Origin of the sequence: Nocardiopsis synnemataformans, from assembly GCF_965343085.1 — a bacterium.
GTDB lineage: Bacteria > Actinomycetota > Actinomycetes > Streptosporangiales > Streptosporangiaceae > Nocardiopsis > Nocardiopsis alborubida.
In genome coordinates this window covers 1-56,463 of sequence record NZ_CBDRFA010000055.1, presented here as the reverse complement: position 1 = coordinate 56,463, position 56,463 = coordinate 1, and the positions used below count along the sequence as shown (strand labels likewise).

Below are 56,463 nucleotides of genomic sequence, written 5' to 3'. Positions count from 1 at the left end.
GGCCGCCCCGGGAGGTCATGTTCCCGGCCTCGTCGTGGCCCACGTCCACACCGCGGGCATCGGTGACATGGTCGGCGTCGTTGTAGGCCAACTCCTCCTCATCCGCGCTGGTGAGGTTCCCGGCGTCGTCGTAGGCGCGGTCCTCGCTGGCCCCGTCGGGGTGGGTCGCTGTCTGGCGGCCGTTGCCGTCGTATTCGAGGGCCTGCAACACCTGCCCGTCGTGGGAGACGGACACGACCCTGTCCAGGCGGTCGTAGCCGTAGGTCGTGGAGCCTCGCCGTTTGGCCCTTGCCGCTTTCACGTGGCCTTCGGCGACTTCCACGAGCCGCCCAGCCGCTTGTTCATCGTGTCCAGTGTCGGCCAGGGAGGACCGTCGTGCAGCGCGCGCAGGAGTTCTTCTCCGAACAGCCTCCCATTCGGAAACTCGTCACCACGATCCCAACGCCACGCCGCGACCATCGCGAGGACGAGCTGTCGGCACTCCTCCAGCAGCCCTTGGTCGATGTTCGGGTAGTACTCGCAGACCGCCTCGGGAACATGGGCGAGGTCGAACTCGACGGGTCCACGGCAGCACGTCTCAAGGTCGATGAACAACGGGCCGTTCTTCGTGCTGAGCACATTGCCCGGATGTGGCTCGCCGTGGAGCAGCTGCTCCACGGCACCGCGCTCCTCGATCGCCCGTCGCAGGCTCGCCAGTCTGCCGCTGAGGAATACGCGGTCCGCATCGGCCAGCTCCGGCGAGCGGTCCGGGTCGGCGACGATTCCTTCCGCCTCCGTGATCCGGTCCGTGAACCGTGGACTCGGCACATCGACCTTACGCATGCCCACGTGCAGCAGTTCCAGCGCCTTGGCGCAGTCGACTGGTGAGACGTGAGGTGTCACGGGCTCGTAGTAGGTCCACAGCGTCACCGTGAAGCCATCGCGCGTGTACACACGCGGGTCCGCCCGAGGCTCCAAAGGACACACCGGGCATCCGACCTCGGCGAGCCGCTGAGCGAGCTCGACCTCGAACTGTGCGACCTCCTGTCCCACAGGGGCGACCCGGGCGAAGACGTCGCATGGCGTCAGCCGCAGTGCCAGCTTGTTCGAGTTGTGGAGCACGCTCGCGCCGCTGACTGGCAGGCAGAGCGACGCGGCGACCGAAGTCGCAGCCGCCATCGCACGAGTAACATCGGACATCTCCATTCTCAGATCTTGGCGCACCGGCCGCCGGTGGTCTCCTCGATTTCTGCGTCAGGCACGGGTCGGCTTGCGACCCCTGCGGCCCCGGGTCCGTGTGACCAGACGTGCCACCAGCGCCCCGACGCGCGCCATCCGCCCCCGCGTACCGCACGTCCTCAGGCCGCATGAGTCATGTCGACCTCGTGGTTTCCGGTCCACAGTCGGTACCACCACGCGATCTCGCCGGGGGCTCGGTGCGGCGATTGGACGGTTCGGGGCCGGGTAGTGGTGGCCCCATGCTGCTTATGAGGCCACCGGGTGTTTACCGAGCTCAGGAGGACACCTCCTTGCTCCGCGCCGTGCTGCGCGAGCGCGGCCAGGTCGCAGGCCGCTCAGTCCTCGACGTCGGCTCGGGTACCGGGGCGCTGGGCATCGAGGCCTTCCGCGCCGGCGCGGCCAGCCTCACCTCGATCGACCTGTCGCGGCGCTCGGTACTGGCGAGCTGGCTCAACAGTCGGCTGCGCGGGATCCCGGCGACGGTCCGACGGGGAGACCTGTTCGCTCCCGTGGCCCCGCAGCGCTTCGACCTCGTGCTCGCCAACCCGCCCTACATGCCCGCCGCCAGTCCGCTGCCGCCCCGCCACCGGATGGCGAGGTGCTGGGACGCGGGACCGGACGGGCGGATCCTGCTGGACCGTATCTGCGCGGGGGCCTCCTCGGTGCTCAACGAGGACGGCACGCTCCTGCTCGTGCAGTCCGAGCTCGCCGACGAGCAGGCCACGTTGGACCAGCTCAAAAAGGCCGGGATGGTGCCCGAGGTCCTCGCGAGGGCCCGCATCCCGTTCGGGCCGGTGCTGCGGGCGCGTGCTCCGGCACTGCGCGCCCGCGGGCTGCTCGGCCCCGACCAGGTGGAGGAGGAGCTCGTGGTCATCGAGGCGCGCCATGGCTGAGGCCCGTCGCCGGGTCGTCGTCACCGGCGAGGGCCCCATCCTCGTCTACGGACCGGTCGACGTGGAGACGCCCGACGGGACGCGCGTGCACAGCGACCGGGCGGTCACCGCGCTGTGCGCGTGCGGCCGCAGCGGGCGCCGCCCGTTCTGCGACACCAGCCACCGTCGACGTGTACGCGGCGACGAAGGGAAGGAGCACGACCCATGACCATGACGATGCCGGAGGCGCCGACGCTTCCCGCACCTCGCGGCCCGGTCTCCGAGGCGGTTCTGGGCACACTGCGCGGGGACCGGCCCGGGTTTCCCGCCGTGGACGGGTCCCCGCCCTACGGTGAGGACCTTCAGCTCGCCCTCTACTGCTGCTACGAACTCCATTACCGCGGGTTCCGGGGGGTCGACGCCGAGCGCGAGTGGGACCCGGCGCTGCTGACGGTCCGCGCCGAAATGGAGAGGGTCTTCCTCGGCGCGCTCAGGGACGAGGTGGCCGCCGACGCGGACGTCGAGAGCGAACTCGGCGCACTCCTCGTCGAACACGTCGACGCGTTCGGCGCCTCCCACCACCTGCGCCGCCACGGGGAACTGTGGCAGCTGCGCGAGTACGTCGCCCACCGCTCGCTCTACCACCTGAAGGAGGCCGACCCGCAGACCTTCGTCATCCCGCGCCTGAACGGCCCCGCGAAGGCCGCCCTCGTGACCGTGCAGCACGACGAGTACGGCGCGGGAGACCCCGAACGGGCGCACTCCAAGCTCTTCGCCGACATGATGACCGAGCTGGGCCTGTGCGCGGACTACGGCGCCTATCTCGACGCCGCCCCCGCCGAGATGCTGGCCGAGGTCAACTTCATGTCGCTGTGCGGTCTGCATCGCGGGCTGCGCGGGGCGCTGGTCGGACAGTTCGCCACCGTCGAACTCACCTCCTCCCCCGGCTCGGACCGGCTGGTCAAAGCCATGCGGAGGCTGGGCTGCGGTCCGGCCGCCATCCGGTTCTACGCCGAGCACGTCGAGGCCGACGCGGTGCACGAGCAGCTCCTGCGGCGCGAGGTGGTCGCGCCGCTGCTGAGCGCCGAACCCGAACTGGCCTCCGACATCGTGTTCGGCATCCGCGGCAGCACACTTTTGGCCACCCGGTTGGAGGAGTACCTCCTACAGCATTGGAGTCGCGGCGAGTCGAGCTTCCGCGACGGGGCGGACGTGAGGAGACCATGAGACCACCTGGACCAGCGGTGCGGGCTCGCGTCCTTCCGCTCGCCGACAGCGGCGACGCGGTGCCGGAGGACACGGTGGTGCGCGACTGCCTTCAGCAGACACCGCCCCGGCTGCCGCCCTGGCTCGGCTACGACGCGGTCGGGTCCGAACTGTTCGAGCGGATCACCGAACTGCCCACGTACTACCTGACCCGCGTGGAGCGCGACCTGTTGGAGCGCCACTCCGAGGAGATAGCCGAGCTGCTCGCCTGCGGGCGGATCGCGGAACTGGGCAGCGGAAGCGCGAAGAAGACACGGCTGCTGCTGGAGAGCTGCGTGCGCCTGCGTGGGACCACCTACCTTCCGATCGACGTGGACCGGAGCATGCTGGAGTCCAGCGGCGCCGCGTTGTGCGCGGAGCTGGACCAGCTGGAGGTCACGGGCCTGTGGGGGCGCTACGAAGCCGGTCTGGACTGGCTGCGCACCCACCCCGGCGAGCCGCTCGCGGTCGTCTTCCTCGGCAGCAGCTTCGCCAACGCCACCCGTGAGGAACGCGACGCGTTGCTGGGCGAGATCGCCCGGACCCTGGGCCCGGGCGAGGGCTTCCTGGTCTCCGCCGACCTGGACAAAAGCCGCGAGGCCCTGGAGACCTGCTACAACGATCCCGCCGGACACTCGGCCTTCGCCGACTTCCGGCTCAACTACCTCACCCAGCTGAACCGTCGCTACGGCGCCGACTTCATGCTCGACGACTTCGTCCCGGAGGCGTGTTACGACGCGGACACCTCCACCGTGGAGGGGCGTCTTCGCGCCAGGGCCGACCGGACGGTGCCCGTACCGGGGCTGGGGCTCACCGTGCGCGTACCGCGCGGGCGGTTCCTCAACGTCGGCTACTCGGTGAAGTTCGACGGCCAACGGCTGGCCGACGAAGTGGGAGCGCACGGTTTCAGCCTGCGGGCCCGGTGGCTGGACCCCGAGGCGCGGTACGGGCTCTTCCTCTTCCGCCGCGACGGGGCCTGAACGAACACCGCGAACGAGAACACCGCGAACGAACTCCCCGGCAGCCGACACAGCGGTCGACGCCCCGCGGGCGGGTCGCGCGCTCGCCTCGGCCGCGTCCGGAGGACACCGGCTGGCGCGGCCAGGGCGAAGGGCCGCCACCCGTGCGGGTGGCGGCCCTCCTGGTGGAGAAGTGCGGCTACCTCCGGCCGATGACCTCGAACTCGAGGACGTCGGTGAACTCGCGGCCGTAGGAGTCGGTCGCGGTCACCTCGGCGGTGTGCTCACCGGTGTGCAGGTTCCTGGGCAGGTCGAACCGCCACAGGTGCATCATCCGGTTGGCGAGGCTGCCGCCGTGGACCAGCTGCTGCGAGACCGCGTACGGGTCGGAGTACTCGACGCCGACGTTGACGGCCTCACCCTCCATCTGCTGGGTGCGCGTGGCCTCCTCGGCCGGTCCGCCGTCGATACTGACCTCGACCGTCGAACCGGTGGAGCCGAAGAAGAAGTTCGTCGTCAGCCAGCTGCCGTAGGCCAGGTCCGCGCGGTCGACCACCAGGGGCTCCTCCAGCTCGGGGGCCTCACCGACGGGGTTGCCGTTCCACTCCTGGCGCTCCTCGACCCACTCGCGGTAGGTGGGGCTGTTGATGCCCAGCTGCGTCTGCACGTCGTCGGACTCGCCGGTGACGGTGTAGCGCTCCTGGAACTCGTTGCCCTCGATGTCCAGCGTCACCACGCCGGGGCGTCCGCCGTCGCGGCCGATCGCGGTCGGGTAGCCCTCCTCGCCGATCGCGCCGGAGTACCAGTCACCCGAGATCGCGCCCGCGGTGATGTGCGGGAACGGCAGGCCCTGGACACCGAAGAGGTCGCGCCAGCCCTCGACGTCGTCGCCGGTCTTGAGGTTCTCGATGCTGTGGCTGTGGCCGGACACCGCCACGGCGCTGCGGCCCTCCAGCAGCTCGTGCACCCGCTTGACCTGGTCGACCTGGTGCTGGGGCGAACTCGCGTCGGCGTAGTTGAGCAGGCTGATGTGGCTGGCGACGACGACGAGCTTGTCGTGGTCGACGTTGGCCAGGTCGTGCTCGAGCCACGCGAGCTGGTCCTCGTCCAGGCGGCCGTTGTAGGACGGGTCGCCCTCCGGGTCGGCGCAGTGCTCCTCGATGCCCTCGGGGCTGTCGGCGGCCGCGGTGCACGGGTACTCGACGCTGTTCAGCGCGATGAAGTGCACGTCGCCGATGTCGTAGGAGTAGTACTCCGGCGCCAGCTGCGCGCGGTAGGTGTCGAAGGAGTGCTCGGAGTTCGGGGCGTCGAAGTCGAGGTCGTGGTTGCCCGGCAGGAAGCGGACCGGGCCGTTGGTCTCGCCGACCAGGTCCTTGATGTCGGGGTAGAGCGACAGGTCGTCGCCGACGACGTCACCGACGAACAGCGTGCCGCAGCTGGCGTAGTCGTGGCGCTCGGCCAGGTCCGCGATGGCGCCGGCGCGCGCGTACTCGATCTCCTGCCTGTCGTAGGTCTGGAGGTCTCCGGCGATGATGCAGCTCTGGGCGGCGTTGGCGGTCTGCTCGCTCTCCACCAGCGGGAAGTTGACCGCGGACGGCAGGGGGCCGGTCGGCTCGATGCCGCCGTAGCGCAGTTCCGGGGACCCCTCGGGCAGGTGGTTGTAGTGGAACTGCGGGATGTTGTGCTCGTCCATCGGCACCTGGTAGCCCGACGGCTGTGTGATGGACACCGTCATGTTGTCGAACGCGGGCAGTTCGTAACGGCCCTCGCTGTCGGTCAGCACCACGTCGCGGCCGTTGGTGACCATGACACCGGACAGGCCGGTCTCGTCGCCGTCGCTGACGCTGTCCCGGTTCGCATCGACGAACACCTGGCCGGTCAGCACCGCGTCGTCGGCGGCGCCGGTCGGGGTGCGGACGACCTCGATCTCGCCGCGGTAGGCGGTGTCATCGAAGCTCTCCGACGGCGACGCCGCGGCCGGGGCGGGCACCACGGTCACGGAACCGGCGATGACGGCGGCCATCGAGGCCGCCATCGCGGCACGAAAGTAACGGCGTGCCCGCAGAGCACTCGGCGTTTGCGCACGTCGTGGATGGGTCGTTGGCATGCAGTTGCCTCCGGTATGCGGGGGAGGGGGAGCAAAACCGGCCAGGGGGACCGGCGGGAAGCAACCTTTCTAGATATGGCTGAACAAAGGCCCAGTTGCCGACCAACAGTCGGCCACCGGCCGGTGACCACTGACGCGACACACTGATTATTCTCAGCCAGTTCTATCCCCATACGTTGTGAATGGCCAGGGCCGTTCGGACGTTCTCTCCGATCCGGCCCGGACTGAATCGGGTTCTGCTTTCGGGACGGTCGCGGGGTTCATCCGCCCTCCCGGCGCACTTGTCGCCGAGAAAGCCCCGTGGCCGGGACCAGGACGTCGCTGACAAATGCCCGCGCACGTCAGCTAATGTCTACGCACGTCAGCCCGGGAAGCAAGGCGCAACTCCGCCCACGCCGAAAAACCTTGTCGATGCGCCGTCGGACAGCGCCCCGCGGCCGCCTCTGGCGCCGCACGACCCTCGGCGACGCCACCGGCACCGTGCGGCGTACTCCCAGCTTGACCGGCACGTGTCCCGGCGTGGAATCCGGCACCGTCAACGGCTCCTCTGCCCTTGCCCGCGGTCCCCCGGCGAACCCGTCCCCCACGACGACACCACGAGCGGTGCCACCCTCGCGCGCCGCGACCCTTTCCTGTACCCTCATCGTGGTCGCTTTTCGGATAAGCGGGAAGGCACAGGCGAAGAGGCACTGGCTCTCAGCACTCTGGCTTCGTCTTTCCGGGGCCATTACATCTGGCGGAGCCTGCCCACGAACTCGCACTCCGACTCGGCCCCGCGACACTCCTCCAGTTCTTTCTCGTCATCGCCGCGGGCTTGTTCACCTGCAAAGTCGCCACGGGTGCCGCTGATCTGTTCGTGAGAATCCTCAGGCACAAGGCCGCGCAACGGTGGCCCGGCCTGGTACCGGAAAAGCCCCGCCGCGGTTCGGTCGAAACCGAGCGGCCCGCTTCCGGTGCCGACGGACACCCGCAACGAGGTCCACGGCGACGCACGGGGCGTCGTCGTCCAGGCCGGGCACACGGTCCGGCTCCACATCCACCACCGCGGGTCCGCGGCCCCGCGGGACCGTCCGGGGGCGACGGCCGCCGAGCCTTCGGGGAACGGTCACACCTGAGGGGTCCGCCCGGACGCGGGAACCCGTGCCGGGATCGGGTCACATCACCCCTCTTCACCCCATCTATACACATTGTGTATAGTCGCCGCCATGTCTATCGGCAACACGCTGCTCGGTCTGCTCGAATCGGGCCCCCGCCACGGGTACGACCTCAAACGCCTCTTCGACGAACGGTTCGGGCACGACCGGCCGCTGCACTACGGGCAGGTCTACTCGACGATGTCGCGCCTGCTGAGGAACGGCCTGGTCGAGGTGGACGGGGTGGAGGCGGGCAGCGGCCCCGAGCGCAAGCGCTACGCCATCACCGACGCCGGTGTCACCGACGTCGGCCGCTGGCTCGCCACGCCGGAGAGGCCCGAGCCCTACCTCCAGAGCACCCTGTACGCCAAGGTCGTGCTGGCACTGCTGACCGGCCGTGACGCCGCCGGGCTGCTGGACGTCCAGCGGGCCGAGCACCTGCGCCTCATGCGTGAGCTCACCCGCCGCAAGACGGGCGGCGACCTCGCGGACCAGCTCGTCTGCGACCACGCCCTGTTCCACCTGGAGGCCGACATCCGGTGGCTGGAGCTGACCGCCAGCCGCCTCGACCGGCTCGCCGGGGAGGTCGGCGCGTGAGCGGCACCACCGCGGCGCAGGGCACGGGTGCCCTGCTCACCGCCACCAGACTCCGCAAGTACTTCGGGTCGACCGCCGCGCTGAACGGAGCGGACTTCAGCATCGACTCCGGCGAGGTCGTCGCCGTCATGGGCCCGTCCGGATCCGGCAAGTCCACACTGCTGCACTGCCTGGCGGGCATCCTCGACCTCGACGGCGGCACCGTGCACTACGGCGGTCGCGAGCTGTCGGCCCTGTCCGACGCCGAGCGCAGCAGGCTCAGACGCAGCGACTTCGGCTTCGTCTTCCAGTTCGGCCAGCTCGTCCCCGAGCTGACCTGCGTGGAGAACGTCGCGCTGTCCCTGCGCCTGGCCGGCGTCGCCCGCAGGAGGGCGGAGGTCTCCGCGGTGGAGTGGATGGCCCGCCTGGAGGTGGACGACGTCCGTGACAAGCGCCCCGGCCAGGTGTCCGGCGGGCAGAGGCAGCGGGTGGCCATCGCGCGGGCGCTGGTGGCGAAGCCCCGGCTGCTCTTCGCCGACGAGCCCACCGGCGCGCTGGACTCGCTCAACGGAGAGCGCGCCATGGAACTGCTCACGGGCGCGGCCCGCGACAGCGGGGCCGCGGTCGTCCTGGTCACCCACGACGTCCGGGTCGCGGCCTACTCCGACCGCGAGGTCGTCGTCCGCGACGGCCAGGCCCTCGACGCCACCGCCGGGATCACGGGGGCGACGTGATCGGCCGGTGGTACCGCGACCTGGCCATGGGTGCCAGGCTCACCCTGAACGGAGGGTGGGCGGGTTGGACGGGGACGCTGCTCACCGCGGTGGGCGTGGGCCTGGGGGTGATGGTGCTCCTGCTGGCCGCCGCGGCGCCCTCGGTGCGCACGGCGGGCCAGGACCGGATGGACGCGCGGGCGCCGGTGTACCTGGAGCAGGGGGCGCCGACCGGCGACGCCGCGGTCCTCGCGGCCCCGGAGATCGTCGATTACCGGGGCGACATGTTCGCGGGCATGCTGCTCGAAGCGCCCGGGGACCCGGGGACGGACGTGCGTCCTCCGGGGATCGACCGGCTGCCGGAGGCGGGCGAGCTCTACGTCTCCCCTGCCCTGCGCGACCTCCTGGGCTCCCCGGAGGGCGCCCTGCTCGCCGAGCGGTTCGAGGGCGCCTCGGTCACCGGCCTGATCGGCTCCGAAGGCCTGCGGGGGCCGCACGAGCTCTACTTCTACCTGGGCACGGACACCCTCTCCCAGGACCCGGCGTGGTACGCCGTCTCCGGCTTCGGCGCGGACCAGCGGGGCGACGGCATGGCCGCGATCCTCGTACTGCTCATCGTCGTCATCATCGTGGTGCTGCTGCTGCCGATCGCCGCGTTCATCCTCACCGCGATGCGCTTCGGGGCCGAGCGGCGCGACCAGCGTCTGGCCGCGCTGCGGCTGGTGGGCGCGGACAGGGCGATGACGCGCAGGATCGCCGCGGGCGAGTCCCTCGTCGGCGCGGTCCTGGGCCTGGTCCTGGGCGCCGGGTTCTTCCTGGTGGTCCGGGCGTTCGCCGACGACGTGCGGCTCCCGGGCTCGGGAGTGCTGCCCGCGGACCTCACACCGGTGCCGTTGATCGCCGCCCTCGTCGTGGTGCTCGTCCCGGTCAGCGCCGTCCTGGTGACGCTCCTGGCGCTGCGCAGGGTCGAGGTCAGTCCGCTGGGCGTCTTCCGGGAGGGCACCGACCGGGGACGGCGGCTGTGGTGGCGCGTGCTGGTCCTGGCCGTCGGCTGCGCCGTCCTGGTCGTGCTCGGGCGGGGTGAGGGCTCCGAGGGCACGGAGTGGGCCGTCGCCGTCGGTGTGTCGGTGGCCCTGACGGGGTTCACCCTGCTGCTGCCGTGGGCCGTCGAGGCCGTGGTGGGCCGCCTGCGCGGCGGTCCGCTGTCGTGGCAGATGGCCACGCGGCGCCTCCAGCTGAACAGCGGGCTCGCGGCCCGCACCGTCAGCGGCGTCACCCTCGCCGTGGCCGGGGCGATCGCGCTCCAGATGCTGTTCTCCGCGATCAACGCCCAGGTTCCCTCCGGCGGCGACCAGGAGCCGGACCGGGTGGGGATGATCGCCTCGGCCACGGTGGAGAGCCGCGCCGAGGGTGCGGAGTTCGCCCGCGGCGTCGACGGCGCCAGGGGTGTGGAGTCCTCCTCCCCGTTCCTCCTGGCCCACCTTCCCCCGGCGGACGCCCCGCCTGGCGCCGACGACCCGTGGCGGACGCGGACGGTGGTCGTCGCCGACTGCGCGACCCTGGGCGGGCTGATCGCGTTCTCCTCCTGCGCCGACGGTGACGCCTTCGTCGCGGGTGAGGAGGCGTCCGCCGTGCGGCCGGGGGACCGGCTGGACCTCAACAACGCCCTTCCGGGCGACTCCGCCGCCGAGCCCCGCCCCTGGACGGTCCCACCGGTGCGCGAGGCCCGGGCCGCGGACCCCCTGGTCGAGCAGGAGTACCAGGGTCTGTTCCTCACCCCGTCGGCCCTTCCGGTCGAGGAGCTGGAGCACCTCCGGTCCACGGTGTTCATCACCCTCGACGGGAGCGACCCGGACGCCGTCGAGCACGTGCGCAACCACATCGGGGTCGACAGCCCCGGGACCGACCTGCGTGCCCTGCACGCGGAGAGCGGCGGCAGCATGTTGACGTCCATCGGCGAAGCGCTCCGGGCCGGTGCCGTCCTCACGATGCTGGTGATCGGGGCGAGCATGGTCATCTCCACGGTCGAGCAGCTGCGGGAGCGCAGGCGGCAGCTCTCGGTGCTGATCGCCTTCGGGACCCGCCGCTCCACGCTCGCCGCGTCGGTGCTGTGGCAGACCGCGATCCCGGTGGTGCTCGGCCTGGCGATCGCCGTCGGGGGCGGGACCGGGCTCGGCCTCCTCCTGCTGCGGCTGGCCGATCTCCCGGTCACCGACTGGCTGGGCTTCCTCCCGCTCGTGGGTGCCGGACTCGGCGTGATCGCGCTGGTGACGCTGGCGAGCCTGCCCTACCTGTGGCGGATGACGAGCCCTGAGGGTCTGCGCACCGAGTGAGGCTGGGGCGCGTGGTGGGGTCGTGGGCGCAGGGCCCGCGGCCCCACCGTCCGTTCGCGGGGTGGTCTCGCCGGAGGAGCGGCGGCCGCTCCACGCGCACGGGTCACGGTCGCGTCGGGGCTCCGCGTCGGGAGGACCACGGGGGCTTCGCCTCGGGAGGAGCACGGCGACCACAGAAAATCCAAGCCGCCCATATCGCCTTTGTCTGACATGGAAGCGGATGCGAGTTATGCAGCCCCTTGGGTGCGAATACACGGAAAGCCCCACCGAGCCCTGGCCGCCCCAGCAATTCGGGGGCCTCAGTCCGCACGGAACCGACTTCCGGCGTTCCGGACTTTCCCCCTTCGGTATTCGAACCGACCCGAACTCCGAGCAGACAAACGCACTTCACCTGCGGCAACACAGGAAATACCTACACCAGTAGCGGTTTTCCTCCTCCTTGTCCGTTTGTCCCCTCTCCCTCTCCTCGTCAACTCTCACCAAACCGAACCAGATCACACCATTGCGTTGACAAAAACGCCGATGACCGAAGATGATCACTGCACAGGGAACCGCAGCGAATCCCCGGCCGACCGGACAGGACTTCCGAAAGCGCCGCCCGTTTCCGACCGCGGTCCTTTTCACGTCAACCGGGAATGGGGGATACTCCGTGGCGCACACCGGTGACGGTGCGGACACCGACCGCGTGAGCGAGCCGTTGCTGCTCGCGGCCGGGGTGGCCGACCTGGCCTACAGCGGGATCGGCGCGGCCCTGCGGGGAGCGCGGTCGCTGCAGGGCCGGTCGGACCTGGCCGAACTGGCCCGGGACGGCCGACAGGAACTGAGGCGGCGCGGCGAGCTGGCGCTGCGACGGTACGCCCCGACGGCCGAGTCCCACATGGAACTGCTCGCCCGACGAGCCACCTCCTCGGCCTCCCGCCCCGGCCAGAGCGATGGCTGAGACCGGGGAGCAGGCCCTGCTCCGGACCCGGGTGGACGCGGAACTCCGGGAGTTCGCGCGCCGGGAGACGGACCGGCTCGTCGCCATCGACGCCGACCTGCTGCCGGTGGCCGAGCAGCTGGACGTGGCGGTGACCGGGGGCAAGCGCCTGCGCGCGTCGTTCTGCTACTGGGGGTGGCGCGCGTCCGGGCAGCCGGACAGCGACGCGCTGGTCAGGGCCGCCGCCGCGATGGAACTGGTGCACGCCGCGGCCGTCGTCCACGACGACCTCATCGACGAGAGTCCGATGCGGCACGGAGTGCCGAGCGCCCACGTCGCCCTGCGCGCGGCGTTCACCGGCAGGGCCAGGCCCCACGCCGGGAGCCGCGCCCTGGCCCTGCTGACCGGGGACCTGCTCATGTCGTGGGCCGCGGAGCTGTTCCTGTGCTGCGGCCTGCCCTCGGCCTACCTGTCCCGCGCCCGTGAGTTGTGGCTGGTCATGGCCCGGGAACTGATCGCCGGGGAGTGCCTGGAGGTCCTGCGCACCGGCTCCCCTCCCGACACCGGCCGCTCGCTCCAGGTGATCCGGTACAAGACGGCCAAGTACACGGTCGAGCACCCCCTGCGCATCGGCGGTGCGCTGGCCGGCGCCCCGGGCTCGATGATGGAGGCCTTCACCGCCTACGGGCTTCCCCTGGGCGAGGCCTTCCAGCTGCGGGACGACCTGCTGGGACTGTTCGGCGACCCGGAGCGCACGGGCAAGTCGAACCTGGACGACGTCCGGGGCAACCGGCCCACCGTCCTGCTCGCGGAGACCTGGTCGGCCGCCACCCCGGCCGAGCGCCGGGAGCTGCGCGGTCTGCTCGGCCGCCGCGGCCTGGACGGCGAGGGCCTGTCCAGAGTGCGGTCGATCATGCGGCGCACCGGGGCCCCCGAGCGCGTCGAGGGGATGATCGACCAGCGCGTCCGGGCCGCGACCTCCGCCCTCGCCCGCGCCGACCTGCCGGACGGAGCCGCCGCCGCCCTGTCCCAGATGGTGGCCTCGGCCGCGGCCCGCCGCTCCTGACCCCAGGAAGGGACCCCATGTCCTACACACCGGAGTCCATGAACGCGCTGCGTCTCATGGGGGACGAACTCGCCGACGCGACGGTGGAGACGCTCTTCGAGCGCGGGGAGGTCGGCAAGTTCAACACCCTCATGCGCTACTTCTCCACCGCCGGACAGGACCTGCCCGACGGGTTGCCCGACGTCGCCCGCGAGTACCTGCACGCCACGGCCGCGCCGCCCTCCTGGGTCGACTGGGGCGAGATGGAGAGGGCCCGTCTGTTCTTCGTCGACAACAACGTGCACATCTCCACCGCCCTGGCCTTCTCGGCGATGCCCGCCTGCTACGTCATCCCGCACGTGGCCAGGCTGCTCAGCGCCACCCACGCCCTGGAGTACCCCTCGCGGCGCATGGCCGAGACCGGGCAGTTCACCGTCTACCTGATGCAGCCCGACGCGTTCGAGGCGGGGAGCCGGTTCGTCCCCGCTGCCCAGAAGGTGCGCCTGCTGCACGCCTCCATCCGCTACCACATGCGCCGTGAGGACCGCTGGGACGTGGACGCGCTCGGCACGCCGATCTGCCAGGAGGACATGATCGGCGGCCAGATGATCTTCTCCATCCAGGTCCTGGACGCCCTGCACCGGCTGGGCGTGCACATGTCGGTCGAGGGCGCGGAGTCCTACTACTACGCCTGGCGCATCGTCGGCGCCATGCTCGGCGTCAGCCCCGAACACGCTCCGACCGACGTGGCCAGCGCCCGCGAGTTCTCCGATCTGTACATGACCCGGTACATGGGCCCCTCCGAGGAGGGGGCGCGGTTGACCCGCCAGCTCATCGACCTCTACGAGGAGGTCGTGCCCGGGACCCTCCTCGACCCGGTGGTCGCCGCCCTCGTCCGCTACCTCATCGGCGACACCTGCGCCGACTGGCTCCGGGTTCCGCGCAGCGGCTGGGACACGGCCGTCAGGGCCTCCCCCGCCCTGCTCGGGATCCTCGAACGGGTCGAGGACGGCTCCCCGCTGGGCGCGTGGGCCCTGGACCGCCTCGGCCACGTCACCACCCACCTGGAGCTGAGTTCCCTCACCCGCGGCCGGGTCATGCAGTACGCCATTCCCGAACGGCTCAAGGACGAGTACGGCGTCCCCTCCCACGCTCCCCGCGTCCGGCGCTGGGCCCCGCCGCCCCCGGTGCCCGAGCCTTGAGCGCCGGGCGGTCGGTCCCGGCCCACCCGGTGGGACCCGCCCGCGGCCGCCGCTGAGATGATCGCGGGGTCGGCCGCCACGGTCGGCGCAGACGAGGGGAGCCCCTGCCGTGACCGGACGCCTCCTGCACGTGGGACCGGTGATCATCGACGTCGTGATGGCGGTCGACGCCCTTCCCCGGGCCGGCGAGGGCGTGTTCGCCTCCTCCGCCCGGACCGTGGCCGGAGGCGGTTTCAACGTCGTCGCCGCCGCGGCGCGCGCGGGCATGGAGGTGGTCTACGCGGGAGCGCACGGAACCGGGCCCCACGGGGACCTGGCCCGTGCCGCGCTGTGCTCCGAAGGGGTGGCGGTGGCGCACGCCCCCTCCCCCGACGCGGACACCGGCTTCTGCGTGGCCCTGGTGGACGGCGACGCCGAACGCACCTTCGTCACCCGGCTGGGCGCCGAGATGGACCTGTCCCTGGACCGGCTGCGCACCCTGCGGCCCGGGCCGGGGGAGTTCGTCTACACCGTGGGGTACTCGCTGCTGCCCGGACCGCGCGCCGACGACCTGCTCGCCTGGATCGGTGACCTCCCCGAGGGGGTGCGGCTGGTCCTGGACCCGGCGCCGGTCGTGGGCGACATCCCCCGGCGGACCCTGGACCGGGCCCTGGCCCGCGTGGACCTGCTCAGCCTCAGCGCCGCCGAGGCCGCCACCGTGACCGGGCACGCCGTCCCCGAGGAGGCCGCCGCGCTCCTCCTCCCCCGGATCCGTCCCGGCGGCGTGGTGGTCGTGCGCGACTCCGCGCGGGGCTGCGTGGTGGCCGGAGCGGGAGACGGGGCCGGGGACGCGGCTCCCCGGCGGGTGCCCGGTTTTCCCGTGCGCGCCGTGGACACCAACGGGGCCGGTGACGCGCACGTGGGCGTGTTCACCGCCGCCGTGGCCAGTGGCCTGGACCCGCTGTCGGCCGCACGCCGGGCCAACGCGGCCTCCGCCCTGGCCGTCACCCGCCGCGGCCCGGCCACCTGCCCCACCGCGAAGGAGACGGACGCCTTCCTGGCGGAGGCCGGAGACGACGCAACCCCCGACCGGAGCCGGTGAGCTGACCAGAAGTGTGACTGGTGCGAAGCATGGGGCGGTACCGCACGCGCCTTCACCTGCCGGAAGCAACCACCGGACGCACCGGCGGCTTTCGGGACGCGTCCTGTCCCCCGCCTTACCGCCGAGCGATCCACGGGTGAACACCCGGCCGGTTTCCGGGGAGAGGGTGAAGTCCCCATGAACCGAAAATAAAATTGCAGGAAAAACAGTCTCTGCAAGAAAACTTGCTTGTATCGTGGGCGCTGTGAACCTCCAGGAACGCATGAGCGAGTACCGCGACCGGCTGACGAAGTCGGACCGGGTCCTCCTCGACGAACTGCTCTCCAACCCCGCCGAGGCTCCCCTGTGGCGGGGCGGAGAGGTCGCCCAGCGCGCGGGGGTCCACCCGGCCGCAGCCACCCGGCTGGCGCAGCGGCTGGGCTACCAGGGCTACCTGGAGCTGCGCGAGGACCTGCGCGAGGCCCACGAGGCACGCCTCAACGGCGCGGGCGACCGGTTCCGGGCCGAGCTCCGGGGCCAGGGGCAGGCGAGTGTCCTGGACACCCTCCTGGCCACCGAACTCGACTCCCTCGCGGCGGTCGGCAAGCACGTGAGCCAGGCCCAGATCGACGAGGTGGCCGACCTCCTCGTCGGCGCGCGGGTGGTCTACCTCTTCGCGCGCGGCAACTCCGGGGTCCTGGCCGAACTCCTCGACAGCCGGCTGCGGCGGTTCGGGATGCGCCCGGTCAACCTCGTCGGCCCAGGACGCGAGGTCGCCGAACGGGTCCTGGCGATGTCGGACTCCGACGTCGTCGTGTCGTTCGCGTTCCGCCGCGCTCCGCGCAACCTCACACAGCTGTACGCCCACGCCTCCGAGGTCGGGGCCCGTTCCGTACTGGTCACGGACACCCTGCACACCCTCGACCCGGCTCCGACCACCGTGCTCTCGGCCCCGCGCGGACACCAGGAGGGCTTCTCCTCCCTGAGCGTCCCGATGATGATCGCGAACGCCATCGTGCTCACCGTCGCCCAGCGCCACCCCGAGACCATCCTGCCCGCCCTCGACCACCTGGACGACCTGCTCACCGCGTTCGACTGACGCCGCCGGTCCCCTCATCCCCCGCGACGGCCGGATCCCCCCGGCCCCGTTCCCGCCTGCGCGAAAACTGACGCAAAGGACCTGCCATGCGCACTTCGAGACTGCTCTCCGCCTCCGTCGCCCTCCCGCTCGCCGTGACGCTCGCCGCCTGCGGAGGCGGCACCCCCGAGGCCGCCGACACCGGCGGGCCCGCCCAGCCCCACGAACTCGACGACGCCACCCACGAGGAACTCGTCGAACTGGCGCAGGAGGAGGGGGAGGTCACCGTCTACTCCTTCACCTCGCGCATCGCCTCCGTAGAGGAGGCCTTCGAGGCGGAGTACCCGGGCGTGGACCTCATCGGCCACGACATCGCCTCCTCCGAGCAGATCACCCGCCTGCAGTCCGAGGCGCAGGCCGGAACACCGTCGGCGGACGTCGCCTACATCTCCGACGCCCCGGTGGTCATCACCGAACTCATCGCGGGCGGCATCCTCCAGAACCACGTGCCCCAGCGCGTCGCCGAGACCGTGCCCGAGGAGTACCAGCAGCCGCTGCTGGCCAACCGGCTGTCGACCAAGATCCTCATGTACAACGAGGAGGCCCACCCCGACGGCAGCCCGATCGAGAACCTGTGGCAGCTGACCGAGGAGGAGTGGAACGGCAGGGTCGTCATGGTCGACCCGAGCGTGCGCGGCGACTACCTCGACCTCGTGACGGAGATCGTCCGCCGCTCCGACGAGATGGCGCAGGCCCACCAGGAGCACTTCGGATCCGAGGTCGAACTCAACGAGGGCGTCGAGAACGCCGGGCAGCAGTTCCTCAAGGACCTCTACGCCAACGGACTGGTCTTGGTCGACGACACCGACAACGTCAACGAGGCCGTGGGCGCGACCGGGCAGGAGGACCCGCCGGTGGGCATCACCTCCTACTCCGACCGCAGGGACAACGAGGAGGAGGGCTGGGCGCTCCAGGCCTCCCTGGGGACCGCCCCGTCGCTGGGCATCACCTTCCCGGCCTACATCGGCATGGTGCAGGGCTCCGACAGCCCGGCCGCCGCACGCCTGGTCGCCGACTTCCTCATGGGCGACGACTCCGCGACCGGCGGTGCCGGATACGAGCCCTTCTACGTCCCCGGCGACTACCCGGTCCGCACGGACATGGAGATGCCCGAGGACGCCGCGCCCCTGGACGAACTGGGCGCCTGGGACATCGACCCCGAGGAGACCGCCCAGGTCCGCGACGACGTGGCCGACTTCCTGCTGACCCTGTAAGAGCCCACTCCCCCGACTCCCCCGCCGGCGAAAGGACACCATGACGACGGCACCCGCCCACCGCCGCACCGCGGTCGGCACCACGGTGGCCCGTGCGCGCACGGCACTGAGGCAGCCCGCCGTGGTGCTGGGAGCCGGCACCCTGCTCGTACTGCTCGTCCTCGTGATAGCGCCGCTCAGCGGACTGGTCAGCACGACCCTCCAGAGCGGCAACCGCGAGGCGTGGGCGGACGTGTTCGCCAGCCCGATGTCGGAGAACCTCCTGTGGAGGCCGATGGGCAACTCGATCCTCATGGGGACCGCCACCGCCGTGTGCTCCACGGTGGTGGGCGGATTCCTCGCCTGGGTGGTCGTGATGACCCGCATCCCGGGGCGCAAGACCCTCGGTCTGCTGGCGACGATCCCGTTCGCCCTGCCGAGCTTCGCCCTGGCGCTGGCGTGGGAGTCGGTCTTTCGCAACGACCTGATCGGCGGGTCCACCGGGATCCTGATGAACCTGGGCCTCCACGTCCCGGACTGGCTGGCCTGGGGACCCGTGCCGATCGCCGCGACCCTGACGGCCCACTACTTCTCGCTGTCGTTCATGCTCGTCGCCGCGGCGCTGGCCAGCGTCAACGGCGACCTCATGGAGGCCGCCGAGATGACCGGGGCCTCCACGCTGCGGGTGGCCAGGGACATCGCCCTGCCGGTCGTGGCCCCGGCGATGATCTCCGGCGCGCTGCTCGCCTTCGCCGAGGGGGTCTCCAACTTCGTCACACCGGCCCTGCTCGGCCTGCCGGTCCGGTTCCACACGCTCTCCACCCGGTTGTACGGGGCGATCTCGACCGGCGACGTCGCACGCGGGTACGTGCTCTCGATCGTGCTCATCCTCGTCGCCGCGATGATCATGTACGCCTCGACGCGCATCACCGGGGGCAGGCGCAGCTTCGCGACGATCACCGGCAAGGGCGGCCGCCGCCGGGGCGTGGACCTCGGCCCCTGGGGGTGGCCGGTGGCCGGGCTCGCCTGGCTGCTGGTCACGTGCACCACCGTCGTGCCCGGCCTCGTGCTCGTCCTGAGCTCGCTGACCCTGCGCACGAACGACTTCGCCTCCGGGCTGACCCTGCACTACTGGATCGGCGGCTCCGACCCCGCGCTCGCCCAGGGGCAGCGGGGCGTCCTGAACAACCCGCAGATCCTGGAGGCCACCTGGAACACCGTCCTGCTCGGGGTGTGCGTGGCGGTCGGCGCCGGTGTGCTCGGGCTGCTCATCTCCTACGTCATCACCCGCTCCAACGGCCCGAGGTGGCTGGTGGGGACCATGAGCGTCACCTCGTTCGTGCCCTTCCTCATCCCCGGCATCGCGCTGGGCGCGGCCTTCATCGCGCAGTTCGGAGCGCCCATCGGCCCGTTCCCGAGCCTGTACGGGACGTTCGCGATCCTCGTGCTGGCCGGGATCGCGGCGACGATCCCGTTCTCCGTCCGGTCGGGCACCTCGGCCCTGAGCCAGGTGTCCAGGGACGTCGAGGAGTCCGCGGTGATGGCGGGGGCCGGACTGCTGCGCAGGATCGGCGCGGTCATCGCACCGCTGACCGCCCGCGGCCTGTTCACCGGCGGGGTCCTGGTGTTCGTCCAGATGGTGCGCGACCTGTCCCTGGTCGTGCTGCTGGCGACCCCGGCGATGCCGGTCCTGGCCGTCCTCACCTACCAGTACTCCTCGGAGAACTTCACCCAGCTGGCCAACGCGGTCACCGTGGTCATCGCGGTGATCTCGGTCGCGGCAACCGTCATCGCGCGGCGCTTCGAAGGCGCCGCCCAGCCCTGGAACTCGAACTCTTGACCCCAACGCCGCGCACCCAGCAGGCCGAAAGGACCGACATGCGCTCCGGAGCCTCCTCGGCCTCCCTGACCATCACCGACCTGCGCAAGGACTTCGGCGACACCGCCGCCGTCGACGGCGTCTCGATCGACGTTCCGGCGGGCTCCTTCCTCGTGCTGCTCGGGCCGTCCGGCTGCGGGAAGACGACGACCCTGCGGATGCTCGCCGGGCTGGAGAACCCCACCGGGGGCGAGATCCGGTTCGGCGACCGCGTCATCGCCCGCGGCGACGGGACCGAGATCGTGCCGCCCGCCGAGCGCGAGGCCGGACTGGTCTTCCAGTCCTACGCGCTGTGGCCGCACAAGACCGTGCGCCAGAACATCGCCTGGCCGCTGACCGTGGCCAAGTGGTCCAAGGCCGACCGGCGGGCCCGGAGCGAACAGGTGCTGGCGATGCTGTCGATCGAGGACCTGGCCGACCGGTATCCCGGGGAGATCAGCGGCGGCCAGCAGCAGCGCGTGGCGATCGCCCGCATGATCGCCCCGCAGCCCAAGGTGCTGCTCTTCGACGAACCGCTGTCCAACCTCGACGCGAAACTGCGGGTGGACACCCGGGGCGAGCTCATGCGCGTCCACCGGTCGACCGGTGCCACGAGCGTCTACGTCACGCACGACCAGGTGGAGGCGATGACCATGGCCACGCACATCGCGCTCATGAAGGACGGCCGGATCGAGCAGTTCGGCACGCCGCGGGAGCTGCTGGAGTCGCCGCGCACCGCGTTCGCCGCGACGTTCGTCGGCACTCCCCCGGCGAACATCGTCGAGTGCCGGGCCGGGGGCGGGCGACTGTCGGCCTTCGGCGTGGACTGCGGCGCGGCTCCGGCGTCGGTCCCGGACGGGGCCGTCAGGGCGATGTACCGGGCGGGTTCGCTCGGGATCGAGCGCGAGGCGTCCGCGCCCGGATGCCTGGAGGCGACCTTCGCCGACCAGGTGCCGATGGCCGACAGGTGGGTCGTGGGCGTGGACCTCGCCGACGGCACGCGGGTGAACGTCTCCCGGGACACGCCGGTCGACCTGCTGCCCGGCGACGCGGCCGGCCTGCGCCTGCCCGAGGCGCCGGACGCCTACTTCGACGCCGCGGGCGACCGCCTGGACACCGAGGCGGTCCGATGATGCGGCTGATCCTGGTCCGCCACGGCGAGACCGCGTGGAACGGCGAGCGCCGCCTCCAGGGACAGCAGGACATCGGGTTGTCGGAGGCCGGGCGCGGCCAGGTCGCCGCGCTGGCGGAGACGGTCCGGTACCTGGACCCCGGCTACGTCGTCACCTCCGGGCTGTGCCGCACGCAGGAGACCGCGCAGGTCCTCGGGGTCAGCCCGGACGCGCGCGATCCCCGGCTCAACGAGGCCTACCTGGCCGGGTGGGAGGGGCGGTACTCGGCGCAGATCAAGGAGGAGGACGGCGGTGTGTACGCCGCGTGGCGCGCGGGGCGGTTCCACCCCCCGGGCGCGGAGAGCTTCGGCGAACTCACCGACCGGGTGGTCGACGGGATCGGCGCCGCCGTCCGGCGTGCGCACGCCGGGGGCCACCGGACGGTTCTGGCCGTCACCCACGGAGGGCCGGTGCGGGCCTTCCTCGTGGCCGTCGTCGGGCTCGACCCGGCGCGCACGGTGCCCAGCCATCCGGCCAGTCTCAGCATCATCGACGTCGACCCCGGGGCCGTCTCCCTCACCGAACCGGGTGCGGCCAGGCTCCGGCTGTTCAACTACTCCCCGGCGATGTCGCCGCTGGACCCGCCGGACTGACGGGCGGTGCCGGGGCGGGGACGCCACGCGAGCGTTCCCACCCCGGCGGCGGGTCGGTCCTGCGGGCCCGTACGCGCCGGAGCGCGGGTCGAAGGCTCGGATCAGCTTCGGTGCGAAGCCCGACCGGCCCCCACGCGCCGGAGCGCGGGCCGGATCCGGGCCTCAGTCGTTCCCGGACTCCATGGCGGCGTGGTCGAGCAGGTCGTCGCTCTCGGAGGACTGGCCCCGGGAGGCGATCGCCTCGGCGCCGCCCTCGGGCATCGCGCCGATCAGCCCGGTCGAGGCCGCCTGGGCGGCGCCGATCGACGTCGGGTGCGGGGCGCCGACCATGCCGACCCTGGAGTACTCCTCCAGCTTGGCGCGGGAGTCGGCGATGTCGAGGTTGCGCATGGTCAGCTGGCCGATGCGGTCGACCGGGCCGAACGCGGAGTCCTCGGTCCGCTCCATGGACAGCTTGTCCGGGTGGTAGCTGAACGCCGCCCCCGTGGTGTCCATGAGGGAGTAGTCCTCACCGCGCCGGAGCCGCAGGGTCACCTCGCCGGTGACCGCCGTGCCCACCCAGCGCTGGAGGGCCTCGCGCAGCATCAGCGCCTGGGGCTCCAGCCAGCGGCCCTCGTAGAGCAGCCTGCCGAGCCGCCGGCCGTCGTTGTGGTAGCTGGCGAGGGTGTCCTCGTTGTGGACCGCGTTGACCAGCCGCTCGTAGGCCGCGTGCAGCAGCGCCATGCCCGGGGCCTCGTAGATGCCGCGGCTCTTGGCCTCGATGACCCGGTTCTCGATCTGGTCGGACATGCCCAGGCCGTGTCGGCCGCCGATGGCGTTGACCTCGTTGACCAGGTCGACGGCGGTGGCGAACGTCTTGCCGTTGACGGTGACCGGGCGGCCCTGCTCGAAGCCGATCGTGACGTCCTCGGCGGTGACCTCGACCTCGGGGTCCCAGAACCGCACGCCCATGATGGGCTCGACGAGCTCGATGCCGGTGTCGAGGTGTTCGAGCGCCTTGGCCTCGTGCGTGGCGCCCCAGATGTTGGCGTCGGTGGAGTAGGCCTTCTCGGTGCTGTCCCGGTAGGGCAGGCCGTGGGCCAGCAGCCACTCCGACATCTCCTTGCGGCCGCCGAGCTCGTTGACGAAGTCGGCGTCCAGCCACGGCTTGTAGATCCGCAGGGAGGGGTTGGCGAGCAGGCCGTAGCGGTAGAACCGCTCGATGTCGTTGCCCTTGAAGGTGGACCCGTCGCCCCAGATCTGCACGCCGTCCTCGAGCATCGCGCGCACCAGCAGGGTGCCGGTGACGGCCCGCCCGAGGGGGGTGGTGTTGAAGTAGGTGCGGCCGCCGGAGCGGATGTGGAAGGCTCCGCAGGCCAGCGCCGCGAACCCCTCCTCCACCAGGGCCTCGCGGCAGTCGACCAGGCGGGCGCCCTCGGCGCCGTAGGCGGTGGCGCGGCCGGGGACCGAGGCGATGTCGGGTTCGTCGTACTGGCCGATGTCGGCGGTGTAGGCGTACGGGACGGCGCCCTTGTCGCGCATCCACGCGACCGCCACCGAGGTGTCGAGGCCACCGGAGAAGGCGATCCCGACGCGCTCGCCGACGGGGAGGGAAGTGAGTACCTTGGACATGGAAATAAGTATGCGCCCTTATGAATGAGCATGCAATCTGGGGGGCGGCATGTTGGTGTGGGATAGATCCCTGGCCTGCCGTGCGGGGTGGCGGGACCGGGGTCGTGCGGGGCGCTGCTGTGGGGCCTCGGGAAAACCGCGTGCGCCCCGCAGGGGCCGCGGGTTAGCGTTCTGCGATGAGCGCACAGGAGAACCACTTCGCGGAGAGCGTCGCGGCGACCTACGACGAGTCGTCGGCGGAGATGTTCGAGCCCGCCGTCCTGGATCCGGCGGTCGACCTCCTGGAGGAACTGGCCGGTGGGGGCCGGGCCCTGGAGCTGGGGATCGGAACGGGACGCGTCGCGCTGCCGCTGGCGCGCCGCGGGGTGCCGGTGCACGGCATCGACCTGTCCGAGGCGATGGTCGACCGGCTCAGGGCCAAATCCGATGGCGACGCGGTCGGGGTGACGGTCGGCGACTTCGCCACGACCCGGGTGGAGGGGACGTTCTCCCTCGCCTACCTGGTCTTCAACACCATCATGAACCTGACCACGCAGGACGAGCAGGTGGCCTGCTTCCGCAACGCCGCCGACCACCTCGCGCCCGGGGGCCGCTTCGTCGTCGAGGTCGGCGTCCCCGACCTGCGCAGGCTGCCGGAGGGCCAGGACACCGTGCCGTTCCATGTGGGTTCGAACAGGCTGGGGTTCGACGTCTACGACGTCGCCACGCAGGCGATGAGCTCGCACCACGTCACGGTCGCGGACGGGCGCGGCACGTACCGGTCGATCCCCTTCCGGTACGTGTGGCCCGCCGAACTCGACCTGATGGCCAGGCTCGCCGGGATGCGCCTGCGCGACCGGTGGGACGGATGGACCCGGGAGCCGTTCACCAGCGCCAGCCGCCAGCACGTATCGGTCTGGGAGAAGCCCGTCGGCTGAGCCCGGGGCACGGCGGGGGCGCACCGGCGCACGCTCGGCCGTGGGCGCACGCGGCGACGGCCGCGCGGGCGCACCGGCTCCTCACCGGTGCGCCCGCGCGGTGGGCTTACTCGTACTCCGTGCCGCCCCTGCGGGTGAGGTAGGCGTCGGACACGAACTTGGCGATCGCGCGCCCGCCCAGGACCGGGGAGTAGCGCTCGCGCCGGGGCCGGACCACGATCCCCTCACGCAGGTGCAGGCCGCCACCGCTCCAGGTCTCCTCCCCCTGTGCCAGCGCGAGCAGCGCCGCCTCGTCGTAGGGGCCGTCGTGGAGCAGCGGTACCGAGGGCAGCCCGACCGACTCCAGCACCTCGGGCAGGTCGGCGGCGTCGATCCAGCTCAGAACGCCGTCCACGTCCAGGGAGACGTCGAAGACCGCATAACCGGGCTTCTCACTTCGACCGGTCTCGCCGTACTCCAGGTCCTGCACGCCCGCGCCGAACACCTCGCCGAACACGCCCACCCGGGCGGCGCCGAACCGCTCCGCCAGCCTGCGCGCGGCCGCGGGCACCCCGTGGGCGGTCAGCGCCCGCCAGTACAGGTTCCTCTCCGTGAACGCCAGCGCCTGGCGCCGGGACCCGTGGCCCTTGGACGAGGCGAACTCCTCCCCCGTCGCGGCGACCAGGGTGAACAGGCAGGCCGTGCCGTGGATCTTCTCCGTGGCCACGACCGGCTCCCCCGGCTCGAAGGCGTCGGGATAGCGCTTGGCGTTCTCCACCTCGATCCACCGCAGCAGGCCCGGCGCGTCGACCAGGTCACCGCCCATGTGCACCGGGACCGGGGGCACCCACTTGGTGATCCCGAGTTCTCCCGCGAAGTCGGTGCCGTCGCGGTGCTCCGCCGCCAGGTCGCGGTCGGCCAGCAGCTTCGGGCGGCAGACGATGCCCTGCGAGAGCTCTCCGCGCAGCCGGACGGCCTTGACCCGGTTGCGCCGGGAGCCCGCGAGCCTGCCCGTCAGGCCGAGTTCTCCGATGAGGTCCTCGGGCAGCAGCGCGCTCTCGGGGACGTAGACGGCCCAGTCGCCGGTGCGGTAGGCCCCCTTGGCCACGACCGCGCGGAACAGCCCGACCTGCGCCAGCTCCAGCGCGTCCGCGTTGGGGTGCGGGTGGACCGTCAGCCGCTCGGCGGTGACCCGAAGGGTGGACATGGTGGTTCCTCCGTGTGGGGAGGCGCGTTCGGACCGCGCCTCGGGGGTCGGTCCACTATGTCCGAGCGTCCGCCGGGCCGACAACGGCTTTACGGAGGGGACGCCTCACGGGGGTTGCGCCTCGTGCGGGGGGCGGCACCCAGCCGGAACCGACGTTAGAGTCGAGTGGACGAGAGGGGGTGCCGCGATGTCCGGGGCGCAACACATGCAGATCGGCGAGGTCGCCGAGCGGACCGGCCTGTCCCTGCGCACGATCCGCTACTACGGCGAGGTCGGCCTGGTCGAGCCCTCCGCGCGCTCCCGCGGCGGCTTCCGGCTCTACACCGAGACGGACGTGGACCGCCTGAACCTCATCAAGCGGATGAAGCCGCTGGAGTTCAGCCTGGAGGAGACCCGCGAGCTCCTGGAGGCCGTCGACCGGCTGAGCTCGGCAGAGACCGGGCCCGACGAGCGACGGGCCCTGAGCGAGAGGCTCGACGCCTTCGAGGCGGCCATCGTCGCCCGCTGCCAGACCCTGCGCGGCCAGCTGGCGATGGCCGAGGAGTTCGCCGGTCGGCTGCGCGAGCAGCGCGCCCGCGACGACGCCACCGCCTGATGGACCGGACGGAAACGCTACTGGTGCGCCACGAGGACCCTGACCTGCGGTGATCTTGTACTTATAGCGAGGTTGGACGGTCGAGACGCGCTACAGGTACAAGATCACGGCGGAGGAGAGCGGGTTCCGGCCGACCCTTGTGGTCACGGTGCGTCATCGCCAGGGGAACACGTCCGCCGGGCGGAGCGCCCGCCCCACCTGGAGGAGCCCCCGCACACTTCCACCGTGTGAGGGTTGTCTCAGCCACCGAGAGCGGCTCGGAATCTCACGTGAGACTACAGTCTCTCCGGGCCGTCACCCGCGCACGAGCGGGTGACCACCGCACTCTCTCCCGGCCCGCCCAGGGGCACGGCCGGGCCCGCGGCGACGAAGCCGCCCCGGGGCGTCACGGACGACGCCTCGGATCCCCGTGCGCACGAGCGCGCCCCGCCCCACCCGGCGCGCGTTCGCGCCGTGCACGAACGCCTCACCCGAATACCGCGGTCCTCGTTGTGGACTGCCCGAAACCCGATGGGTGTCATGAAACTGCCCGTGAAGACCCCCCGGTCCCTCAAGGCCCGGATCCCCGCCGCAGCGCAGCTGCGCGCCGACGTGCTGGCCGGGCTGGTCGTGGCCCTGGCCCTGATCCCCGAGGCCATCGCCTTCTCCCTCATCGCCGGGGTCGACCCCCGCGTGGGCCTGTACGCCTCCTTCGTGATGGCCGTGTCCATCGCCTTCCTGGGCGGGCGGCCCGCGATGATCTCCGCCGCCACCGGCGCGATGGCCCTGGTCGCGGCGCCGCTGTCGATGGAGTACGGCGTCGACCACCTGATCGCCGCCACCATCCTGGCCGGGCTCATCCAGGTCGCCCTGGGCCTGCTCGGGGTGGCCAGGCTGATGCGGTTCGTGCCGCCCAGCGTCATGACCGGGTTCATCAACGCCCTGGCCATCCTCATCTTCACGGCCCAGCTGCCCTACCTGGAGGGCGTGGGCGTGCCGATCTACGTCATGGTGGCCGTGGGCCTGGTCATCATCTTCGGCCTGCCCCGCCTGACCAAGGCGGTCCCCGCGCCGCTGGTGGCCATCGTCGTGCTCACCGTCGCCGCGCTGACCCTGGGCATCCCGGCACAGACGGTCGGGGACATGGGCGAACTGCCCAGTACCCTGCCCGTGCCGCTGATCCCGGACGTGCCCTACACGCTGGACACGCTGGTCCTGATCGCCCCCTACTCGCTGACCCTGGCCCTGGTGGGGCTGATGGAGTCGCTGATGACCGCCAAGGTCGTCGACGACCAGACCGAGACCACCTCCGACCACGGCCGCGAGGCCCGCGGCCAGGGCATCGCCAACGTCCTGGTCGGATTCTTCGGCGGCATGGCCGCATGCGCGATGATCGGCCAGACCATGATCAACGTCAAGTCCGGCGCCCGCACCCGCGTCTCCACCTTCCTGGCCGGTGTGTTCCTGATCATCCTGTGCGTGGCCCTGGGCGACCTGGTGGGCATGATCCCGGTCGCGGCGCTGGTCGCGGTGATGTTCTTCGTGGCCATCGTGACCTTCGACTGGCACAGCGTCGCCCCGGCCACCCTGAGGCGGATGCCCTGGACCGAGACCCTGGTCATGGTCATCACCGTCGCCGTGGTCGTGGCCACCCACAACCTGGCCCTGGGCGTGATCGTCGGGGTCGTGGTGTCCATGGTGCTCTTCGCCCGCCGGGCCGCCATGCAGGCCGACGTCACCAGCGTGCTCGACCCCGAGGGCGGCACCCGCGTGTACTCGGTCAACGGCGAGGTGTTCTTCGCCTCCACCGGCGAGCTGGTCAACCGGTTCGACTACACCGAACAGGGCCTGGAGAAGGCGGTGGTCGACATGTCCAACGCGCACGTGTGGGACTCCTCGGCCGTGGCCGCCCTGGACCAGGTCACCGAGCACTTCCGCAGGCACGACGTGAAGGTGGAGATCACCGGCCTCAACGGGCCCAGCGCGCACCTGCACCGGGAGCTGTCCGGAACCCTCACCGGCGGCCACTGACCCAAGGCGACGGGGAGCGGCCCGCCGGAGCTGTGGCGGGCCGCGCCCCCGTGTTCCCCGGGCGGTCCCCAGCCGCGTCGGGGTCGGGGAGGGACGGGCGCGGGTCTCTTCCTCAGGCACGTCCCGGCCGGGCGGGGCCGGTCGGGCGGGGCCGGTCGTGGGCCGCGCGCTCCCCCGCCCCGGCGCGGTCAGGCGTCCTCGTCCACGTGGATCGCGCCGGTGGGGCACACCTGCCCCGCCTCGCGCACGGCCGGGTACAGGTTCTCCGGCGGCCGTTCGTTGAGCAGCTCGACGATGCCGTCCTCCTCCCGCTGGTCGAACACCTCCGGGGCGAGCAGCACGCACTGACCCGCGCCGCAGCACCAGTCCTGGTCGACGGTCACCCTCATGGTCGCTCCTCCTTCGTCGTCGCGGCGTGGTCGTACCCGGTGGCCGGGGTGGCGGGGGCGAGCCAGATCCCCGTGAGGGCGTCGACCAGCCCTGTCGCCGTGTCCTCCCAGCTGCACCGGGGCGTCGCCGTCTCCTCGGCGAGCGCGCGCTCGCGTTCGGCGCACGTGTGCACGATCAAGTGGCGGGTCATGTCCTCGCGTTCGGCGCGCACCTGCGGCGGCAGGTCGGGCAGGCTGGCGCGCAGACCGAGGAGGACCCGCCTGAGCGTGGGCGAGGTCAGTGTCTCCTCGGTCATGATCACGCGCAGGCCCGGGTCGGTCATGACCTGCGCGGAGAAGCGGGCGAACCAGCTCGGGACGCCCAGGTGCGCGAGGTGCCGGGTCACCGGTCGGACCAGGCAGGCGATCCAGTCCCGCACTCTCGGGGACTCCCCCGCCTCCTTGGCCATCCGCGACCACAGCAGTTCCATGGGCCCGGTGTGCGTGCGCACGATCGCGCGCACGAGGTCGGCCTTGGTGCCGAAGTGGTAGCCGACCGCCGTGTTGTTGCCCTGGCCCGCCGCCACGCTGATGCCCCGGTTGGACACCGCGAACAGGCCGTGTTCGGCGAACAGGCGCTCGGCGGTGGACAGGATCAGCTCCCGGGTGGCGCCGGCACGTTCGGTCCGCGCCTGCGACACGGTCACCACCGGACCGGGACCTCGCTCAGCCCGCCCACGACCAGGCCGTCGAGACGCCGCAGCTCCGCCACGGGGACGGCCAGCTCCAGCGTGGGAAGCCTGCGCAGCAGCACGTCGAGCACGGCCTGGAGCTCGGTGCGGGCCAGCGCCTGCCCCAGGCACGAGTGCGCCCCGGCGCCGAAGCCCAGGTGCGGGTTGGGCACGCGCCCCAGGTCCATCTCGTCCGCGTTCTCGAAGGCGCTCTCGTCCCGGTTGGCGGCGCCCATGCTGCACATGACGGTGGTCCCGGCCGGGACGACGGAACCGCCGATCTCGGTCTCCTCGGTGATGTAGCGCGGCAGGCCGAGCCCGGCGTTGGCGTCGAAGCGCAGGGCCTCCTCCACGGCGGAGCGCACCAGCGTCCGGTCGTCCAGCAGCCTCTCCCAGCGGCTCCGGTCGTCCAGCAGCATCGCCACCATCTTGCCGATCATGTTGGCGGTGGTCTCGTGCCCGGCGACCAGCAGGCCCATGCTGGTGGCGACCAGCGCGGAGGTGGGCAGGTCGACCCCGGCCTCGGCGGTCTCGGTGATCAGGGAACTGATCAGGTCCTCGCGCGGCTCCGCCCGCTTGGCCTCGACGTGGCCGCCCATGTACGCGAGGAACTCGGCCTGGGCCCGGTCCATCTCCTCCTGGGAGTAGCGGGTGAGGTTGAGCAGCGCGTCCGACCAGTGGGAGAAGCGGTCGCGGTCGGAGTCGGGCACGCCGAGCATGTCGCAGATGACCCACACCGGCAGGGGGAAGCCCAGGTCCGCCCTGAGGTCCGCCGGGTGGCCGCGCTCCACCATGCCGTCGACGAGCTCGTCGGCCATGGCCTCGATCCCGGGCCGCAGCGCGTTCATGCGCCTGGCGGTGAACCACTTGCCGACCAGCCGCCGCCACTGCCGGTGCTCCTCCCCGCTGTCGGGGACCGCCGCCGCCAGGTCGCTGTTGAACACGCCGCCCGTCGCGCTGGCCGAGACCCGGGCCGCGTCCTCGGCGTCGAGCCTCCGGGTGAAGCGCGGGTCGGAGAGCACCCGCCTGACGTCCTCGTAGCGGGTGACCACCTCCGCCCGGTCGCCGCTGGGCAGCCGCACCCCGGCGACGGGGCACCGCTGCCTCAGCTCCGCCCACTCCGCGGGCGGCTCCAGCGCCTCCGGGCTGGGAATCGGGTAGTCCATCAGCCGTTCGGTCTCGTCGGCACCCACAGCCGTCACTCCTCTGCGTCAGCGGTACGTACACGTACAGTGAACTTCCGCCACGGCGTTGAGTCAAGCGACTGACTTAAAAAATGGGGCGTACGCGTGTGCGCGCCCGCGGTGCCCGCCGTCGCGGACCCGTGGCCGGGTCCGCGCGCGGGCGCCTCCTCAGACCGCCGACCAGCCGTTGTCCACCGGCAGGACCGCGCCGCTGATGCTGCTCGCCGCGTCGGAGGCCAGGAAGACGACGGCGGCGGCCAGCTCCTCGGCCTGGGCCACGCGGCCCATGTTGGACATGAAGGTGCCGAGGGTGGTCGGACCGTGGGGCGCGGACGCGACGTCGACGGTGATCGAGGTGGCGGTGCCGCCGGGGGCGACGGCGTTGACCCTGATCCCCTTGTCGCGGTACATGACCGCGGTGGACTTGACCAGGCCGACCACGCCGTGCTTGGAGGCGGTGTAGGCGGCCCCGGCGGCGCTGCCGCGCAGGGAGGCCTCCGAGGCGGTGAAGACGACGGACCCCCGCCCCTGCTCCACCATGAGGGGCAGGACGGCGCGGGTGAGCAGGAAGGGCGCGGTGAGGTTCACCCGCAGGAGCCGCTCCCAGACCGCGTCGGTGACGTCGGCGGTGGCGGACATGTCGTCCATGATCCCGGCGTTGTTGACCAGGACGTCGACACCGCCGAGGCGTTCGACGGCCGTGGCGACGACCTCGTCCACGACCTCCTGGCGGCTGAGGTCGCCGACCACGGTCTCGGCGGTGCCCCCGGCGGCGCGGATCTCCTCGACCGCCTCCCGCGCGGTGTCGGCGTTGAGGTCGGCGACCAGGACCCTGGCGCCCTCCGCGGCGAAGCGCAGCGCACTCGCGCGGCCGATGCCGGAGCCGCCTCCGGTGACGATGACGTTCTTGTCCTTCAGGCCCAGGCCGGTCATATGAAGCCCTCTCGTTGCCGCTGATGGCGGCCACGGCGGCCGCTATTGTCACTGTAGGACTTTTTGTCGCTCAGAGACAAATATTGTCGTGCCTGGCCCGGGCGTCAGTAGAGTGGACCCGCCCAGGCGCCGCGGACACGGGAAGGGAGCGGTCGTGCCAGGAACACCGCCCACGGAGACGCCCCGCGCACCCTCGGGGCGGGGCCGCCCGCCCATGACCGAGCGGCGCAGGGAGATCGTCCGCACGGAGATCGCGCGCGCGGCCGTACGGCTGTTCACCGAGAACGGGGTGTCGGGCACCACGGGCGACGACATCGCGCACGCGCTCGGCATCTCCACCAGGACGCTGTGGCGGTACTTCCCCAACAAGGAGAGCTGCGTCCGGCCACTGCTGACGACGGGTCTGGAGCACATGGCCGAACGCCTGCGCGCCTGCCCCCCGGACATCCCCCTCCTGGATTACCTGGAGCGGGAACGGTTCTTCGACGGCGAACCGCAGGTCGTGGAGGGGCCCGTCGCCGACCTCATCCGGATGACCCGCGGCGAACCTGCGCTCATGGCGGTGTGGCTGGAGGTCCACCACGCGGCCGAGTCCGTCTTCGCCCGGATCATCGCCGACCGCACCGGGGAGCCCGCCGACAGCCTGCCCGTCCGCGTCCAGGCGGCCACCCTCAACTCGGCGCTGCGCCTGGCCGCCGAGGAGCGGGCGCGCCTGGGGGGCGACGGGCCAGGTTCTCCGTCGGAGAGCGTGGGGCCGCTGCTGCGCACCGCGCTGACCACCGCGGCCCGCGGCCTGCCCGCCTTCGGACACGACCACGGGAACCGTGGAGGGGACGGCGGCAAGGGCGCGTCCTCGGACTGAGGCCGCCTCGGGTCGGAGTCCTCTCCGGCACAGCGGCGGCTATGCCTTCGGTGGAGCGGTGGTCACGCCCCACCCGCCGCGACCTCGCCCGGCGGGGTCGCCCCGCCGGGATCTGACGTGGCAGGGCCCCTCACACGGTGAAGTACAGGACCAGCGAGCCCAGGGCCAGCGCCAGGTAGACGAGCGGGTAGGCGAGTGCGTAGTTCCGGGCACGCAGGTGCGTGACCACCGCCCCCACGAAGAACAGCGTCAGCCCCAGCGCCGCCGCGGCCCCGACCACCGGGACGCCGAGCAGGCCGAGGAGCAGGCCCAGCGCGCCCGCGCCCTTGAGGAGGCCGAGGGCGGTCAGCCACGACTCGGGAACGCCCACGGCGGCGGAGTTGGCCAGGACGAACCGCGCGCGCAGCAGGTCGGCGACGGCCATGCCGCCGTTGGCCAGGATGGCGAGCACGGTCACCAGGACGTAGACGGCGTTCATGCCACTGCTCCCTCTTCGGGTCGGGAATCGTAGGAGTCCTCTCCTCGACGGTTCGCGACCGGAAAAGGTGACACGGAACTTCCGTGTGCCCCGGACGGCCGGGCCGTCCGGGGCACACGCCTGCCCGCTTCTACTCCGGGTAGAGGGCGTCGGGGACCTCCACCCGCGCCCAGTCGGTGTCCGCGCCCAGGTGGAAGGACGGGTACGCGGGCTGGTTGTAGCCGGTCTGCTGCCGGGCCACGTCCACCCGGTACTGCGGGTCGTGCATGAGGGTGTGCAGCCGGTGTCCGGTCACCTCGGTGCTGGTGAGGATCCGCAGCGCGCCGCTGTCCCGCGTGCGCAGCACCAGCTCCTCGCGCCAGTCGCCGAGCACGTCCGCGACCAGGGCGGGGTTGCCCTTCGTCCCGTTGTTGGTGAGCGTGCCCCCGGCGGTGAGCAGCGTGCCGCGCCGCCAGTCCTCGATCCTGGGGGGCTGAGTGCCCTCGATGGTCTGCGTGGTCATGTCGGCGGACCAGCGGATGCTCATGTTCGTACCCGGGGTCTCATCGCCCAGGAACTCGCCGCTGGCGCTCCACAGGCCCGCCTCGGCCTCACCGCCGGGCGGCATCGAGGACCACGCCTCCAGACCGGGGACGTCGGGGTCGACGTCGCCGACCATGCCCCGGCCGGTGTCGGTGCCCGTGTACCCGCCGAACAGCACCTCGCCGGTGGCGGCGTCGCGCATCGCGAACCCGTACGGCGCGTACCTGCCGCCCTCGTGCACGGTCCAGATCTCCAGGCCCTCGCGCTCCGGGTCGAGGTCGCCCACGTGCATCGCGTCGCCGTGCCCGAGCTTGGTCGTCTCGCCCTCGATGTCGCTCCCGGGCGGCCCCTCGGCGTGCGAGGAGTACAGCAGCGACCCGTCGTCGTCCAGGGTCGCGGAGCCGTAGACGATCTCCTGGCGTCCGTCGCCGTCCACGTCGGCCACGCCGAAGGAGTGGAAGCCCTGGCCCGCGAGCGTGCCCGTGTCGGGGTCGGAGCCCCGGCCGCCGTGCGGGGAGGCGTTGAACGGGTTGTCCATCGGCACGTGCCCGCTGTCCGCGATCCAGCGCGTGCTGATGTCCTCGCCGTCGAAGTCGTAGGCGGCCACGGCCGAGCGCGTGTAGTAGCCCCGGGCGAACACCGCCGACGGGCTGGCGCCGTCCAGGTAGGCCACGCCGGACAGCAGCCGGTCCACCCGGTTGCCCGGCTCGATGCGCGACATCGCGTAGTCGCCCCACAGGAGGCCGTCGTCGCCCCGGCCCGGCTCGTAGCGGACGGTGTCCAGCTCCACGCCGGTCTCGCCGTCGAACACCGTCAGGTACTCGGGGCCGTCCACGACGAAGCCCTCGAACTCGCGCAGCTCGTTGCGCGCGCTGCGCGAGGGCGCGTACTCGTCGAGGAAGAAGTCCGCGAGGGCCCCGGCGTCCGGCTCGCTCAGCGGGTAGTCGTACCGGGGCTCCTCGCCGAAGGCCTCCTCCAGGGTGGCGGGCCAGTTCCCGGCCACGACCTCGGGGTGCTCGTGCCAGCCCAGGAACATCTCCACGACGTGCTCGCGGTAGTCCTCGGCGCTCATCCGGTAGTCGTCGCCGTGCCCGACCCCGGCCTCGACGTCCTCGCGCGGCAGGGTGATGTGGTCCCCGGAGGCCTCCCCGTCACCGCCATCCCCGAAGGTCAGCGTTCGGGTGCCCGGAGCGGTCTTGAGCATGATCTCCGAGCGGCCGTCGCCGTCGAGGTCGTAGACGACGAACTGCGTGTAGTGCGCGCCCGACCGGATGTTGACGCCCAGGTCGATGCGGTGCAGCAGCTCGCCGTCCAGGGTGTAGGTGTCCACGTACGTCGGGCCGGTGTAGCCCCGCTGGGAGACGTCCTTGGAGTTGGTGGGGTCCCACTTGACGACGAACTCGTACTGTCCGTCGCCGTCCACGTCGCCGACGCTGACGTCGTTGGCGGTGTAGCCGTACTCCTCGCCCGCCGGGGTGGTGCCGCCCTCGGGCTTCTGGAGCGGCAGGTCGTGGTGCCCCTCGGCCCACACGGCGGCCTCGCCCTCGGGGCCGACCCCGGGCCTTCCCCGGGGGACGGGGACGACCCGGTACTCGGAGTCGGCGCTGCCCTCCTCGTCCAGGAAGTTGGTGCTGTCGCGCACGATCGCGATGACGTCGCCGTCCCGGTGCACCCGGAACTGCGGGCCCCGGAGCCCGGAGTCGGTGTGCCCGCCGACCTCGGGGGCCAGCAGGCGCCAGCTCAGGAAAACGCCTTCCGAGGTGTCGACCGCGACCAGGCCGCGATCCAGCCGTTCCAGCTGGATGCCGGAACCGGTGTCCGGCTCGGCCAGCGCGGTGGAGCTTCCGGCCATCACCAGGGCACATACGCCCGCGACCAGCGGACTCGTTCTTCGGACGGAACGCGGGGGGATCCCCATGGGCACGCCTCCTTGTACGGCGGGGTGACCCACGTTACAAGGCAAGCGCTTTCCTACCAAGACCCCCACGGGACCTACCGCCGCACACCAACAACACGCGAACGGATGCGGTTCCGGTGGGCCCGCGGGCCCGACCGGAACCTCCCTCCCGGCGTGGTCGCAGGTCCCCTACGGGACGAGAATCGCGCGGCCCCGGATCCGTCCGGCGCCGAGGTCGTCCAGCGCGTCCTGGAAGCGGTCGAGCGGGTACTTGCTGGTGTGCAGCCGCACGTGCCCCCGCGCCGCCAGCACCATCAGCTCGCACAGGTCGTTGTAGGAGCCGACGAGGTTGCCGACGAAGTTGATCTCCGCCGAGATGACGTCGATCGTCGGCACGTCGATGTTCTCGCCGTACCCAACGACGTGGTAGTCCCCGGCGCGGCGCAGGAACCGCACACCGTCCGAGGTCGCCCCGCCCTCCCCCACGAAGTCGATGACCACCTCGGCACCGTGGCCGCCGGTGAGCTCCAGGACCTGCTCGACCTGCGTGCCGTCCGCGACCACCCCGCGGTCGGCGCCGATCGATGTGGCCAGGGCGACCGCGTCGGCGTTGCGGTCCACGGCGATGATCTCGGCCGCGGTGATCGCCTTGAGCACCTGGACGCCGATGTGCCCGAGGCCCCCGGCGCCGATCACCACGCAGCGGTCGCCGGGACGCAGGCGGCGCGCGGCCTTGGCCGCGGCGTGGTAGGCGGTCAGCCCGGCGTCGGCGAGCGCGGCCACGTCGGAGGGTTCGAGGGAGTCGTCGATGCGCACCACGCTGCGCGCCGAGGTCTTGAGGTACTCGGCGTAGCCCCCGGCCGTGTCGATGCCGGGGAAGAGGTTGTTCTCGCAGTGGACGTCGTCACCGGAGCGGCAGGCCCGGCACAGGCCGCAGGTGATCAGCGGGTGCACGATGACCTTGTCGCCCTCGGAGACGTTGGTGACGCCGCTGCCCACGGCGTGCACCCAGCCCGCGTTCTCGTGGCCGATCGTGTAGGGCAGGGTGACGCCGGACTTGCGCGCCCACTGCCCCTCCAGGATGTGGATGTCGGTGCGGCACACTCCGGCGCCGCCGATCCTGACGACGACGTCGAAGGGACCGGTGACCTCCGGGGCGGGCACCTCCTCCATGCGCGGGTTCTGGCCGTAGCCGACGACCTGGACTGCCTTCATGACTGCCTCGCTTGAACGGTGAGCGGAAGTGTGTGGGCGGGCGGGGCCTGGTCGGTCTCCGACCCGGGATAGCGGGTGCGCAGCAGCCCCCGGCAGAAGTGCGCGTTGCCCTCGATGGAGATCCGGGTGGAGCGGGCGAACCGCAGCCGCAGCGGGACCTCCTCCCGGGGGAAGGGGTTCCCGTGGTCGTCCACGAGCACGCGCGCGGACGGGTCGTCGTCCAGCCCGAGCGCCGCGCGGCGCCGCAGGAGCGCCCGCCCCGCCCGGTCGTCGGGCAGGTCGGCGAGGGTGAGGTCGTGCAGGTCCTCCTCGGCGAGGCCGGGGTCTGCGCGCAGCAGCAGGGTCAGCGCCCGCTCCATCGCGGCGGCGTGGGCCTTGCGCCGGAAGACCAGGCGCAGTTCCTCCAGGTCCTCCTGCGCCTCGTCCCCGAACGTGCCGCGGTAGCCCGCGTCCGCGGCCAGGCCGCGGTTGATCCTCTCCGAGTCGTGGTGGTCGTCGAGGAGGACCGCGACCCCGCGCACGCCGGGCAGGTCGGTGAGCACGTCCTTGGCGTCGGAGGCCATGAGGTAGGCGAAGTTGGGCGCGCAGAACGAGGTGGGCAGCCGCAGGTGGACGGTGAGCGCGCCGCCGTCGGCCCTGACGGAGCGGACGAAGCCGAGGTCGGTGACGGGCTCGTCCAGCTCGGGGTCGTGGACCTCGTCCAGCGCCCGCAGCGCCGCGAGTTCCAGTTCGGTGTGTCCGGGCGGGCGCATGTCAGACCACCGCCTTGGCGTCGGCCTCGGTGTCGGTGTCGGCCGTCAGACCCAGTCCCTCGGGCACCTCGATGCCGTACATCGCGGCCGCGTTGAGCCCGAGGATCTTCTTCTTCTGGTCCACGGTGACCGGCGCGTACTCGGTCATGTCCTCGGGGATCTGGAAGTCCACGAACTTCTCCACCAGCCAGCGCGGGGTCCACAGGGCGTAGTCGCTGGAGAACTGGATGCGGTCCTCGTCCAGCCAGTACAGCAGTTCGCCGAGGATCTGCGCGAAGTAGCGCGGCCGTGTGTGGATGAAGGGGATCGCCACGGCCAGGCCCGCGTGCACGTTGGGCTCCTGGGTCGCGATCCAGCAGAAGTCCTCCAGGCGGGGCAGCCCGCAGTGCTCCACCACGAAGTCGAGGTCGGGGAAGTCGGTCGCCGCGTGGTCCACGTCGGCCACGTCGAAGGCGTCGCGGTCCAGCGGCCGGATCGTGGGCCCCTTGTGGACGTGGATGTTGCGGATCCCGAGTTCCTGGCAGGTCTCCAGGTAGCGGTAGGTCCACGGGTCGTCCAGCTTGTACCCGCGCGAGCCCTCCTTCCACTCGGCGGTGTAGAGCTTGACGCCCTGGAGCCCGAACCTCTCGGCGTCACGGCGCAGCCACTCCAGCCCCTCCTCCTCGAAGCGCGGGTCCCAGCAGTGGTTGTAGGTGAGCTTGTCGGGGTGGGCCTGGGTGAGCGCGAAGGCCTCCTCGGCCTGGCCGAACCCGTTGCGGTAGAAGGCGCCGAGGTGGGCGGGCTGGAAGATCGCGTGGTCGACGTAGCCGTCGGTGAACAGGTCGCGCATCAGGCGCTCGCCGCCGTAGTAGAGGAAGTCCTCGTACGGCCACAGCTCCGACTCCGGGCCGAGGTTGCGGTGGTAGTCGTAGAAGCAGTCGATGAACTGCTTGCCGTGGATGTTGAGCTGGTTCTCGGGACGCGCGTCCCATAGGGCGACGTGCGCGTCCACGACGAAGTAGTTCTCGCCGTCCTTGCTGTACATGCTTCCTCCCACGAGGCCGGGTTGAGGCGGCCGTTTCGCTGGAAGACTAGGGAGACGGACGCAACTCAGGGGTGTGTCGCGTGTCTCAGTTTGAGACAGTCGCTCCGAGGGCTCCGGGACACGGACGAGTAACCTGGCCGTCACGCGGCCCGGGTGGGTGTACCGACCGTCCGCCCAGGTCGCGGCCAGAGAACCCCCTGGAGGCCGACGTGCACGACCGGACGTGTTCACCGCCCAGACACGCACCCATCGACACCGCCGGACGGACACCGGCGGAGGCTCCCCGGCTGCGCGCCTCGTGGCGGCGCAGCGAGCACTACGGCGTCTCCGCCGAACAGGTGGAGCCCGCGTTCACCGGTTCCGTCGACACCGACTCGCTGCTCTACGAGTGCGGCAACGAGGTCCTGCGGGGCATCCAGCGAACCATCGCCAACGAACCGGTGAGCCTGATGATCACCGACAGCGAGGGATTGGTGCTGAGCAGGCTCGCCAACGACGCGGCGATCCTGCGCTCGCTGGACCGGGTCCACCTCGCGCCCGGGTTCTCCTACGCCGAACGCGACGCGGGCACCAACGGCCTCGGCCTGGCCCTGGCCGACCGCGCGCCGTCGCTGGTCCGGGCGGAGGAGCACTACTGCACGGGGCTGCGCGGGTACACCTGCGCCGCCGCTCCGGTCCTGGACCCGGCGGACGGCACGCTGGTCGGCAGCGTCAACCTGACCACCTGGTCGGAGGCCTCGTCGGCCCTGCTGCTGGCGCTGGCCCAGTCCGCCGCGCAGAGCACGGCCGCGCTCATGCTCGCCCGGGGCACGGGGCGCCGGATCCAGCCCGCGCCCAGGGGCGCGGTGTTCCGCTTCCGCGCCGCCAGCGGCGGACAGGCCGACGCCTGCGCGTCGCGGCTCTGGCGCGGCACCGTCGCGAAGGCCCGCGAGGCGGTGGGCGGGCGGACGCTGGCGGTCGTGGGCGAGCCCGGTTCGGGCCGGACCTCCCTGGCCTCGCTCGCGCGGCGGCAGGTCCGCGCCCGGGAGAGGGTGCTCAACGCCCGTCCGCCCGCCCCCGAGGACGTGGACTCCTGGCTCACGCTCTGGACTCCCGAGCTGGCCAAGGACGACACGTGCGTGATCGTGTCCGGGGTGGAGGCGCTTCCGGCGTGGGGCGCGAGCGAGCTGGCCCGGCTGCTGGCCGGGGCGCGGCGCGGGGGCGGTCGCCCCCAGCCCTTCGTGGTCACGGCGCGGAGCTTCGACGCGCTCCCCGAGGCGCTGCGGGAGCTGGTGGACACGGTGGTCGAGGCCCCTCCCCTGCGCCGTCGCCCGGAGGACGTGCTGCCGCTCGCGCGGCACTTCGCGCAGGGGGCCCGGGGGCGGGCGATCGGCTTCACCCCGGCCGCCTCCCGCGCACTCGCCGACTACCACTGGCCAGGCAATGTCACCGAACTCAAGCGGGCGGTGTGCGACGCGGCGCTGCGCGCGGACGTCATCGACGTCCACCACCTGCCCGCCGAGGTCTTCCGGAGCAACGGCGGGCGTCGCCTCAGCCGCATCCAGGCCATGGAGCGCGACGAGATCGTCCGCTGCCTGACGGCTCCGGGCGCGACCGTCGTCGGGGCCGCCGCCGAGCTGGGGATGGGGCGGGCGACCGTCTACCGCAAGATGCGCCAGTACAACATCCGGATGCCGCATCAGGAGTAGGCCGTGGTGGGTGGTGCGGCCGGTACCGCTCCGACGGGCACCGCCGTTGGGCCGTGAGCGGGCCGGAACCGCTGGTGGCGGTTCCGGCCCGTGCGCGGTGCTGGTGATGACCGGTCAGGCCAGCACGAGCGTGACGGCCTCGGCGTCCAAGGCGGGCGGCATGAACGGGGCGGCGTGCGGCCACAGGGCCAGGAGGAGGGCGTCAACGCTGGCGGCTTCGAGGAGTCCGGTGGGGGTGACGGCCCAGAAGGACTGGGTGGCCTCGCCGTAGTAGACGATCAGGTGCCGGTGGCGGGCCTGGACGGCGGCGGCCTGGGCGTGTTCACGGGCGAACTCGGAGCGGTGGCCGCCCAGGCGGGGCAGGCGTTGGGCCCGGCGGACGCGGCAGGAGGGGTGGTCGCAGACCGGGCAGGCCGGGCCGACGAGCGGGGTGCGGCGCGGAAGCGGCGGGATGAGCCGGGGCATCGGTCGAACGTCGTCCGAACGCCGGGGCGAGGGGATAGGGTTCTGCATCAGATCCTCTTTCCTTGCATATGAGCTGTTTGGTTGTTGGGGGTTCAGGGCCCGGGAGAAGCGTTGGCGCGCTTTCCTGGGCCCGCTTCATGTCAGAGGTCGGTGTGGGTGTTCCAGCGGCTTCCGGTCAGGTCGTAGGCCAGTGAGAACCACACCGTGCGGTAGTGGGCGTTGCCGTTGTCGCCCCATTGGGTGGCGAAGGCGTCCACCATGGCTAGGCCCCGGCCCGATTCGGCGTCCAGGTTCAGGCCGTCCTCCTTGGGTTGCAGGCGGGAGTCCTTGTCGCGCAGGCCGCCCCGGTCGCGGCAGGCCAGGTGCAGGCCGGTGCGGTGGCGGTGGACGAGCAGGGTGTAGCTGCCGCCGGGTCGACCGGAGAGGCTGTGCCGGATCGAGTTGTTCGCGAGTTCGCTGCCGAGCAGGGTGAAGAGGTAGCGGTAGTCGGTGTCCTGGGCGGCGGCGCAGGTGTCCAGGAACGCGCGCACCAGCGGCATCACGGCCGGGGTTCCGGCGAAGTCGTAGCGGCGCATGCGGTAGTTGGGCCGCTCGGGCTGCCGGGTGAAGTAGTGGCGGTGGACCGGCCGGATGAAGCTGGTCAGCGGAACCGTGGCCTCACCCAGCACGGGCATCGGAGCAGGGGCTTTCGCGGGCATGACGAACACACTCCTTGGCGTGAGCAGGGGTTTCGTGGTGCCCGTTGGAGGAGTCTCACGGATGCCGTGATGCGCGGAACGGGCAGGGCGTAGCGTTCAGACCGAAGCGCTGTGCGTGATCGCTCAGTCACTCTCTAGCTTAGAATGGGAATCTCGCAAGTCAAGCGGTTCCAACAAGACTCCCGTTTTGCCCCGATAGGATGCCCCCATGAGCCAGCAGAGCCCGAACATCCGGCGTCGCCGTCTCGGTCACGTGCTCCGAAGTCTGCGTGTAGAAGCCAAACTCACCCTCGAAGCCGCCGCGAAGGGGTCAGGTGTACCTCGGGCCACCCTCGGCCGCATGGAGACCGCCGAGGCACGACGTCTGCGTCGTACCGACCTGGACGCCCTCGCTGACTTCTACGAGGTGGACGCGGAGACACGCAGCGGGATACACGAGCTGGCTCAACAAGCCAAGCAGAGCGGCTGGTGGTCGCAGTACAAGGACGTCTTCGGTGAGCGCGCACTCCCCGATTGGGAGGCCGAGGCCGCCACAATCCGCACCTTTCAAGCGCAGCTCATCCCTGGGCTGTTCCAGACTCCTCGGTACGCGGCGGCGATCTTCCAAGGCGGTCGGGCAATCCCTGAGAAAGAGGTCTCCCGTCCCGTGGAGGCACGCATCAACCGGCAGAGCATCCTCAACAGGGTCAAGCCTCCCCGCATGACCGCTGTGATCGACGAAGCCGCACTCCACCGCCTCGTAGGTGGTCGCGAAGTGATGCACGAGCAGCTCGAACACCTCAGCCATCTCGCAGTACGGCACAACATCGACGTGCAAATACTTCCCTATGAGGCAGGTGAGCATCTGGGCATGGAAGGGTCCTTCACAATCCTGGACTTCCCAGAACCGAAGGACACACCAATCGTCTATGTGGGAACAGCTACTACCAGCCTTTTCCTCGAACGTTCTGAGGAGATCGAGGAGTACAACGTTGCTTTCGGGAACCTTCAGGGGGTAGCACTGTCTACGTCCCAATCAGCAGAGTTCATCAACAATGCTGCCAAATCACTGGAGGAGCAACCATGAGTCACCAGCTCAAGTTCTACAAGAGCAGCTACAGCGGCCGAGACCAAGACTGCGTAGAGGTCGCGCACATCCCTACGAACTTCCGGAAGAGCAGCTACAGCAGCGACAGGGTCGAATGTGTCGAGGTAGCCGACCTCCCCTGCGGCGCTGCCGTCCGCGACTCCAAGCACCCCGGCGCCGGGCATCTCCCCTTTCCCGCCGCCGAGTGGAGCGGCTTCCTGAGAACCGCCCTCTCGCGCTGACCCTCACTACCACCGATGCCCGGCCGCCTCCCCCGAGGACAACGGCCGGGCATCGCTGTTCCCACAGCCCTTGTGCTCCGCCCAGCCTCCCCGGCCGCAGCATCACGGCTCAGCCCAGGGAGTTGAAGATGAACAGAAGCAGGGCGGTCAGCGCGACCGAGACCACCAGGGACATGACGCAACCGAGCCGGTTGCTGAAGAAGACGAACACGGGGCTCCCTCCGTTCGCTGCCGACCCCGAAGGGCCGAGCATGGTCACCGGTCCCCTACCCCGCCTGCCCCACCTCAGCACGATTGCCTCCGGTCGTATCTTCGCTACCTTACGGAACAAAAATCGCCCGCCGCACTTGACTGATCTGATACCCCCAGGCTTGCCATTGAAATTCCGATCCGCACTAGGAGCCAGACAAGAAGAGCTGAAGTGCAAAACTTACAGGGAACGCCATAGTAAATATCAGGAATTGTACCCCCAAAGAAAGGGATGCAAACAAAGCCTCTCCGCCGAATTTCTTCTCAATCCTGAGCGACCTCAAGAAGTCAATAAAAGAAATCAATCCCACAGAGCCGAAATAGGAGAAGCACAGCATGACCCCAACCGAGGTCGCCCCGCCAATCATGGCACCAATCTGCCCCGAAAAGGAATAGCTAAAGAATAACCCAAGACCGTACAGCAGTAGAGTGACCAAAGCAGCCCTAAGGGGAAAAAGAGCAAGGTCTACCTGGAATACGGATCTTGCAAGAGCGACTTTCGCCCTGCCGGCATAGGCACCCTCTTTTCCTTCTACGAGAACATCCAGGTACACTCCCCGCACGGCGGGAACAATAAGACCCAGAACCCAGTCAAAGAACCAAAGGTACCCAACACGGGAGACCTTCCATTCCCTCCTAAAATTACGATCGCGCATATTACACCACGCTTAGTTCAGATAATTCGAAGCACAGCTATTACAGGCATGATCCGCAGCCCCGAAGACACCAAGCGCAGTCTCAGCCCTAGAGCTCACGCTTTGCACAGACGCAGCCACACCGATTCTGCCATTCCATGTACCGGCAATATCACTACGGACTCGCCGGTTGATATTACCCATACCCGGGACCCCCTTAGGAGCCCTGGTTGCAATTTGGGACTGCCTTATAAAAGTCATTGATGCCTGCGCACCTCGGGCCGCCCAACCAACAGGGAGCGGGACCGCGCCAATGATTCCCATAATCCCGCTTCGCTGGCCATGATATCTCATGTCACGGTATCCCAAATAAGCGCCCAGGGCAGCGGCGCCTACACCAACAGCACCACAAACAGGGCAACCAATCATTCCTACAATACCGCCCACAAAAGATACATCTTTAAACATCTGCGTCAAATTGAGACCACTCAAACCTCCTTGAATGGAATCCCAAAAACCATCTCCCGAACTGAAAGCCTCGCTATTCCAACTTCCCCATCGCTCCTCTGCCCAACTGGCGTCATTGAGCGCTTCGGTCTCGGGAGAGTTGGTGTAGCTGACCAGTGGGGGCCTGCTCACCGGAGCCCTAGGCACAGTCTGGAACCCAGTAGTGCGGCGCCACTGCTCCGCGTAACCGCCGCCCATCGACGGGTGCCACCCAGTAGGAGTCTTGGGACGGCGAGGTGGGCCGTGCCAGTTCCCCTGCTTCTTCCATTTCTCTGTCAGAGCGCCGCCCATTGAAGGGTGCCACCCGTTGGACAGAAGGTCCTTCCAGTTCAGGCCGTTCGGGTCAGTGAATGAGACAGGGTTGTTGTTCGAGTACACATACCCGTTCATTTTCTGAGCATCAGCCAAGTCCATCAACGGGTCCACCGAGATGAACCGGCCCAGAGCCGCGTCATACGCTCGCGCGCCGAGCTGGGTCAGTCCTGTGGACTCATCGACCGTGCCGTCCACGAAACCGCGCTCGCCCGGCCACTCCCCCGCGGCCTCACGGTTCTCACCGAACACGGTCATCCGCCGCTGGACGACGTCTCCCCAGATCGCGTCCACCGCCATCTCACCCGTGCCGTGGTGGTCGGAGAAGACCCAGTGCAGGTCCCCGTCGTTCTCGCGCACCGCGACCGTCTCACCCGCGTGCTCGAAGTAGCGCGTGGCCTCCTCGGTTCCCGCGGCCGGGTCCCAGGTCACCTCCATGCCCGGAAGGTACAGGGTGGTGGCCCCGTGCGCACGCCGCAGCAGCCGCTCACCCCCGGCGTCGTAGACGTACTCGGTCCTGTCCACACCCTCGGTGACGCTGGCCAGCTCGCCCTCGGGGCCCCACTCCAGGACCTGGTCACGCTCGCCTGTGGTGCGGCGGACCATGTTCCCGGACGCGTCGTAGTCGTAGGAGTGCTCGGTGACTCCGCCGACGCCCTGTTCCTCGACCGCGGCGACGGCGTGGGCCGGGCCCTGACCCTCCTCGGGGGACGAGTACGAGCGCGTCGTCTGTCCACCGCCCGGCGCGTACTGGATCTCCTCGACGCGGTTGCCGGTCTCGTCGTAGGTGTAGGAGTGCCAGTACGGAGCGGCCCCGCCCAGGTTCTGGGCGTCGGGCTCGGCGGCACAGGCCTCCTCGCCGGTGGCGTTCGGAGTCCACACCTGGCTCAGTCGGCGCAGGTGGTCGTAGTCGAAGCACTGCACGTCGCTGGCGCGCTGCGGATTGGTGGGCTCGTCGCTGACCCGCAGCAGGTTGCCGATGTCGTCGTAGGCGTAGGTCTTCGTGGACAGCGAGTTCTCACCGATCTCCGGTACGACGCTGGCCATGCTCAGACGGTTGGTCTTCTCGTCGAAGTCGAGGGTCTGCCAGGTCTTGTCCGTGCTCAGGGGTCTGCGGCTGAACTCGCGTTGGACGAGGTTGCCGATCTTGGAGTAGACCGCCTCGGTGACGATGTGGTCGTTACCGGTGATCGACGTGACGTTGCCGAGGTCGTCGTACTCGTAGACGACCGTTTCGGGAGGTAGGTTCGCGGCGCCGGGCATGTCCCGTCCCTGGACGCTGCCGTCGGGATTGTACGTCGTCAGGAACAGGTAGCGGCCTGCCAGCCCTCCTTCAGCCCCGGGGATCAGCACCTGCTGGGCCAGCGGACGCCCCATGGCGTCGTAGCTGAGCACCTGGTCGGTGTAGGAGCTGCCGTCCTCGTGGCGTGTGGAGGAAGTCAGCTGTCCCGTTGCCACGGTGTCGTAGGCCCAGGACGCCCGAACGGCCCCGTCCGCGGAGTCCTCCCGCAGATGGGTCTTGCGTCCCAGGGCGTCATAGGTGGTGTGCAGTGTCTGGTCGCGGGCGTCGGTCGCCGACACCAGCCGGTCGAGACCGTCGTAGTCGAACGTCGACGTCCCCGTGTCGGGGTCGGTCTCGGTGACCTTCCGACCCAGCAGGTCGTAGGCGTAGGACCAGGTGTTGCCGCCCGGGTCGGTGACGGTCTCCAGCTCACCGCGCGCGGTGTAGGTGTAGGTGGTCGCGTCGTAGTCCCCGGTGGGTTCCTCACCGTGGTGCTTGCGCAGCTCGACCACGTTGCCGCGGGCATCGGTGATGGACGTGGTTCCCGTGCCACCTTCGGGAGTGGTGGTCAGGGTGCGGTCGCCGTGGTGCTCGGTGGTGGTGCGCCACTGCTCCACGCCCCGGGACATCTGGACGACGTCGGTGGCCCGGTCCGCGCCGTCGTAGACGGTACGGGTCCAGCGGGGAACCTCGTCGTGGTTGTTGACCACGAACAGCTCCCCGACCGGGTCCTCCTCGTTGTGGTAGGGCTCGCGCTTGATCACGGTGTTGCCGCGCGAGTCCAGGAAGGTGTCGGTGATAACCCGCCCGCCCTCAGGCGAGGGGGCCTGGGTCTGCCGTTCGCGCAGGAAACCGTCGAGGATCTGGTAACTGGTGGTGTAGTCCCCGTCGGCGTTGAGACTGTGGCTGACGACCGTGGTGGGCGCGTCCTTGCTCACGTGGTACTCGAACCGCATGGACGGGGAGGCGTCACTGGAGCCCGTGCGGTCGGCGAGCCACACGTCGGTCAGACGGCCGAGCGGGTCGTAGGCCAGCTCGGTGCGGTTACCGTCGGCGTCGACCTCGGCCACGGGCTGCGAGCGGGCGTCGAACTCCTCGACGGTGACGTGTCCCAGGGCGTTGGTGGTCTCCACCTTCACGTCGTGCCCGCCGGGGTGGGCGGCGGTGTAGGCGGTGGTGGTCGTGCTGCCCTCCGCGTCGGTGACCTCGACGGCGCGGCCGTACTCGTCGAACTCCGATGTGGTGACCGTCTGGTAGACGGCGCCCTCGTCGTCGTAGTCGGTGGCCCGCTGGGTCTGGGTCGGGCGGCCCTGGGTGGGCGCCTCTCCGAAGCCCTTTCCGTCGTAGAGGGTGCGGGTGTCGCTGACGATCTGGCCCTCGGACGGGGTGCCCTCGCAGTCGGAGGCGACCGTGCGAGTGTGGGAGACCAGGCTCAGCAGGTGCTTGCCGGTGTTGCGGGCGTAGGCCGTGGAGGTGCACTGGTCGTCGTCGGGGTCGGCCACGTCGCCCCGGTCGTGCACGGTGGAGACCATGCCGTGGGAGTCGAAGGTGTTGACCGTGCTGGTCTGGCGGAACGAGCCGTCGGCCAGCGCGGTGTAGACGTCCGTGCTCTTGGTGTTGGTCATGTGCGCGCCGCGCTCGTCCCAGGAGTGGGAGCTGGTGGCGGTCTCGCGCTTCCAGGGGGTGGTGACGGTCCTGGAGACCACATCGCCGTCCACCCCGTTGCGGACGATGACCTCACGGGGCTGGCCGTTGAAGACCTCCTCGTCGGTCACGCTGGTGCCGGTGGAGTCGGTGACCTCCGCCGACCGGGTTCCGTCGGGCAGGTGGTCGCCGTCCATGCCCTGGTAGAACAGGTGCTCGGTCTCGGTTCGCACCTCGTCCTCATGACCGGTGCGCACGATGACGCGGTCGTAGCCGCGCCACTGCGACCACGTGCGCCTGTCCTCCTGGACGAATCCGTCGTCGTCCATGTACCGCCAGGCGCCGTCACCGACGTAGTCGTAGCTGGTGATCCGGTCGGGCTGACCGCCGACCAGGTCCTTCTCGACCAGTGCGACGACGGGGTACTTGGCGAACCAGTCGGTGATGTCGTCCGCGCCGCCTTGGTGGGAGCGGATCACCGGGAAGCAGGCCTTCGTGTTCTCGTGCGGCTCGGGGGTGTCGCCCTCCACGCATTCGGGCTCGGCGTAGCGCACGTCCACCTGGCCGCCGGTCTCGGTGTAGACGGCGCTGACGCGCCACTTGTTCATCGGGGCCAGGCCGTCGGTGGTGGAGTCGACGCGGTTGGGCATCGGTGTTCCGCCGAAGGTGATGGCGGGGTAGGCCTCGGTGCCGCCGACGTGTCCGGTGTGGGTGATGGAGTCCAGCCACAGGGCCGGGTCGGTGCCGTCACCCGGCTCGGGGAACGTGTGCTTGAGCTTCCAGGTGTCGACGGTGGCGTACTCGTCCCCGTCGTGGACCTGGGTGGTGATGGTGTCGAGCTTCTTGGTGGTCCAGAAGGTGGGTGAGTGCTGCCCGGCGCAGTCGCTCTCGCACTCCTGGTCCAGAGGCGTGTCGGGCCAGTGCTCGGCGTTGTCCTCGGTGCGCTCGTCCTCGGCGCAGTCGAAGCCGTCCTCGGGCAGGCAGCGCTCGGACACGGAGTAGGTCACGCGTGCCGGGGCGGTGGCGTGGGGGTCGTCGTCGCGCAGGCCGTACTCGGTGCGCTTGAGGTGGCCGCCGCGGTCGTAGGGGGTGGCCTCGGACTCGAAGTGGCGGCCGTAGTTGTTGGTCTCCGCCTCGTAGTAGTGGGACAGGGCGTTGCCCTGCACGTCCACCACGTAGTCCAGGTTCCAGCGCCAGGCCTGCTGGCACCAGGCGTCCTCGTCGGAGGACTTGTGGCAGGGCTCGCCGGAGTCGTTGCCGTAGACCGGCACCGTCCAGGCCGAGTCGGTCTCCTCGTCTCCGGAGGAGTGGCCGGGCAGGCGGTTGAGGCCGAAGAAGTACTGGGTGCCGTCGGTGGTGGTGACCTTCCAGTGCTCGCCGTCGTTGTCGCCGTTGGTGGTGCCGGTCAGCCGCTCGACCTTGGAGCCGTCGTCGTTGCGGGGGGTCCACTCACCGTCGTCGTAGACCAGCTCGGTGGAGCGCCCGCCCAGGTTGAGGGTGGCGTTGTGGTGCGACCAGCACTGGTCGGGGGTTTCGGTGTCGTCGTCCTGGCAGGTGATGTAGCGGCGTTCGATGTAGCCGGGGTGGTAGTCGAAGCCCTCGCCGATCCAGGAGGTCTGGTTGTTGGTGTCCGACACGCGTCCGTCCACGGACTGCGAGGAGTAGGACAGGCTGATGTCGGGCTGGAGACCGCCCGCCGTGTTCGGGGCGGCCATGGGGTAGGTCCAGGAGAAGTCACCGGTCTGGGGGCCGACGTTCCAGGTGGAGGAGGGGCTCAGCGAGGTGGCGGTGTAGTCACCGGTGCCCTCCTCGCTGGTGCCGTCGGCGGCCGCGGCGACCAGGACACCCGACGAGGTGGCCGGGACCACGGCGGACAGGGTCCGGGCCTCGGTGTCGTTGGCCGAGTCCAGGCCGTGGGAGGACAGGCAGGCTTCCTCCGCGTCCTCCGCGCACTCCGTCAGGGCGACCAGGGACAGGCGTGATCCGTAGTCGGCGCCGTAGGCGGTGGCGAAGTCCGTGTAGTCGACCTCCACCCGCACGGGTCCGACCGCGTCGGAGCCGTCGGTGCGCGTCACCCGCAGTGCCAGGCCGGAGACGCCCAGAGCGGAGGCCGCCTCACGGTCCAGGATCTCCACCTCGGCGGCGGTCACCGGCTCCGGTGTGGTTAGCTCGGTGTTCTCGGGTTCTTCGGTCCCCTCGGTCGGCTCGGGCTCGGGTGCCTCCGCCGCGGGCTCGTCCTCTTCAGTCCCGGACGGCCCATCACCCGGCAGCGACTCCTCCGGCTGAGGGCTGGGCCGGGTCTCCTGGGGCTCTTCTGTCTCGGGACCGGACGTCTCCCCCGGAGCCGGGGCGCTGCCGTCCGTCTCGGGTTCGGCGGGGACACGCCGCTCGTTGCGGGTTCCGTCGTTCTCCTCCGGTACGGCGTCCCCGTCCTCCTCGGGAAGAGGCGAGGTCCATTCCTCAAAGTCTGCTCCCTCGACAGCGTCGATCACCACCACGCCGTTCTCGTCCTCAGTGGGAACGCTGAAGGAGCGCGCCTCCGCTCCGCCGAGGTCGAAGGAGGTGGCGCCCGACTCCGGCCACTCAGCCGGTTCCAGCGAGGTGACGGCGGCGTCGGTGGCCGCGCTGTCAGCTTCGATGGCGGCCTGGACCGCGGTGTGACCGTCCACCGACTCGGGCTCAGCCACCTCGGGACGGGTGTTGTAGGCCAGCGCCGATGCGGGCATGGCCGAGGCCAGCCCGGCGGCCAGCACCAGGGCGACGAAGGAGACGAGGGGTTTGCGACCGCGCCGGGGCGCGGCGCTCTGGGGGATGTCGGACACGGGGGCGACCTCCTACCCGGTGAAGCCGTGTTCGCCGGGCAGCTCTCACTGGTTTGTCGGGGGAACGCAGATGGAGACGGGTGAGGCTAGGTCACGGGCAGCCTTCCCAGGCGGACCCGGTACAAATCTGTTTCGGTGAGCACACCCTGGTAGAGGTGGACGTCGCTGATGTCACCCGCCCAGGCGTCGGAGAACTGCTGCTCGAAGAGCGCCCCTCCGATGACGATCGGGCCGCCGGTGTGCCAGGCGTCGGTGACTTCGGCGCTGCCGTTCTCGACTCCGTCGACGTAGAGGGTGACCCGGCGCGAGGTGTGGTCGTAGGTCGCGGCCAGATGCGTCCATCGCCCGAAGTCGGGGGCGTGGTCGGACAACGCACGGTGCCAGCCGGAAGCGTCCATGGTGTCCTCCGGAGGCAGCTTCATCACCCAGTTGTCCCACTCGAAGGAATGCTGGTAGCTGAGGTAGAAGGCACTGTGGAAGTCGCCGTCCTGCGCGACCGCGGTGGAGTTGTGTCCGACCTCGTCCAAGCGGACCCACGCGGCGACCGAGTAGCTGCGGTCCGTGCGGATGGCGGCGTCAGCGGTGCGGATGTGTTCCTGCGCGGTCGGATCGAGGCTGACCCCGGGTGCCCAGGTCACCTCGTTGAGGGCCTGGTTCCAGGCGGTCAGCGGGTCGCCGTGCAGTGTCGCGGTCAGTCCGTGGTCGGAGGAGTCGGCGACCGAGGTGCCCTCGGTCTCGTCCAGTTGCCAGCGCCCTTCCAGGGCGGCGGGGCGGTTGGCCAGTTCCCAAACCTCGGAGCGGGCGTCGTAGTCGCGGATGGTGGCGCGGAACGTGACGGTGGTGTCGTTGATCAGGCGGGGGTTGTCCTGGTCCGTGGAGCACACTCCGCCCAGGGAGTCGAACATGGTGGAGGTGGCCACCTGGGAGGGCTTGTTGTTGTAGTCGATCACCAGTACCGGCGGTTTGCCGTCGATGTCGAAACGTCGCCAGGCGGTGGTGCCGGACTCGTCGCGTTCCTTGAGGCGCAGGTAGACATAGGACTCGTCGTTGTCCGCTCCCCACTGGTAGGCGGCGGTGGCGTCGAACTCCACACCGCTGCTGGCCGGACAGGTGGCCCAACCGCCCCTGACGTTTTGTGTGTCGAGCAGGGTGCGTGTGGTGGGTTGGTTGTTCCAGGTGGTCTTGCTGTTGAACCTGTCCGTGCGGTGCAACTGCACGTAGGAGTTGCTGTTGCAGCTGTAGGCCCACTCGACCTCGGTGCGCAGGGTGGCCGAGTGAATCGTGGTGGTGTCCTGCTTGATGCGGCCCGGCACGGAGAACTGGAAGAAGGCGCGGCGGGTGTAGACGCGGTCCCACTCGATGCGCCCCACGCCCGCGCTTTCCTCGTCGGGATTGAAGTAGGCCTGGTTGGGAAAGGCGCGGTCCACGGAGGCCCAGTTGGGGCGGCTGGCGCTGACCGAGGGGTCGATGTAGACCGGGTACTCGGTGGTCTCGTCGGTGAGCATGCCCTGGTCGGGAACCAGGCGGATGGAGTCCACCTCGACCTCGGTCTCGACCAGTGCGGTACGGGCCCCGGTGGTCGGCGCCAGGAGCGGGTCCTCGCCGGACGCCTCGTCCTGGCCGGTGGAGTCCCACATCGCCGGGGCCTGAGCGGTGAAGACGCTCTGTCCGCCCTCGTCGCCGATGGCCTCGATGTTGCCGTGCTCGTCCGCGACGACGCTCACCCCGGTGGCGTCCAGGGGGAGTTCGAGTTCGGCCAGTTCCGGGGAGGCGGCGGCCTCGGGGGTGTGCACGACCAGGACCTGGGTGAAGCCCTCCACACCGGCGGTCAGGACCAGGTCCACGTCCGGCAGCACGTCGGCGTAGGTGGCCTGGTCGCCGTCCAACATGGGTACGGGCAGTTCTTCGACCCAGTCGAGCGCGACGCTGTTGGAGCCGATACCGATCCGGGCCATCGGGGCGTCGCCGCCGCCGGAGAAGGCGATGTCCATGCCCGCCGCTCGCGGACGGACCAGGCCGTCGTCACCGGCGGCCAGGGTGGTGTCCACATCCACCCAGCCGTCCGCGGAGCGCACGCGCGCCGGGATCGCGGAGACCTCGGCGGTGAAGGTGCCGTCGGGGTTGGCGAAGTGCCGGGTCTTCTCGTCCGTCAGGGACGGGATCTCCACCGGTTCCCCGGTCTGTTCCGCCAGCGCCAGTGCGTCGAACTCCTCGCTGGTGCCCTGCGCGTCTTCGCTGCCAGGTGGTGTGGAGTCGTCGTCATCGGCCGCGGCGGGTACCGCGGTCAGGAGTGACAGGGCCAGCGCGGCAGCGGTGGTCACCGCCGCCACCCGGGTCAAGGGGGAGAGCATGGGGGATGCCTGTCTTGTGTTGTTGTGGCGGAACGTCATCCCCGAAGGGACCCGATCACAGTTACTTCAAACCGGACAGAAAGTTGCTAGTTACGCCTACGGCGACACAAGGCACACAGAGTCACCCCCATTCACCACAGCGAAGCCCAAACAGGGGCTGGGAACGCTGACATGGACGCAAACCCGTGTGACCGGATCCGGCCACACGGCGTCCTGGCCGGGCCACGGGCAACGACTCACTCTGGCCCGGGCAGAGCGGAAACCCCTGACCCCCGCGACACATGGGTACCAACCTGACGTAGGAGTCTTGCATCTGCCCGACAAATCATGAAGGTTTTCTCCTAGGGCAGACCCGGACGCCGCGCACGGTGACCGCACCGCAGCGCATCCCTTCCGGCTGCGCCTGTCCGCACGACAGAAGCCGGAAGGAGCCCACGTTGGCGAAACCGCACCGGAACCGTCCCGCTCACCCGCCCGCCCGGGGGGCGGGACGGGTCTCCCGAGCCGTAGCCCTGGCCGCAGCGCTCACCGCGTCGCTGCTCCACGCGCCGCACACGGCGACGGCGGCGGCCGCTCCGGCCGCCCCGGCGACGAACACCTCCGCCGAACAGTGCGCGGTCGATCCGCAGGCGCCGCCCAAGCGGCAGATGCGCGCCGAGTGGATCGCCTCGGTGGTCAACATCGACTGGCCCAGCGAGCAGGGCCTCTCGCCCGAGGCTCAGCAGGCCGAGCTGATCGACCTGTACGACCGGGCGAAGGCCGACGGGCTCAACGCCGTGTTCGTGCAGATCCGGCCGACCGCCGACGCGTTCTGGCCGTCCCCGCACGAGCCCTGGTCGGAGTGGCTCACCGGCACGCAGGGAACCGACCCCGGCTACGACCCGCTGGCCTTCGCGGTCGAGGAGGCGCACGCCCGCAACCTGGAGTTCCACGGCTGGTTCAACCCCTACCGGGTGGCCATGCACGACGACCCCTCGCGCCTGGTGGCCGAGCACCCGGCGCGGGTCAACCCGGACTGGGTGTTCGCCTACGGCGGCAAGCTCTACTACGACCCGGGCATCCCCGAGGTGCGCGCGTTCGTCATCGAGGCGATGATGCACGCGGTCGAGAACTACGACCTGGACGGCGTCCACTTCGACGACTACTTCTACCCCTACCCGGTGGCGGGTGAGACGGTGCCCGACCAGGACACGTTCGCCGAGTACGGCGGCGGGTTCGGCGACATCGGGAACTGGCGGCGCGACAACGTCAACCGCATGGTCCAGGAGATGGACGAGGCGGTGCACGCCGCCAAGCCGCACGTGAAGTTCGGCATCAGCCCGTTCGGGATCTGGCGCAACGACACCAGCGACCCGAACGGTTCCGACACCGGCGGGTTCGAGTCCTACAGCCAGATCTACGCCGACAGCCGCAGGTGGGTGCGCGAGGGCTGGGTGGACTACATCAACCCGCAGGTCTACTGGGAGATCGGCCTGCCCGTGGCCGACTACGCGGTGCTCGTCCCCTGGTGGGAGCAGGTCACCGAGGGGACCGACGTACACCTCTACATCGGCCAGGCCGCCTACAAGGTCGGCAACGCGGGCGCCTGGTCCGACCCGGGCGAGCTCTCCCGGCACCTGGACCTCAACCGCGAGTACCCGGGCGTGGACGGGGACGTCTACTTCAGCGCGAACTCGCTGCGCACCAACGCCAGGGAGGCCATGGACATCGTGGTCGAACAGCACTACGCCCACCCCGCCCTGATCCCGGTCAAGGAGGACCTGGGCGGGTCCGCGCCCGAGCAGCCCGTGGTCACCGCAGCCGCTCGGGCCGACGGCGGCACCGAGCTGACCATCCGCCCCGGTCGCGGCGGCAGGCCCGCCTACTACGCGGTCTACGCCCTGGACGGCGCGCCCGGACGGCAGGAGGTCCCGTGCGCCGTGCAGGACCCGCGCGCCATAGTCGGCACGGTGCGCGCGGCCGAGGACGGGGGCGAGACGGTCTTCACCGCGCCCGGCGGCGGGGACGTGACCTACTACGTGACCGCCCTGGACCGGCTGCACCACGAGAGCACGCCGAGCAACCCGCGGCACGTGCCCTGACGTCGGACGGAGCGAGCGGGGCCCGGCGCACGCGCCGGGCCCCGCGGCCGTTTCCCCGTCCACGTCCGCGTCCGTCCCCCACCCGGACGACGGCGCCCCGGACCCACGTCCCCGTCCGCACCGTGGTCGGTCCGTGGTCGGTCCGTGACACCACGGCGACGGACCGGCGAAGAACACGCCAACTCCCCCGCCCGAGCCTGGCCGCGTCGCGCGCCGCTGGGCCAGACTCGCTGGGACCGCCCGCTTCCCCCCATGAAGGGACGCAGAGGATGACCCTCCCTCCACGCTCCCCCCGACTCCTCTCCCCACTGCTCGCCCTCGCCGTCGGCGCCGCCCTGCTGTCCCCCGCCCCGGCGGCCTCGGCGGTACCCGTCCCGGCCGAGGCGGCCCAGGCCGTGGCCTCGCCCGTCGACCACGTGGACCCCTTCATCGGGTCCACCAACGGCGGCAACACCTACCCCGGCGCGGTCCGGCCGTTCGGGATGATCTCCTGGAGCCCGACCACCACACGCGGGGACCAGACCGACACCGGCGCGGCCAACGGCTACTCCTACGACGTCACGCGGGTCCGGGGCTTCGCCCTCACCCACGTCAACGGGGCCGGGTGCCATCCCGGGGCCGCCGGGGACGTGCCGATCATGCCGGTCACCGTGCCCGTGGACTCGTCGCCCAGCGCCGACACCCGCGACGAGGTGTACGCGAGCGACTTCGACCACGCCGACGAGTCCGCCTCTCCCGGCCGCTACACCGTGACCCTGGACAACGGCGTGCGCACGGACCTGAGCGTCACCGACCGGGCGGGGGCCGGGGAGTTCGACTTCCCCGAGGGCACCCCCGCCAGCCTGCTCTTCCGCACCTCCAACTCGCTCAACGGCAGCGAGGACGCCGACGTCCGCATCGACGAGGAGGCCCGCACGGTGAGCGGTTCGGTGCTCACCGGCGCCTTCTGCGGGCAGCGCGCCAACGGCGGCGAGAACAACCGGAACTCCTACTACCGGCTGCACTTCACCGCGCGCTTCGACACCCCCTTCACCGAGGTGGGCACGTGGGAGGACGGCGAGCTGAAGCCGGGAGCCACCACCGCCTCGGGCGGTGAGGGCTACGACCGCGGCCAGCGGCGGGGCCGGGGCTCGGGCGGCTACGTCTCCTTCCCCGAGGGCTCCGACGTGGGCGTGCGCGTGGGCATCTCCTACGTCAGCCCGGAGAACGCCGAGGAGAACCTCGACGCTGAGATCGCCCCCGGGCAGAGCGTGGACGCGGTCGCCGCGTCGGCGCGCGAGGCCTGGAACCGCCGCCTGCGCACGATCAGGGTCGGCGGCGGCACCGACGACCAGCGCACCGCCTTCTACACGGCGCTGTACCACTCCCTGCTCCAGCCCAACCTGGTGAGCGACGTCGACGGCCGCTACCCGGGCATGGACGGCGAGGCGCACCGCGTGGCGGACGGGCAGGACGCCCAGTACACGAACTTCTCCGGCTGGGACCAGTACCGCGCGCAGGTCCAGCTGCTCGCGCTGCTGGAGCCCGGGGTGGCCGGGGACTTCGCGCAGTCCCTGCTCAGCTTCTCCGAGCAGAACGGCGGCGTGTGGGACCGCTGGGTGCACGTCAACGGGCCCACGCACGTGATGACGGGCGACCCCTCCGCCGCGACGCTGGCGACGTTCGCCGCGATGGGCGTGGACGGGTTCGACGCCGGGGCCGCCTACGCGTCCCTGCGAACCCAGGCCACCGAGCCGCACCCCGACGGCCTGTCCGACGCCGGGTGCCCCGGCCAGTGCGAGGGCCAGCGCCCGAACCTGGAGCGCTACCTCGAACTCCGCTACGCGCCACAGGACGACTGCCACTGCTGGGGCGGGGCCGCGGAGACGCTGGAGGCCTCCGTGGCCGACAACGCGCTCGCCCAGTGGGCGGAGCGTCTGGGGCGTGAGGACGACGCCGCGATGTTCGCCGAGCGCGGCGGGTACTGGCGCAACGTCTACAACCCCGGGGCCACGCCGGACGCGGGATACATGCAGGCGCGCGACGCCGACGGGTCCTGGGTGACGCCCTTCGACCCGGGGCGCGACACCGGGTTCGCGCAGGGCACGAGCGCGACCTACACGTGGATGGTTCCGCACGACGTCGGCGGCCTGGCCGAGGCGATGGGCGGCCGGGAGAGCGCGGCCCAGCGCCTCGACGGGTTCTTCCGCACCCCCGACGGCGCGTGGTCGGTGGGCGGCGGCGACCCGCTGCGCTACGACCCCACCAACGAACCGGGCATCCACGCCCCGTGGATGTACAACGCGCTCGGGCAGCCGTGGAAGACCCAGGAGACGGTGCGCGAGATCGTGGACACCCAGTACGGGACGGGGCCGGGCGGCCTGCCCGGCAACGACGACCTGGGCACCATGTCGGCCTGGTACGTGTTCTCGGCCCTGGGGCTGTTCCCGCAGGCGCCGGGGCGCGGCGAGCTGCTGCTGTCGGCCCCGGTGTTCTCCTACGCCAGGATCGCGCCGAGCGGGCGCGACCCGATCACCGTCGTCGCACCGAACGCCGGGCCCGACACGCCCTACATCGGTTCGGTGCGCCTGGACGGACGGGAGCACACGCGCTCCTGGCTGCCGGAGTCCTTCCTCAGCGAGGGCGGACGCGTCACGCACGTGCTGGTCAGCGAGCCCGACACCGCGTGGGCGACCGCTCCGGAGGACCTGCCGGTCGACCGCTGAGGACGTGGGCGGGCGCCGCGCTCTCGGGTGCGGCGCCCGCTCGCGACCTGGTTTCCGGACGGTCGTGGGGACCGTCCGTGACCGTCGCGGGGGGT

The 56,463-nt window shown here is 70.8% G+C and carries 44 protein-coding genes; 25 read left to right on the top strand and 19 right to left on the bottom strand.

The window, feature by feature from the left end; translation table 11 throughout:
* On the bottom strand, positions 1–301 hold a 301-nt coding region (locus ACSIH6_RS26925; RefSeq protein WP_435111140.1), incomplete at its 3' end, for a hypothetical protein.
* Complete coding sequence (locus tag ACSIH6_RS26920) at positions 298–1,185, bottom strand: phosphotransferase (RefSeq protein ID WP_435111139.1); 888 nt, start codon at positions 1,183–1,185, stop codon at positions 298–300. The genes ACSIH6_RS26925 and ACSIH6_RS26920, both read right to left, overlap by 4 nt.
* Before the next feature lie 281 nt (positions 1,186–1,466).
* On the opposite strand from ACSIH6_RS26920, the gene ACSIH6_RS26915 reads away from it, so the two are divergent.
* Genes ACSIH6_RS26915 through ACSIH6_RS26900 form a run of 4 tightly spaced genes read left to right on the top strand, consistent with a single transcriptional unit; the run spans position 1,467 to position 4,315 of the window.
* Positions 1,467–2,111: a HemK2/MTQ2 family protein methyltransferase gene (locus ACSIH6_RS26915; protein WP_435111144.1), complete on the top strand. Its 645-nt coding sequence runs from the start codon at positions 1,467–1,469 to the stop codon at positions 2,109–2,111.
* Positions 2,104–2,319 carry a CDGSH iron-sulfur domain-containing protein gene (locus tag ACSIH6_RS26910; protein ID WP_435111138.1) on the top strand — a complete coding sequence of 72 codons (216 nt, stop codon included), beginning with the start codon at positions 2,104–2,106 and terminating at the stop codon, positions 2,317–2,319. Before ACSIH6_RS26915 ends, ACSIH6_RS26910 begins: the two co-directional genes overlap by 8 nt.
* Positions 2,316–3,317 (top strand): iron-containing redox enzyme family protein, encoded by a 1,002-nt coding sequence (locus tag ACSIH6_RS26905; RefSeq protein WP_435111137.1) that lies wholly within the window; start codon positions 2,316–2,318, stop codon positions 3,315–3,317. Before ACSIH6_RS26910 ends, ACSIH6_RS26905 begins: the two co-directional genes overlap by 4 nt.
* A complete protein-coding gene (locus ACSIH6_RS26900; RefSeq protein ID WP_435111136.1) occupies positions 3,314–4,315 on the top strand; it encodes an L-histidine N(alpha)-methyltransferase in 1,002 nt (333 codons plus the stop codon). The genes ACSIH6_RS26905 and ACSIH6_RS26900 overlap by 4 nt, the downstream gene beginning before the upstream one ends.
* A 178-nt stretch (positions 4,316–4,493) precedes the next feature.
* Here ACSIH6_RS26900 and ACSIH6_RS26895 read toward each other — a convergent pair whose 3' ends face one another.
* Positions 4,494–6,317: a calcineurin-like phosphoesterase C-terminal domain-containing protein gene (locus ACSIH6_RS26895; RefSeq protein ID WP_435111143.1), complete on the bottom strand. Its 1,824-nt coding sequence runs from the start codon at positions 6,315–6,317 to the stop codon at positions 4,494–4,496.
* A gap of 1,289 nt (positions 6,318–7,606) precedes the next feature.
* Here ACSIH6_RS26895 and ACSIH6_RS26890 point away from each other — a divergent pair.
* The 12 genes from ACSIH6_RS26890 (at position 7,607) to ACSIH6_RS26835 (ending at position 21,336) form a co-directional block, all read left to right on the top strand.
* Positions 7,607–8,131 (top strand): PadR family transcriptional regulator, encoded by a 525-nt coding sequence (locus ACSIH6_RS26890; protein WP_435111135.1) that lies wholly within the window; start codon positions 7,607–7,609, stop codon positions 8,129–8,131.
* Positions 8,128–8,844 carry an ABC transporter ATP-binding protein gene (locus tag ACSIH6_RS26885; RefSeq protein WP_435111134.1) on the top strand — a complete coding sequence of 239 codons (717 nt, stop codon included), beginning with the start codon at positions 8,128–8,130 and terminating at the stop codon, positions 8,842–8,844. Before ACSIH6_RS26890 ends, ACSIH6_RS26885 begins: the two co-directional genes overlap by 4 nt.
* On the top strand, positions 8,841–11,156 hold the full coding sequence (locus tag ACSIH6_RS26880; RefSeq protein ID WP_435111133.1) for an FtsX-like permease family protein: 2,316 nt from the start codon (positions 8,841–8,843) through the stop codon (positions 11,154–11,156). The genes ACSIH6_RS26885 and ACSIH6_RS26880 overlap by 4 nt, the downstream gene beginning before the upstream one ends.
* Positions 11,157–11,805: 649 nt before the next feature.
* Positions 11,806–12,096, top strand: coding sequence for a hypothetical protein (locus tag ACSIH6_RS26875; protein ID WP_435111132.1), 291 nt, complete (start codon positions 11,806–11,808; stop codon positions 12,094–12,096).
* On the top strand, positions 12,089–13,141 hold the full coding sequence (locus ACSIH6_RS26870) for a polyprenyl synthetase family protein (protein WP_435111131.1): 1,053 nt from the start codon (positions 12,089–12,091) through the stop codon (positions 13,139–13,141). The genes ACSIH6_RS26875 and ACSIH6_RS26870 overlap by 8 nt, the downstream gene beginning before the upstream one ends.
* 17 nt (positions 13,142–13,158) lie before the next feature.
* Positions 13,159–14,322 (top strand): oxygenase MpaB family protein, encoded by a 1,164-nt coding sequence (locus ACSIH6_RS26865; protein WP_435111130.1) that lies wholly within the window; start codon positions 13,159–13,161, stop codon positions 14,320–14,322.
* A gap of 109 nt (positions 14,323–14,431) precedes the next feature.
* On the top strand, positions 14,432–15,403 hold the full coding sequence (locus tag ACSIH6_RS26860; protein WP_435111129.1) for a PfkB family carbohydrate kinase: 972 nt from the start codon (positions 14,432–14,434) through the stop codon (positions 15,401–15,403).
* 244 nt (positions 15,404–15,647) lie between these two features.
* The gene (locus ACSIH6_RS26855; protein ID WP_435111128.1) at positions 15,648–16,481 is read left to right on the top strand and encodes a MurR/RpiR family transcriptional regulator; all 834 of its coding nucleotides are present in this window, start codon (positions 15,648–15,650) and stop codon (positions 16,479–16,481) included.
* A gap of 86 nt (positions 16,482–16,567) precedes the next feature.
* Positions 16,568–17,734 (top strand): ABC transporter substrate-binding protein, encoded by a 1,167-nt coding sequence (locus ACSIH6_RS26850; RefSeq protein WP_435111127.1) that lies wholly within the window; start codon positions 16,568–16,570, stop codon positions 17,732–17,734.
* A 40-nt stretch (positions 17,735–17,774) separates the two neighbouring features.
* A complete protein-coding gene (locus ACSIH6_RS26845) occupies positions 17,775–19,553 on the top strand; it encodes an ABC transporter permease (protein ID WP_435111126.1) in 1,779 nt (592 codons plus the stop codon).
* Entirely contained in the window at positions 19,550–20,704 is a 1,155-nt protein-coding gene (locus ACSIH6_RS26840) for an ABC transporter ATP-binding protein (RefSeq protein WP_435111125.1), read from the top strand. The genes ACSIH6_RS26845 and ACSIH6_RS26840 overlap by 4 nt, the downstream gene beginning before the upstream one ends.
* The gene (locus tag ACSIH6_RS26835) at positions 20,701–21,336 is read left to right on the top strand and encodes a histidine phosphatase family protein (protein ID WP_435111124.1); all 636 of its coding nucleotides are present in this window, start codon (positions 20,701–20,703) and stop codon (positions 21,334–21,336) included. Before ACSIH6_RS26840 ends, ACSIH6_RS26835 begins: the two co-directional genes overlap by 4 nt.
* A 162-nt stretch (positions 21,337–21,498) precedes the next feature.
* Here ACSIH6_RS26835 and argG read toward each other — a convergent pair whose 3' ends face one another.
* Complete coding sequence (gene argG, locus ACSIH6_RS26830) at positions 21,499–22,947, bottom strand: argininosuccinate synthase (protein ID WP_435111123.1); 1,449 nt, start codon at positions 22,945–22,947, stop codon at positions 21,499–21,501.
* Positions 22,948–23,123: 176 nt separating this feature from the next.
* On the opposite strand from argG, the gene ACSIH6_RS26825 reads away from it, so the two are divergent.
* Complete coding sequence (locus tag ACSIH6_RS26825) at positions 23,124–23,864, top strand: class I SAM-dependent DNA methyltransferase (RefSeq protein WP_435111122.1); 741 nt, start codon at positions 23,124–23,126, stop codon at positions 23,862–23,864.
* A gap of 106 nt (positions 23,865–23,970) precedes the next feature.
* On the opposite strand, the gene ACSIH6_RS26820 is transcribed toward ACSIH6_RS26825, so the two are convergent.
* Positions 23,971–25,050, bottom strand: a complete 1,080-nt coding sequence (locus ACSIH6_RS26820; protein ID WP_435111121.1) for an RNA ligase (ATP) — start codon at positions 25,048–25,050, stop codon at positions 23,971–23,973.
* Between the two features lie 187 nt (positions 25,051–25,237).
* Here ACSIH6_RS26820 and ACSIH6_RS26815 point away from each other — a divergent pair, with 187 nt between their 5' ends.
* Positions 25,238–25,645, top strand: coding sequence for a MerR family transcriptional regulator (locus tag ACSIH6_RS26815; RefSeq protein ID WP_435111120.1), 408 nt, complete (start codon positions 25,238–25,240; stop codon positions 25,643–25,645).
* Positions 25,646–26,155: 510 nt separating this feature from the next.
* Positions 26,156–27,655, top strand: a complete 1,500-nt coding sequence (locus ACSIH6_RS26810; RefSeq protein ID WP_435111119.1) for a SulP family inorganic anion transporter — start codon at positions 26,156–26,158, stop codon at positions 27,653–27,655.
* 188 nt (positions 27,656–27,843) lie between these two features.
* Here the strand turns inward: ACSIH6_RS26810 and ACSIH6_RS26805 are convergent, their stop codons facing one another.
* The 4 genes from ACSIH6_RS26805 to ACSIH6_RS26790 form a co-directional block, all read right to left on the bottom strand.
* Positions 27,844–28,044, bottom strand: a complete 201-nt coding sequence (locus tag ACSIH6_RS26805; RefSeq protein ID WP_435111118.1) for a ferredoxin — start codon at positions 28,042–28,044, stop codon at positions 27,844–27,846.
* The gene (locus ACSIH6_RS26800; protein WP_435111117.1) at positions 28,041–28,733 is read right to left on the bottom strand and encodes a TetR/AcrR family transcriptional regulator; all 693 of its coding nucleotides are present in this window, start codon (positions 28,731–28,733) and stop codon (positions 28,041–28,043) included. Before ACSIH6_RS26800 ends, ACSIH6_RS26805 begins: the two co-directional genes overlap by 4 nt.
* On the bottom strand, positions 28,727–29,947 hold the full coding sequence (locus ACSIH6_RS26795; RefSeq protein ID WP_435111116.1) for a cytochrome P450: 1,221 nt from the start codon (positions 29,945–29,947) through the stop codon (positions 28,727–28,729). Before ACSIH6_RS26795 ends, ACSIH6_RS26800 begins: the two co-directional genes overlap by 7 nt.
* A 159-nt stretch (positions 29,948–30,106) precedes the next feature.
* The gene (locus ACSIH6_RS26790) at positions 30,107–30,871 is read right to left on the bottom strand and encodes an SDR family NAD(P)-dependent oxidoreductase (protein WP_435111115.1); all 765 of its coding nucleotides are present in this window, start codon (positions 30,869–30,871) and stop codon (positions 30,107–30,109) included.
* Positions 30,872–31,085: 214 nt separating this feature from the next.
* Here ACSIH6_RS26790 and ACSIH6_RS26785 point away from each other — a divergent pair, with 214 nt between their 5' ends.
* Positions 31,086–31,733, top strand: a complete 648-nt coding sequence (locus tag ACSIH6_RS26785; protein WP_435111142.1) for a TetR/AcrR family transcriptional regulator — start codon at positions 31,086–31,088, stop codon at positions 31,731–31,733.
* A 130-nt stretch (positions 31,734–31,863) separates the two neighbouring features.
* On the opposite strand, the gene ACSIH6_RS26780 is transcribed toward ACSIH6_RS26785, so the two are convergent.
* The 5 genes from ACSIH6_RS26780 to ACSIH6_RS26760 form a co-directional block, all read right to left on the bottom strand.
* The gene (locus ACSIH6_RS26780; protein WP_435111114.1) at positions 31,864–32,211 is read right to left on the bottom strand and encodes a DoxX family protein; all 348 of its coding nucleotides are present in this window, start codon (positions 32,209–32,211) and stop codon (positions 31,864–31,866) included.
* A gap of 130 nt (positions 32,212–32,341) precedes the next feature.
* Positions 32,342–34,651 carry a rhamnogalacturonan lyase gene (locus ACSIH6_RS26775; protein ID WP_488186030.1) on the bottom strand — a complete coding sequence of 770 codons (2,310 nt, stop codon included), beginning with the start codon at positions 34,649–34,651 and terminating at the stop codon, positions 32,342–32,344.
* Between the two features lie 168 nt (positions 34,652–34,819).
* Positions 34,820–35,845: an NAD(P)-dependent alcohol dehydrogenase gene (locus ACSIH6_RS26770; protein WP_435111113.1), complete on the bottom strand. Its 1,026-nt coding sequence runs from the start codon at positions 35,843–35,845 to the stop codon at positions 34,820–34,822.
* Entirely contained in the window at positions 35,842–36,597 is a 756-nt protein-coding gene (locus tag ACSIH6_RS26765) for an iron-sulfur cluster assembly protein (RefSeq protein ID WP_435111112.1), read from the bottom strand. Before ACSIH6_RS26765 ends, ACSIH6_RS26770 begins: the two co-directional genes overlap by 4 nt.
* Position 36,598: 1 nt before the next feature.
* A complete protein-coding gene (locus tag ACSIH6_RS26760; RefSeq protein WP_435111111.1) occupies positions 36,599–37,621 on the bottom strand; it encodes an amidohydrolase family protein in 1,023 nt (340 codons plus the stop codon).
* A 209-nt stretch (positions 37,622–37,830) separates the two neighbouring features.
* Here ACSIH6_RS26760 and ACSIH6_RS26755 point away from each other — a divergent pair, with 209 nt between their 5' ends.
* Positions 37,831–39,309 carry an AAA-type ATPase lid domain-containing protein gene (locus tag ACSIH6_RS26755; protein ID WP_435111110.1) on the top strand — a complete coding sequence of 493 codons (1,479 nt, stop codon included), beginning with the start codon at positions 37,831–37,833 and terminating at the stop codon, positions 39,307–39,309.
* A 114-nt stretch (positions 39,310–39,423) separates the two neighbouring features.
* On the opposite strand, the gene ACSIH6_RS26750 is transcribed toward ACSIH6_RS26755, so the two are convergent.
* The gene (locus ACSIH6_RS26750) at positions 39,424–39,822 is read right to left on the bottom strand and encodes a hypothetical protein (RefSeq protein WP_435111109.1); all 399 of its coding nucleotides are present in this window, start codon (positions 39,820–39,822) and stop codon (positions 39,424–39,426) included.
* Positions 39,823–39,914: 92 nt separating this feature from the next.
* The gene (locus ACSIH6_RS26745; RefSeq protein WP_435111108.1) at positions 39,915–40,472 is read right to left on the bottom strand and encodes an ATP-binding protein; all 558 of its coding nucleotides are present in this window, start codon (positions 40,470–40,472) and stop codon (positions 39,915–39,917) included.
* A gap of 208 nt (positions 40,473–40,680) precedes the next feature.
* Between ACSIH6_RS26745 and ACSIH6_RS26740 the strand changes: the two genes are divergently transcribed.
* A complete protein-coding gene (locus ACSIH6_RS26740) occupies positions 40,681–41,538 on the top strand; it encodes a helix-turn-helix domain-containing protein (protein WP_435111107.1) in 858 nt (285 codons plus the stop codon).
* Positions 41,535–41,780, top strand: coding sequence for a DUF397 domain-containing protein (locus ACSIH6_RS26735; protein WP_435111106.1), 246 nt, complete (start codon positions 41,535–41,537; stop codon positions 41,778–41,780). Before ACSIH6_RS26740 ends, ACSIH6_RS26735 begins: the two co-directional genes overlap by 4 nt.
* 395 nt (positions 41,781–42,175) lie before the next feature.
* Here the strand turns inward: ACSIH6_RS26735 and ACSIH6_RS26730 are convergent, their stop codons facing one another.
* The 3 genes from ACSIH6_RS26730 to ACSIH6_RS26720 form a co-directional block, all read right to left on the bottom strand.
* Positions 42,176–42,592, bottom strand: coding sequence for a hypothetical protein (locus ACSIH6_RS26730; protein WP_435111105.1), 417 nt, complete (start codon positions 42,590–42,592; stop codon positions 42,176–42,178).
* A gap of 105 nt (positions 42,593–42,697) precedes the next feature.
* Entirely contained in the window at positions 42,698–49,231 is a 6,534-nt protein-coding gene (locus ACSIH6_RS26725) for an RHS repeat domain-containing protein (RefSeq protein ID WP_435111104.1), read from the bottom strand.
* Positions 49,232–49,317: 86 nt separating this feature from the next.
* A complete protein-coding gene (locus tag ACSIH6_RS26720) occupies positions 49,318–51,582 on the bottom strand; it encodes a LamG-like jellyroll fold domain-containing protein (RefSeq protein WP_435111103.1) in 2,265 nt (754 codons plus the stop codon).
* A gap of 437 nt (positions 51,583–52,019) precedes the next feature.
* Here ACSIH6_RS26720 and ACSIH6_RS26715 point away from each other — a divergent pair, with 437 nt between their 5' ends.
* Complete coding sequence (locus ACSIH6_RS26715; RefSeq protein ID WP_435111102.1) at positions 52,020–53,663, top strand: glycoside hydrolase family 10-like protein; 1,644 nt, start codon at positions 52,020–52,022, stop codon at positions 53,661–53,663.
* A gap of 269 nt (positions 53,664–53,932) precedes the next feature.
* Positions 53,933–56,368: a GH92 family glycosyl hydrolase gene (locus tag ACSIH6_RS26710; protein WP_435111101.1), complete on the top strand. Its 2,436-nt coding sequence runs from the start codon at positions 53,933–53,935 to the stop codon at positions 56,366–56,368.
* Positions 56,369–56,463: the final 95 nt, after the last annotated feature.

Excerpts from the sequence above, each read along its gene's own strand:
- ACSIH6_RS26915 (WP_435111144.1), top strand. The coding sequence starts at position 1,467 with ATGAGGCCACCGGGTGTTTACCGAGCTCAGGAGGACACCTCCTTGCTC.
- ACSIH6_RS26710 (WP_435111101.1), top strand. The coding sequence starts at position 53,933 with ATGACCCTCCCTCCACGCTCCCCCCGACTCCTCTCCCCACTGCTCGCC.
- ACSIH6_RS26845 (WP_435111126.1), top strand. The coding sequence starts at position 17,775 with ATGACGACGGCACCCGCCCACCGCCGCACCGCGGTCGGCACCACGGTG.
- ACSIH6_RS26910 (WP_435111138.1), top strand. The coding sequence starts at position 2,104 with ATGGCTGAGGCCCGTCGCCGGGTCGTCGTCACCGGCGAGGGCCCCATC.
- ACSIH6_RS26905 (WP_435111137.1), top strand. The coding sequence starts at position 2,316 with ATGACCATGACGATGCCGGAGGCGCCGACGCTTCCCGCACCTCGCGGC.
- ACSIH6_RS26740 (WP_435111107.1), top strand. The coding sequence starts at position 40,681 with ATGAGCCAGCAGAGCCCGAACATCCGGCGTCGCCGTCTCGGTCACGTG.
- ACSIH6_RS26900 (WP_435111136.1), top strand. The coding sequence starts at position 3,314 with ATGAGACCACCTGGACCAGCGGTGCGGGCTCGCGTCCTTCCGCTCGCC.
- ACSIH6_RS26870 (WP_435111131.1), top strand. The coding sequence starts at position 12,089 with ATGGCTGAGACCGGGGAGCAGGCCCTGCTCCGGACCCGGGTGGACGCG.
- ACSIH6_RS26750 (WP_435111109.1), bottom strand. The coding sequence starts at position 39,822 with ATGCAGAACCCTATCCCCTCGCCCCGGCGTTCGGACGACGTTCGACCG.
- ACSIH6_RS26850 (WP_435111127.1), top strand. The coding sequence starts at position 16,568 with ATGCGCACTTCGAGACTGCTCTCCGCCTCCGTCGCCCTCCCGCTCGCC.
- argG (WP_435111123.1), bottom strand. The coding sequence starts at position 22,947 with ATGTCCAAGGTACTCACTTCCCTCCCCGTCGGCGAGCGCGTCGGGATC.
- ACSIH6_RS26890 (WP_435111135.1), top strand. The coding sequence starts at position 7,607 with ATGTCTATCGGCAACACGCTGCTCGGTCTGCTCGAATCGGGCCCCCGC.
- ACSIH6_RS26835 (WP_435111124.1), top strand. The coding sequence starts at position 20,701 with ATGATGCGGCTGATCCTGGTCCGCCACGGCGAGACCGCGTGGAACGGC.
- ACSIH6_RS26770 (WP_435111113.1), bottom strand. The coding sequence starts at position 35,845 with ATGAAGGCAGTCCAGGTCGTCGGCTACGGCCAGAACCCGCGCATGGAG.
- ACSIH6_RS26790 (WP_435111115.1), bottom strand. The coding sequence starts at position 30,871 with ATGACCGGCCTGGGCCTGAAGGACAAGAACGTCATCGTCACCGGAGGC.
- ACSIH6_RS26865 (WP_435111130.1), top strand. The coding sequence starts at position 13,159 with ATGTCCTACACACCGGAGTCCATGAACGCGCTGCGTCTCATGGGGGAC.
- ACSIH6_RS26920 (WP_435111139.1), bottom strand. The coding sequence starts at position 1,185 with ATGGAGATGTCCGATGTTACTCGTGCGATGGCGGCTGCGACTTCGGTC.
- ACSIH6_RS26810 (WP_435111119.1), top strand. The coding sequence starts at position 26,156 with ATGGGTGTCATGAAACTGCCCGTGAAGACCCCCCGGTCCCTCAAGGCC.
- ACSIH6_RS26815 (WP_435111120.1), top strand. The coding sequence starts at position 25,238 with ATGTCCGGGGCGCAACACATGCAGATCGGCGAGGTCGCCGAGCGGACC.
- ACSIH6_RS26780 (WP_435111114.1), bottom strand. The coding sequence starts at position 32,211 with ATGAACGCCGTCTACGTCCTGGTGACCGTGCTCGCCATCCTGGCCAAC.
- ACSIH6_RS26760 (WP_435111111.1), bottom strand. The coding sequence starts at position 37,621 with ATGTACAGCAAGGACGGCGAGAACTACTTCGTCGTGGACGCGCACGTC.
- ACSIH6_RS26745 (WP_435111108.1), bottom strand. The coding sequence starts at position 40,472 with ATGCCCGCGAAAGCCCCTGCTCCGATGCCCGTGCTGGGTGAGGCCACG.
- ACSIH6_RS26720 (WP_435111103.1), bottom strand. The coding sequence starts at position 51,582 with ATGCTCTCCCCCTTGACCCGGGTGGCGGCGGTGACCACCGCTGCCGCG.
- ACSIH6_RS26775 (WP_488186030.1), bottom strand. The coding sequence starts at position 34,651 with ATGGGGATCCCCCCGCGTTCCGTCCGAAGAACGAGTCCGCTGGTCGCG.
- ACSIH6_RS26825 (WP_435111122.1), top strand. The coding sequence starts at position 23,124 with ATGAGCGCACAGGAGAACCACTTCGCGGAGAGCGTCGCGGCGACCTAC.
- ACSIH6_RS26820 (WP_435111121.1), bottom strand. The coding sequence starts at position 25,050 with ATGTCCACCCTTCGGGTCACCGCCGAGCGGCTGACGGTCCACCCGCAC.
- ACSIH6_RS26785 (WP_435111142.1), top strand. The coding sequence starts at position 31,086 with ATGACCGAGCGGCGCAGGGAGATCGTCCGCACGGAGATCGCGCGCGCG.
- ACSIH6_RS26765 (WP_435111112.1), bottom strand. The coding sequence starts at position 36,597 with ATGCGCCCGCCCGGACACACCGAACTGGAACTCGCGGCGCTGCGGGCG.
- ACSIH6_RS26895 (WP_435111143.1), bottom strand. The coding sequence starts at position 6,317 with ATGGCCGCCGTCATCGCCGGTTCCGTGACCGTGGTGCCCGCCCCGGCC.
- ACSIH6_RS26805 (WP_435111118.1), bottom strand. The coding sequence starts at position 28,044 with ATGAGGGTGACCGTCGACCAGGACTGGTGCTGCGGCGCGGGTCAGTGC.
- ACSIH6_RS26735 (WP_435111106.1), top strand. The coding sequence starts at position 41,535 with ATGAGTCACCAGCTCAAGTTCTACAAGAGCAGCTACAGCGGCCGAGAC.